Below are 57,671 nucleotides of genomic sequence, written 5' to 3'. Positions count from 1 at the left end.
TATCATCCCGTTCGTTGAAGGCGATGGCATTGGGGTCGATATCACGCCTGTCATGATAAAAGTCGTTAATGCGGCAGTGGAGAAAGCTTATCATGGCAAACAGTCCATCATTTGGATGGAGGCTTATCTCGGCGAAAAAGCCGCTAAAATATACGATGGTGACTATCTGCCAAGCGAGACGCTAGAGATTTTAAAAGACTATGTTATCAGTATCAAAGGCCCATTGACCACGCCAGTTGGCGGTGGTTTTCGCTCATTGAATGTAGCGGTACGTCAAGAGCTTGACCTCTATGTGTGTCAGCGCCCAGTTCGTTGGTTTGAAGGTGTACCAAGTCCTGTTCAACATCCTGAGCTGACAGATATGGTCATTTTCCGTGAAAACTCAGAAGATATCTATGCAGGTATCGAATGGAAAGCGGGCAGTGAGGATGCTAATAAAATCATCAAATTCTTAAAAGAAGAGATGGGCGTTACGAAGATCCGCTTCGATGATGATTGCGGTATCGGCATCAAGCCAGTATCCAAAGAAGGCTCGCAGCGTCTGGTGCGTAAAGCCATTCAACATGCTATCGATAATGATTTGCCCAGTGTGACTTTAGTGCACAAAGGCAATATTATGAAGTATACCGAAGGCGCATTTAAGGAATGGGGCTATGAGCTGGCAGCAGAACGCTTCGATGCAGAATTATTAGATGGTGGTCCTTGGATGACAATGAAAAATCCAAAAACAGGCAATGATATTATTATCAAGGATGTTATTGCTGATGCCTTTCTGCAGCAAATCTTGATGCGTCCTGCGGATTATTCAGTCGTTGCGACGCTAAACTTAAACGGTGATTATATCTCAGATGCCCTAGCAGCCGAGGTGGGCGGTATTGGTATCGCACCGGGCGCTAACAAAGGCGGTGCAATTGCGGTTTATGAGGCAACTCATGGCACAGTACCTAAATATGCGGGTCAGAATAAAGTAAATCCTGGCTCATTGATTTTATCAGCTGAGATGATGTTAAGAGACATGGGCTGGATAGAAGCCGCTGATCTCATTATTAGTGGTATCCAAGGTGCTATTGCTAACAAAACAGTCACTTATGACTTTGAGCGCCTCATGCCAGATGCTATCTTGCTCAGTACTTCTGAGTTTGGTAAAGCGGTTATCAAGCACATGGATGTTTAAAAAGTATATAGAGCTGAGTCAGCAGTTATCAGAATTTTATAGTATTGATAAAAGTATCAATATTCACAAAAGTATCGCTGAACATATCAATGTCCAAAAGCCACCTAAAGTTATGTAGGTGGCTTTTTTATTGGCAGTTTTTTGCTGTTTATAAGTGATATTTTAAAAGTAACGTTTTAAACGTACTGTCTTATGTTCAAGCATAAAAAACACCGCTTAAGTCTGAGACCTAAGCGGTGTTTTTATTTTGCCTAACTGGGTTCAAAAGTCTTTATAAATAAAGAAAATTAAGCCCAACTGTCTGCTGTATTAGCACACAACTCAATTACAATGAGGCGATTGCTGCATTGAATAGCGTGCTTGGACGCATCGCTTGTTCAGCCAATGCTTCATCTGCCAAGTAGTAACCTTTTAAGTCTACAGGCTTGCCTTGAGCTTCATTTAGCTCTTTGACGATAGCAGCTTCGTTGCTCTCAAGTTTTTCTGCCAGCGGTGCAAATTTTGCTTTAAGATCAGCATCTTTATCTTGTGCCGCAAGCTCCTGTGCCCAGTACATCGCCAGATATAAATGACTACCACGGTTATCGATTTCACCTGTTTTACGTGAAGGACCTTTGTTGTTTAACAACAGTTTTTCTGTTGCCGTATCTAGCGTATCCGCCAAGATTTGCGCTTTAGCATTATTATCGTGACTGGCCAAATGCTCCAAAGAGACGGTCAAGGCTAAGAACTCACCCAATGAATCCCAACGTAAATGGTTTTCTTCTAGTAGCTGTTGAACGTGTTTAGGTGCAGAACCACCAGCGCCCGTTTCAAACAAACCGCCGCCTTTCATTAATGGTACGACTGACAGCATTTTCGCACTGGTTCCTAATTCTAAAATTGGAAACAAGTCAGTCAAGTAATCACGTAAAATATTACCGGTCGCAGAGATGGTATCCAGACCACGGGCAACGCGCTCTAGCGTATAACGCATCGCACGAACCTGTGACATGATTTCAATATGCAGGCCTGTAGTATCATGATCTTTTAAGTAAGTCTGAACTTTTTTGATCAGCTCGTTCTCATGTGGGCGATAAGGGTCTAGCCAAAAGATAACTGGTGTATCTGATTCACGGGCACGGCGTACCGCAAGTTTCACCCAATCTTGGATAGGCTCATCTTTAACCTGACACATGCGCCAAATGTCACCGTTTTCAACCTGCTGTTCAAGCAATACCTCATCAGTATCTTCATCGACAATACGAGCCAACCCTGAACCACTCGCCTCAAAAGTCTTGTCATGCGAGCCATACTCTTCGGCTTTTTGCGCCATCAAACCAACGTTAGGGACCGTACCCATCGTCGTTGGGTCAAAATTGCCATGCCATTTACAGAAGTTAATCATTTCTTGATAGATACGAGCAAAGGTAGACTCAGGCATGACTGCTTTACAGTCATACATTTTGCCATCAGCGCCCCACATTTTACCGCCTGAACGAATCATCGCTGGCATAGAGGCATCAACAATCACATCACTTGGTGAATGGAAGTTGGTGATACCTTTTGATGAATCAACCATCGCTAGGCGTGGACGATGCACTTGGCAAGCATGTAAATCGCGTTCGATTTCTTCACGCTTACTGGCAGGTAGCTCAGCAATTTTTTCATATAAACTTGCCATGCCGTTGTTGACGTTGATACCTAGCTCGTCAAAGAAAGCGCCATGTTTATTAAAGGCATCTTTATAATAAGTTTTGACTGCATGACCGAACACGATAGGATGCGATACTTTCATCATCGTGGCTTTTACGTGCAGTGAAAACAAGATACCAGCTTCGCGGCAGTCTTCCATTTCACGCTCATAAAACTCAAGCAATGATTTTTTGCTCATAAACATCAAGTCGATGACTTCTTTGTCCAGCAAGGCAATACCTGTTTTGAAGACATGAATAGTGCCATCTTCAGCGACACGTTCCATACGTACAGTACGTGCTTTATCCAAAGTGATAGATTGCTCACCAGCATAGAAATCGCCACTGTGCATATGCGATACGTGGGTCTGTGACCATTGCTTCCATTCACCCATAGAGTGTGGATGCTTGCGTGCATAGTTTTTAACCGCTTTTGGTGCACGGCGATCTGAGTTGCCTTCACGTAATACTGGATTGACAGAACTGCCCAAGCTTTTGCCATAACGCTTACGGATCTCTTCTTCTTCTTCTGTCTTAGGATCATCTGGAAAGTCAGGAATAGCGTAGCCTTTGCTTTGCAGTTCTTTGATACAAGCTTTTAGCTGCTGAACAGAAGCACTGATATTAGGCAGTTTAATGATATTGGTGTCTGGATCTTGAGTCAGACGACCCAGCTCAGCTAGATTATCAGGGACGCGCTGCTCTTCCGTTAAGTACTCTGGAAACTCAGCCAACACACGGGCAGCAACAGAGATATCGCTGGTTTCAACTTCGATGCCTGCTGTTTGAGTAAAAGCTTTTACAATTGGCAAAAATGATAAGGTTGCTAGCGCTGGTGCTTCGTCAGTTTTTGTATAAATAATTTTAGACATTAGTTGGGCATTCCTTTTAGTTGTAATTAATAATAAGGCTCAAATATAAGTTAATAATTCCATGCAGCTCTGATGTAATAATGGATCATGCAACGATACTAAATAATGTGTCGCGAGATTTTTGTACACAGTTCCTTGAAAACCATCGAGTCTGCTTAGAATTTTTCTTCGTTAAGCGGCAGTTTGACTGTCTTGTCTGAACGACCTGCTCATATGAATGACTTAAAAATAGAGTGCGGACGCTACATCATAGTTAACTGATTATAAATCTGATACGATGTCAATATCGCATAATGAACTAAGTGTAGTGTTTTCGGTTGTTTCTAATATGTCTTAATTACATTAAGCTGTTAAGAGCCTTATTCTACCAGTCATCGATAAAAATTTCATCCTTTCTATACAAACACTGCCTGCTAATATTCGTCATAAAACGATGAATAATACAATCATTATTCAAAAAACTGCCAGTCATATCATAGATATGAATCGTGACTAAGTGATTCTTACTCTTCTTGCAGATATGAGCTGACAAACCAAATTATCTATGTTTTTAGAGGTGACTGTATTGGGATAGCTTTTATTATCGAGAGTGCATTGTTACCTATTTTATCCATAATATCTGACAATTATGAGAGCATAATTGTGACAGAGTTTGAGTAGAATTTTGCTAGGCTAGTCATATACGAAACAAGGTATAAAAAACTACGCCCATATAAAAATAAATAGTGAGTATTATGAGTTTACAATATGCATTACTCAATGACACCAGCTGGCAGAGTCAAACAGACTGGCAAACCCCCGATACCCCTTTTATGTCGTTTGCCTTTTGGCAAGCGTTAGCCGACACTGGCGCGATTGGTGAGCAGGCAGGCTGGTTGCCGATATTTGTGTTGGTACATCGTGTCGCAGATAGTCAAAGCGACAGCTCGATAGACCACGCTGATCATAGTGAAAACCATAGCGAAAACCATAGCGAAAACCATAGCGAAAACCATAGCGAAAACCATAGCGAAAACCATTCTGCGATTAACGAAGCTGCGCAAACAGTCGCGCATCCTGTGGCGGTGTTGCCAGTATTCCTCAAAGGTCATCATCGCGGCGAGTTTGTGTTTGACCATTCATGGGCAGAAGCCTATGCGCGTTATGGTGTGGATTATTATCCAAGGCTGGTTACCAGCGTGCCCTATACACCGATTACGGGTCAGCGGCTTTGGTTAGCAAAAGGTGAGACGTTAACCACCGATATCATAAAGACAGCTATCGCAGGCGTCGATGATATTGCTCAGCAAGTAGGCGCCTCAAGCTGGCATGGATTATTTATTAAGCCTGAGCTGGCAAAGATTGCGACGGCATTTATGCCTACTGATATTGATATAGCGCATTTGCTAGCCGCTCAAGATAATAGTTTAGAATCAACCGCAATTGACATGCCTATACTGGAACGTCAAGGCTGTCAGTTCTTATGGCAAAATAAGGACTTGCTACAAAACTGCCAACCGTTTGCTGATTTTGAAGCATTCTTAGCGACGCTAAAAGCCAAAAAACGCAAAACCATCCGTGCTGAGCGTCGTAAGGTCGCCGAGCAAGGCATCATCTGCCAACGTAAATGCGGTGATGCTATTACTGATGAGGACTGGAAAGCGTTTTATCATTGTTATGTGATGACGTATGCAGTACGTGGACAACAGCCTTATTTGACGATAGATTTTTTTATGGCACTGGCAGCGACTATGTCTGAGCACTTAATGCTCGCACAAGCGTTAGATGCCTCTGGAGAAATTATCGCCAGTAGCTTGTTTTTATACGATGATCGCCATAGCGAAAATGCCACTCTTTATGGTCGCTATTGGGGAGCACTGGGTGAGTACGACAGCTTACACTTTGAGCTGTGTTATTATCAAGGTATTGAGTTTGCCATCGAGCAAAGGCTTAAGTATTTTGATCCGGGTACGCAAGGGGAGCATAAGCTGGTTCGTGGTTTTATTCCAACGACGACACACTCTATCCACCGTATTTATGACCCACGTTTTGTGCCAGCTATCGCCAATTTTTGCGCCCAAGACCGTGAGCATATGGCGCAGTATCGTCAGCAAGCGTTTGAGGCATTGCCCTTTAATGCGGATAATATGCCAGCTTTTGATAAGCCTTAATGATTGCCCTTTTTTAATACTTTATTATTAGCCGTTAACTATGTCCAGTACTCCTTTTATTTGTCCTACCCATTTGTCTCCTCCTAGTGAGCTACTCTCGTGGCTCAATGTCGCAGGCTCTCTCACGGCGGTGTTGGAAGTGAAAGCAGGGCAGCCCTTGCGCGTGGAGCGCAGCTTTGAGGGCTACCGATTGCTGTCATTGGCACAAAAAAAACAATTGAATGTCACAGGTGCCATGCTAAATCGTCCCATGCTAGCATGGGTGCGTGAAGCGCAACTATATGGCAATGACGCACGCCCGTGGGTGGCTGCGCAAAGTATCTTTCCGTTACCCAGTCTCAAAGGTAACGCCCGCCGTCTACAGCAGCTCAAAGGCACACCCATCGGTTATGTGTTATTTAAACGCAGCCGGACTTTGCCCAATCAGCGTTTTATCCAGCAGACAAGTGAGGGTTGGCAACGGCAAACACGTTATGATTGGTATGGTCGCCAGTTGCTGATCAGCGAAACTTTTTTGCCAGCATTTTTCGCTACTGACAGTTGAATATCCGTTAAGTAGCCAGTCAGTAGATAAATATCGCTACTAATCTGCTGACCAACAACAGGTTAAGAGCATTATGATAGCGGTAAACCATTTATTTTATTGGCTATTTATCTGAGTTATATCACCATTTAATTCACTCAGCTTACAGTGAGGTTTTTTTGCGCTCACCGCACAAATTTTCATGTTACACTTAATGTTTAGCGATGATTTTGATGCCAACGCGTATCGAGTTTATTGCCGAATTGGACAAGTTAATGACAGGCCTATTGCCTCTGCTTACTCCTACTTACCTTTGCTAATAGACTCAATTCACAATAATGGTCATACCATAAAACTGAGCTTAAAAGTACCGCTGGTACTTTGAGCGACGTTGACACAGTAATTGTTTTATTGTGGGCAGCCTATAAGCTTCTTTTCAATGACATTTTTCAATGACAGTCACTACCTAGGACATCACTATGTTTAAAGATATTTCTATCAAAGATTTTGATCCAGTACTTGCTGAAGCGATGGCTGCAGAAAGCGTTCGTCAAGAAAACCATATCGAATTGATTGCGTCTGAAAACTACTGCTCGCAAGCAGTGATGGAAGCGCAAGGCACAGATCTAACCAACAAATACGCTGAAGGCTATCCTGGCAAGCGTTATTATGGTGGTTGTGAGCATGTAGACGTTGTAGAGCAATTGGCGATTGATCGTGCAAAAGAGTTGTTCGGTGCTGAGTACGTCAACGTCCAGCCACATTCTGGTAGCCAAGCAAACTCTGCCGTATTTTTAGCGTTACTTGAAGCAAATGACACCGTACTAGGCATGAGCTTAGACGCAGGTGGTCACTTGACTCACGGCGCACACATTAACTTTTCAGGTCTGAACTACAATGCCGTACAGTACGGCTTGGTCGAAGGCACTGGTCTTATCGATTATGACCAAGTTGAAAGTTTGGCAAAAGAGCATAAGCCTAAAATGATTATTGCTGGTTTTTCAGCGTATTCACAGGTAGTCGATTGGGCACGTTTCCGTGAAATCGCTGATGAAGTTGGTGCTTATTTGCTAGTAGATATGGCGCACGTTGCTGGTCTAGTTGCTGGTGGTGTTTATCCAAACCCAGTACCGTTCGCTGATGTGGTTACAACGACTACGCACAAAACCCTACGTGGCCCACGTTCAGGCATGATTTTGGCGCGTGATGAAGTACTTGCTAAAAAGCTCAATTCTGCCGTATTCCCAGGTAACCAAGGTGGCCCGTTGATGCATGTCATCGCGGCAAAAGCGGTTTGCTTTAAAGAAGCGTTAGAAGATAACTTTTCTACTTATCAGCAGCAAGTGGTTAAAAACGCTAAAGCGATGGCAAAAGTGGTTCAAGACCGCGGCTATGAAATCATCTCTGGCGGTACGGAAAACCATCTCATGCTGATCAGCCTCGTTAAGCAAGAAATGACGGGTAAAGAAGCGGACAAATGGCTTGGCGATGCGCATATTACTGTGAATAAAAATGCTGTACCAAATGATCCAAAATCGCCGTTCGTGACGTCTGGTATCCGTATCGGCACGCCAGCAATCACTACTCGTGGCTTCAACGAAGCGCAAGCGGGTGATTTGGCAGGTTGGATTTGTGATGTATTAGATAGTCGCGGTGATGAAGCGGTCGCTACTGAAGTACGCGGTAAAGTAGAAGCGATCTGCAAACAGTTACCAGTTTACGAAAAAAATCAGTAAGCCGTTTCTCTTTATTTTAGCCAGCGCTTGTTAAGCGTTGTATAAAGTAAAAAACCGCTTAGCGTTTGCTAGGCGGTTTTTATTTTTTTAATAAAAGGATAATTTGATGATGCTACGAATTCATGCTCTTTACCATGTTGATTTTGAAGAGCTCAGCCATATCAAGCAGTGGGTAGATAATCGAGGCCATAGTATTACGGTCACATGTTTTTATAAAAATGAGCCATTACCCGCGCAAGACAGTTTTGATTGGTTAGTCGTTATGGGTGGACCAATGAGCATTCATGATGAAAGTGACTTTCAGTGGCTAGCTGATGAAAAATCTTATATTCAGCAAAGTATTAATGACGGAAAAACCGTGATTGGTGTTTGCTTGGGTGCACAACTGATTGCAGATAGCTTGGGGGCGAAAGTTGCGCCATCAGGCATAAAGGAGGTTGGCTGGCTGCCCATTCAATTGACCGAACAGGGTCTTGCACATCCGCTGCTAGCAGATTTGCCAAAGAATGAATTCACTGTATTTCATTGGCATGGCGATGGTTTTGAGTGTCCCAAAGGCGCGACGCCAATTGCAACGTCACATACTTGGGCCAATCAAGGTTTTGTTTATCAAACATCAAAGCATAAAGAATTAGGTACGTGGGTGCTTGGTTGGCAATGTCATTTTGAAGTGACTAACAAGAGTATGGTAGATATGGTGTCGCATGGACAGACGTATATACAAGAAGCGATGATTGATCATCCTGACTCTGTGCAAGCGGCTGATGAGATCCTAGCACTAGGGGACACGTATATTGCAGATAACAATGCATGGCTCTCGACCATGCTAGATAATTTAGTGAAATCTTGTCAATAATCCTGAAGCAATAAAAAAACGCTTAGCTTTTGCTAGGCGGTTTTTTTGCGGATAAGTTTGAAAAAAACTTGAAATTTTGGCGCAGGCTGTGGCTTTAGCCCAGTATTTTAGATTTTGCAAAGTATTATTGGTGCGCTGATACACATCATAACTCTAAATTTTTTTAATCAATATTGAACGACTTATTATATTTGCCGCAAATAATACCATTAGCCAAGTTATTCAAATACTATTGAGCAATTGATGCCACAAATGAGTGCGCTTCATGCAAATCCATGCTAGGTGTCTTATTCTCTTTTATAACTTCTTTAAAGCCATGTCTCGAATCTAGACCTGATAAGGTATAGTTATTAGCTGTATTAGTAAATCTCTTTCTCAAACTCTTATCAATTGAGATTGGGATTTCAGTTTTTTTAGATAATGATTCGAGTGTCTCAAGTATTTTATAGTAGTTAATATAGCTTCCGTCTAGATCAAAATATTTTAATATTAAATAAACATCTTCGCGTTCAGTGGCTAAATTTATCATAAGAAAACGAGTATTAGAATTTTTAGCTTTTTGAAACTCTTGATTATAAAGTAAGCTAGAAATACTAGGTCTTCCTAATAATGCAAACGTGTTTCTTCTAGGTGACTTTAAGACTCTACCACCATTGTGAAGAAGTACTGGTAACGTTAACTTACGGTTCTCTTTGTCTATGATTGACGAAACCCCATTATATAGACTTAAAAGTTCATAGCCTATTTGCCAGACAATTTCAGCATCATTTTCTTCATCAAAATAGACTGATGTGAGACGGAAGTCATCACTTATACAGTCATTATAATCATCAATACCACCAGAAATGTTGAAGTATAAATTTGATTGTGAAATTGGGAAAGGGCTTAAATTTCCATTATGGCCATTTAACCAGAATTCCCACTTTACTATTTCAGCCAACATTCTCTCCTAGTTATTATATTATTTAAGTACCTTGAAGTTATGTATTTTTTAAGAAACATAAAAAACGCCAGTCTAGATACTGACGTTTTTAGATAGTTGTAGGAAGTGATATTATTCAGGTGTATCTAATTCTACTGCATCACTCTACATAAACGGCAGTTTAGTAAATATCTGCAAGATCGTCGCGTTGACGATATCGACAAAGAATGCACCAACCATTGGCACAATCAAAAATGCCTTAGGCGAAGGCAGATAGCGATCCGTGACAGCCTGCATATTGGCAATCGCCGTAGGCGTCGCACCCATACCGAAACCACAATGTCCAGCTGACAAGACCGCTGCATCATAGTCTTTACCCATCACCTTAAAGGTTATGAAATAGACATAAACAACCATAATGACCGTCTGTACCAGTAAGATAATCAACACAGGGCCTGCCAAATCAGTCAGCTGCCATAGCTTCAATGACAGCAGCGCCATGGCTAAGAACAGACTCAAAGAAGCGTTACCAAATACATCGATAGAGCGATCAAACATATCAAAATTAAAGATAGTGGTTAAGACATTACGAATAATCACACCACCTGCCAACGCCCAGACGAAAGTAGGTAGCTCAAACCACGTGCCTTGTGCAATAAGCGTCATGACATCGGCGAAAGCCAACGCTGCGGCAAACAATGCCAATGTCTCAATAGTAGAAGAGGCGGTGATAAAACGCATGCTGTCAGGTCTTTCGAAAATTTCTTTATTGCTACTCGCCGAATCTTCATCATGTTTGGTGCTATAAAGCGACTGCGCACCAGCGACTTTTTCGATGTCACTAGGATTGGGATTGGCGGGTGTTGGTTTTAACCCCAGCTTTTGAATCAGGCGACGGGCCACAGGACCGCCAATGATACCACCAGCGACTAAGCCATAGGTGGCAACGGCGATACCAAGTGTCGTTGCACCGACCACACCGTAATCTTGCTCCAAGGTGATACCCCAAGCGCCTGCCGTACCGTGACCACCAGTCAGGGCGATAGAACCTGTCACTAATCCAAGTAGTGGATCAAGTCCCAACGCGCTTGCCATGGCCACACCAACGACATCTTGCAAGACGATAAAAACGGACACAACGATGGTAAAAATCAACAATGGCGTACCACCAGCTTTGAGTCTACTAAAATCAGCACTCAAACCAATAGAGGCAAAAAACATCAGCATGGTAGCCGTCTGTAATCCTTGATGAAAGTTAAAACTATATCCCCAAATGATATTTAGAATATAGACCACTATTGCTGCGACCAAACCACCAGCAACAGGCTCTGGAATGTTAAAATCTTCTAAGAATTTAATTTTCTTGACCAAAAAGCGCCCAAGCAGCAGCACTAGAGTGGCTAGTATCAGCGTGTAATAGCCGTTTAGGGTAATTTCCATATATTAATCCTTTCTATAAAAATAAATTAACCTGAATTCGGGATAAATATGGTTTTATCTCGAATTCAGGTTTGTGTGGTGATTGGCGACTAGGCATCATCCACAGACGGCATAATAACCCATAATTGCGGCTTGCCAAAATCTCTGTAGGCATCTTCAATGATACTTTTGAAAACATTAAAATCTTCGGTGTTTATTTTTTTCACCGCTGTTAGATCCAGCATCAGGTGAGTCACTTCGCTGTCCGTTAAACAGTCCCATGCGCTATCCCAGTTATGTGAAAAATAGCTGGGAAAATCACAGGCATTGGCTAAGTTTGTTAATAATGTGGTTTTATTAAGTATCTCGTCTACCGGTATGTTAACAGTCTGAGCGGGCATGCTAGCATTGAGTGCTGTAGTTTTTTGGTTAATATTTTGGTCAAAATCCAGATTAATATAGTGGATGGCTTTACTCATATTATTTTACGTCCAGTCTGCGAAAGCTATCATAGTGATCAACGGTCAAGTAATACACAGTCGGTGGATGACCACCTGTGACGATACGCCGTGCACCGCGATGTGACACGCCAGGGGTCGGCACGGTATATTCGCGGTAGTAGCCTTGCGACTGCGTGGGCAATACTCCCTCACGATTATAAAATGTCGTGCCATCTTTATGAGGATAAGGAAAAGGCCCGCCTCGTTGAATAAGGGCAATGGTATTGTCTATCTGAGCATCGCCCGTGACGCCGCTTGTCTTTGCTGGCTGGGTCTCAGATGAGGTTTGTGATACCGCTGTTGGGTCAATACTATTGGTCAAAAACCCAGACGACAAATCACCAAAAAAGTAAACAGCGACGGCAATAAGGGCAATCACACTAAATAGGGTAGAGCCTAAGCTTCTCTTGTTTTGATTGCCACGCTGATGATGGCTATTGTCAGGGGTAGTGTGTCGCGGGTTTTTGTTATTATCAGTAGAGTTATTTCGGCTGTCAGTATTTGAACGGTGATGCGTTATATTTGAGTCTGGAGTGGCTAAAATACTCAATTCGTTGGAAGTGACTTCAGTGGCTCGTAGTTGGTTTTTATCATTACGCTCACTATTAAAATAGACGCTTTGACCGACGGTTATTGGCTGTGATAATCGCACTTTACTCACATGAAAAAACACGTCTTCACTTTGGTTGTCTACATCGATAAAGCCATAGCCTTTATCTGAATTCCAGTGCTTGATTTTACCACTCTGCATAAGCCCACTTTCCTATCGCCTGTTTTGTTATCGTGCCGCATGACTTCTACCATACACATGGTTTTGATGCCGTATATATAACATATTTGACACTACTAAAAAACGCCAGCAATTGAGCTGGCGTTTTTTTGTGGATTATACGTTAAATGAGAGAGTGGATGATAGGCTAAGCGACAAGACGTTAGGCGCGAGTCTCACCATGACCATAAACGATCCATTTCTGTGAGGTGAGACCTTCAAGTCCTACTGGGCCACGAGCGTGGATTTTATCGGTCGAGATGCCAATCTCAGCACCCAATCCATACTCAAAGCCATCGGCAAAACGGCTAGAGGCGTTAATCATGACGCTCGCTGAGTCGACTTCACGGATGAAGCGTTGCGACTTGGTATAGTTGTCGGTAATGATAACGTCGGTATGACGGCTGCCATGAGTGTTGATATGTTCGATGGCTTCGTCAATACCTGACAAGACTTTTACCGCTAAGATAGGCGCTAAATATTCGGTATCCCAATCTTCAGCAGTGGCTGCAGACAGATGTCCAGCAAGCTTAACATTGTCATTTAAGATGGCTTGCGACTTGTCATCAAGGCGTAGTTGCATCGCATCATCAGCGGCGATGATGGCTTCGGCAATCTTTGGCAATAGCTCACCTGCGACTGATTCGTCGATCAATAGCGTCTCCATGGTATTACACGTACCGTAGCGATGGGTTTTTGCATTGACGCTGACCTTGATGGCGATTTCGGCATCTGCATCGCTATCGATAAAGGTATGGCAGTTGCCATCTAAATGCTTGATGACAGGAACACGAGCATCGCGGCTGATACGCTCAATTAACCCTTTGCCACCGCGTGGGACAATGACATCGACATAATCTGTCATGGTGATCAGCTCGCCGACAGCAGCACGATCTGTCGTTTGTAATACTTGCACACTGTGCTCAGACAGCCCGACTTTTTGTAGTCCTTCCAAGATACACTTGGCAATCGCTTGGTTGGATTCAAACGCTTCAGAGCCGCCGCGCAAGATAATAGCGTTGCCTGATTTTAGCGCCAATGAAGCCGCTTCTAAGGTCACGTTAGGGCGCGACTCATAAATCATACCGACCACGCCGAGCGGCACCCGCATTTTCCCCAAATGAATCCCTGATGGCTGATAGGTCATGTCAGTGACTTCGCCGATAGGGTCTGGTAATGAGGCGACGTCTTTTAACCCTTGGAGCATACCGTCAAAGCGGGCATCATTTAGTTCTAAGCGATCCAGTAAGGCTGCCTCTAAATCGTTGCTTTGTCCATTATCCATATCGATTTTATTGGCGGCCAAAATATCTGATTTGGCCTCTTTTAACACATCATGAATCGCCATTAATGCTGAATTTTTGTCACCAGTGTTTGCCGCAGCCAGCACACGAGAAGCCGCTCGTGCTTGTTTGCCGACAGCTTGCATATAGGCAGTAACGTCTGTGGTATTCGATTGACTCATAAATTATTTTCCTTATGTTATAAATTTTTTAAGCAAATGAAAGCGCCCAAAAAGGCGAAAATGTGACAGCAGATGATTTTGATACCTGTCAGGTATTATGCTATTTAACATAGAGGAGATTGAGGCGATAGTAAAGATGATTTTGTGAACAGTGCCTGCTTTACATAGCGTTTATGAGCATTGTCGTCGCGTCATTTTACTGACTTTACCATTACTGAATCCTTGCCATTTCCTGATACAAGCACCGTTTTAGAGAAAGCAAAAACGCAAGATTTCGGTTACGTGGTTTTAACAGAACTGCGTTGTAACTACTAAGGTAGCTAGCATTAATCATACGTATAGTAGAGCTTAACGATGCATCAAAAAGCAATTAAAGGGCAGACATTCATGTACGAATGGTTGCTCTTCAAATACAATTCAATAAATGAAACAATGATGGAGAATAAAAATGGCTATTAGAAATGACAGTATCGACAACACCACGCGTAAAAGCTTACTGACAGTTGGTTTGGTTGCCGCGGCATTGACATTGGGCGCTTGCGGTAAGAAAGAAGAAGCGCCTATGGAAACTGCTCCAGCCGTTGATGCACAAACAGCAGTAGAGGATGAAGCTACTGGTGTTGCGACAGCAGGCGAAGGTGATGATATTGCAGTTGCTAGTGCTGATGATGGCATGGCAGTGGGTAGTAATGATGATGTGGCGGTGGCAACAGCAGATGACGCCGAAGTGCTGGACGGCACTGAGAGCGAAGAACATGTCTCGACGTATTAAATCGCTACTTTGATTAACTGGTTATCATTAGTGGATGATATAAGCGAATAAAACTAGATAATCAGATAAAACTACGCCCAGTACACGAAAGTGATAAAATAAGGCTCAGCGCTGTAAATACAGTCTGGGCTTTTTTGTGTTAGCTATTTAGTGGCTTATTAATATGTATTTACCACTGATTGAGCATTGATTCAGCGTTGATTGAGCATCTGGTTCAATACAGGATTTGCCTTTTTGCTGTTTAATAAGAGACAATGTGGCATTTTTTCTATTTGTGTCACGAATCATTGCCTTATCACAATAATGCTATGATTGATGCTGATACTATTTAAGCTGCCTATGCCGCTATTTTTTATTTATTTTTATTCGTGTTTTCACTCATATTTATTGGAAGTCTGCTGAACCATGCTTGATATTGCAAAAGATCCGACTCGGCCTATCGCCTTAGATTTACAAGACGTCCATAAAAGCTATGGCTCATTGGCAGTGCTAAAAGGGGTGTCCCTTACCGCATATGACGGTGATGTCATCTCTATTTTGGGCTCATCAGGCTCAGGTAAATCTACCTTGCTGCGCTGCATTAATTTGCTCGAAAAGCCCAATCAAGGTCGTATTATTATCGGTAATGATGAGCTGATGCTCAAGCCTGCCAAATCAGGTGAGCTGCAAGCGGTCGATATCAAGCAATTGGAAAACTTGCGCGCGCGCGTGGGTTTTGTCTTCCAAAACTTTAACTTGTGGCCGCACAAAACGATTTTGCAAAACATCATCGAAGGGCCAACGCAAGTTTTAAAGATTAAAAAAGATCAAGCCATTAGCGATGCTGAAAAACTGCTCGATAAAGTCGGTTTGCTTGATAAAAAAGACGCCTATCCAGCGAATTTATCTGGTGGTCAGCGTCAGCGTGTGGCAATTGCCCGTGCGCTTGCCATGCAGCCACAAGTGCTGCTATTCGATGAGCCAACCTCAGCCTTAGATCCAGAGCTGGTCAATGAAGTGCTCGCCGTCATGCGTGAGTTGGCAGAAGAGGGGCGTACTATGCTTATCGTCACCCATGAGATGCGTTTTGCGAGAGAAGTATCAAGCAAAGTGGTGTTCTTGCATCAAGGCGTGATTGAAGAGATTGGCACGCCTGAGCAAGTTTTTGATAATCCTACCTCTGAGCGTGTCAAAGACTTTATGGCATCGCATCGTCAGAACTAGCCTCGTATTTAGTATCCGTTTTATATGCAAAAATGGGGTGGTAATATTCTTACCACCCTATCGTCATTTTATTTTAAGCATAAAATTACTGCTTAGTAAGCAGCGTTGACTGTTTATTACTCGTTAATAACAGTCGGTATGTAAAACGTTTGTTTTTGATATTTTACTCAGGTATTATCAAAAGGTTTACAGGTGGTCGATAATGACGGCTGCTTGTGTATTCTGCTATCTATATTGCTTGTCTGGCAGGGACGTCAGAGAACAAAATATCAGAACCCTACATTAAAAACCCATCAGAATTTAAGGAATGTATGATGTCGAATTCTCGCCTATTGTGGTCATCGATGACCGTTACCGCCGCATTGATGCTGAGCGCCTGTAGTCAACCGGCTAATGAAACTACTGATAGCAACACTGACGCCGCTGCAGCAGAAACGGCTGGCAAGACCATTCGTATCGCGACTGAAGGTGCTTATCCTCCTTTTAACTACACCAATGCTGATGGCAGCTTGGCAGGCTACGATATTGACGTTGCCAATGCCTTGTGTAAACAGATGCAAGCCAAATGTGAAATCGTCGCTCAAGATTGGGATGGTATTATTCCGGGTCTTTTAGCACAAAAATATGATGCAGTGATTGCGGGTATGTCTATTACACCTGAGCGTCAAGAAAAAGTCGACTTTACCGAGCCTTACTTTGCCAATACGATGGTTTGGCTGACCGATACCAAAGGCAGTTTTGATCCTATGGCGATCAAAAACTTGACACTTGGTGGTCAACGTTCAACCACGCCTGGCGCTTATTTACAAGATAACTATGAAGGCAAAGACGGCAACACTGTGCAGTTGTATGACAATTATGACAATGCTTATCTGGATCTAAAGTCTGGTCGTAGCGATGCGGTATTGGCGGAAAAAGTCTCTGCCAAATCATGGTTGGCAGACAACCCTGAAGGCTTTGGTATCGTTGGTGACGAAATTGACAATGACGATAATATTGCCATTGCTGTTCGTAAAGGTGACGCACTCAGAGACGACTTTAATAAAGCACTCAGCGAAATCCGTAGTAACGGTGAGCTGGCACGTCTTGAGCAAGCGAACTTTGGTCAATAATCTTCTGATTGAAAAATGAAGGAATAGCAAACATGACAATATCAATGACATCATCATTAAAAACCAAGGCGTTTTGGCTTGCGCCATTAAGTGCCGCGATGCTTATGCTGGCTGGTTGTAATAATAGCGCCACGCCAGAAGATGGTGCGGCAGCTGACACCACAGCCGATGCACCTATGAACATAAAAATTGCCACCGAATCAAGCTATAAGCCGTTCAGTTATACCGATGCTGATGGCAAGTTAATTGGTTATGAGATTGAGCTGGTCGACGCTCTGTGTGCACAAATGAAAGCAAAATGTGAAGTCATCTCACAAGATTGGGATGGTCTCATTCCTGGTCTAAATGCCCAAAAATTCGATGCAATTATCGCAGGTATGTCGATCACGCCTGAGCGTAAAGAAGTGGTTGAATTCACTGACCCATACTTTCACACCGGCATTATCTTGATTGGTAAAAAAGGTGATGACATTCGCGTCGATGCATTAAAAGGTCAGCCCATTGCCTCACAGCGCTCAACCGTCGCTTCACAGTACTTGCAGGATGAACATGCAGATGCTGATATCAAGCTTTATGATACCCAAGATAATGCGTATCTGGATCTGACTTCAGGTCGCGTACGGGCAATGATGTCCGATAAAGTCACTGGCATCGATTGGCTAAAAACGGATGCTGGTAAAGACTATGAAGTCAAAGGACAAGAAATCAGCACCGACGAAGATGCCATGGGTATCGCGCTTCGTAAAGGCGATCCATTGGTCGCTAAGTTCAATAAAGCGTTGGCTGAATTAAAAGAAAACGGTACTTATGATCAAATCACAGGCAGCTATTTTGGCACCAGCTCTACCGCTGCTGCGCAAAAAGCCGTGGCAACCACCGACGTAAAGGAAGTGATGGTGGTTGAAGGTGATGATGCTGTTGAAGTGAAAGAAGAATCAGCTGAAGCGGCGACTAACTAATATCATAGCTCATCTCTGTGCTCGGCTGATATGGCTGTCACGTATGGCGATATTCACTCATAGAGATGAGTGTTATTTTACTCACAAACCCCAAGGATGATCATGAACAACCATTTTGACCAACACCGTGCAATCGCGAACGCATCTGTTATCAATGGCATCAAGGCGCGGCGTTTTTCAGCGCACTTGCTTGCGATGGCGACGCTTTTAACCTTAGCAGGGTGTAGCAATGGTCAAAATGATGCAAATGATGCTGTCAGCCCAGACGCCGCTGAGACCGCAGCGACGGGTGATGTGTTACGTATTGGTACCGAAGGCGCTTATGCCCCCTTTAACTATACCAATGCGGATGGCACTCTTGGTGGTTTTGATGTTGATATTGCCAACGCTATCTGTGCCGATATGAAGGTAACATGTGAAATCACAGCGCAAGATTGGGACGGTATCATCCCCGGTCTAAAAGCGGGTAAGTACGATGCGATTGTGGCCGCCATGTCGGTGACGCCTGAGCGTGAGCAACAAGTCAGCTTTACAGAGCCGTACTTTAGCAATACCTTGGTGTTTTTGGCCAAAAAAGACAGCAGCTTCGATCCTAGCAATAGCGATGATATCAATGCGCATTCTATTGCCGCTCAGCGCTCGACCATTTCTTCGCAGTGGTTAGAAAAGGTTTATCCAAATGCTGACATGAAGCTTTATGACACGCTAAGTAATGCGTTTTTGGATTTGGGTTCGAATCGTGTTGATGCGATGGTGTCTGATAAGCTGCCAGCGCTAGAATGGCTTGGCTCCACCTCAGGCAGTCAGTATGCGCTCAAAGGTCAAGAGATTGACATCAATGATAATTTTGCCATCGCGGTGCGTCCAGGCGATGCATTGCAAGCAAAAATCAATAAGTCATTGGTCAATATTAAAGCGGATGGCACTTACGATAAAATCAATCAAAAATATTTTGCGATTCCAGCATCAAGCTCAACGGTCACTACTGAGCCGACAGAAAAACCTGCTGAATAAGTCTTAAAATATGTTTAGCACTATTGCATCGTAACCGTGAGAATGGTGATTTTTAATAGGTTAATTTGAATTCCATTTCATAGGAAGGGTATCGCTTCAATAGCGATATCCTTTTTTTGTTTTTTATAAAAAATAGTTCGGTCTTGTGATATTGACTGTTCGGTTTGTAAAAATATGACTAATCTAATGCATTTTTAAGAAGATAAGCGTCTATTTAAGCACTGCTTTTACGTGTGAGTATTAACATAGCTGGCAGCGAATATGATAAAATCAGCGCTCATTTCTACTGTGTCAATTTCCGCCGCAATAATCGTATTGATTTGACGTCGATCTATGACGCAAAGCACCAAGGTCTATTTGGTATAAAATACGCTTATCAGCAGCGCTCAGCGATTGATGCTGATTCTTTTAACTCATATTTTGCAAATTGCTAATATAAAGAGACTGAGTGGATAATTGTGTTTGATTTACAAGGATTTGGCGCGCTACTACTGAGCGGCGCTACCGTCACCATCAAGCTTGCCATGACCAGTTTAGTCATCGGCATGGCTTTAGGGCTGCTCGGTGCCACAGCTAAGCTGTCCAATGTCTGGCTGCTGCGTAAAATTGCGACTGTATATACAGCGACAATGCGCGGTATTCCAGAGTTGCTATTGGTACTGTTTATCTATTACGGTGGCTCTATGCTGCTGATGACGATTCTCAAGAAATTCGGCTATAACGAATATGTTGAGATCAGTGCCTTTTGGGGTGGCGTGATGGCGTTGTCTATTGCGTTTGGCGCTTATGCGACTGAAATTTTTCGCATGTCGATCCAAGAGATTCCGATAGGGCAGAAAGAGGCGGCGCAAGCAATTGGCATGCGTCCTTTTCAGACGTTTTATCGCATTACCTTGCCACAAGTTTGGCAGATTGCGTTGCCAGGATTGGGCAATTTGTTTTTGGTGTTGCTCAAAGATACCGCATTGGTATCAGTTGTGGGTCTCAAAGACATCATGTATCAGGCGTCACGTGCCGCCCAATCAACGCAGCAGCCATTCACTTTTTATATGGCAGCGGCGATTATTTATCTGGGTTTAACCATGTTGATTACTGGTTTTATGATGTGGCTCGAATGGCGCGCCAATCCAGCGGCACGCTACGCTAAAAAGCTGAGCCGTCAGTCAACCCACCGTCAATCGACCATAGGATAGAGGAGAGATACTATGGATTGGAATTGGCAGGTTATTTTTGATAGTATTCCTGATTTATTAAACGGGGCAGTATTGACCGTACAGCTGGTGGTTATCTCAGGTATTATCGGTCTATTTTTTGGTTTGGTTTTAGCCCAGTTGCGCTTGTCAAAAAACTGGCTGGTGCAGATACTACCCTTTTCTTATATCTTCTTCTTCCGTGGCACGCCGCTGCTGGTACAGATATTTTTGATTTATTATGGTCTAGGGCAGTTTGAGGCTATACGGAATTCGTTCTTATGGGAACCTGTGCTCAGTCAAGCGTATTGGTGTGCCATCATTGCCTTTACCATGAATACCAGTGCTTATTTGGCAGAGATCATTCGCGGTGCGATTCAGACCATTCCTGTTGGTGAGCTCGAAGCAGCTGACGCTATCGGTATGTCGAAATGGCAAAAGCTTACGCGTATTACCTTACCCCGTGCCTTTGGTATTGTCATTCCAGCTTATAGCAATGAAGTGATCTTTATGCTAAAAGGCAGTGCGCTAGCGTCAACCATCGCTTTGATGGATATTACGGGTGTCGCTCGAACTATTAGTGCGCGAACTTATACCTTGATGGAGCTGTTCTTCGCTGCTGGTATTATTTACCTTCTATTATCATGGGTGATTCTGTTTAGCTTTAGGTTGTTTGAAAAAAGAATGAACCGCCACACAAGTTATGTACCGCCTGATGTAATGACCAACACCATACCTTAATGGTTTGGCTCAAAATAATGCTAAAAAATCAATGAAATAGCGGGTTAATATCTTAATATTAACCCGCTATTTTTTTGTTTAACTGCGATTTATCTCATTTTTATGGCTATTTTTAAAATGAAGATAAGCCCTAGAAAAATAGCGACAGATAGTGCAGTATGTATGACCAACCTATCAATAATCTGCTGTGAGTGCCTAGTATGAGCCAATCACCCCATATGTCTTTAATCAATGCGATTGCTGCCAGTGTCAATGATGACGCGAGCATTGCAACGGTTAACGATAGCGTACGTGCATCCATCGGCAAAGTGGTCTGTGTCGGCCGTAACTATGCGGAACACGCCCGCGAGCTTGGCAATGAGATACCAAAATCACCCATCTTATTTATGAAGCCAGCATCGTCAGTGGTCAGTGTGCGTCATGATATCGTCCGTCCCAATTCAGCGATATATGGTGAGACCCACTATGAAGCTGAGCTGTGTGTGCAATTAGCAGCAGACTTATCGGCAGCCACGCTTGAACAAGCACAGCAAGCGATAGGTGGCGTGACTTTGGGGCTGGATTTGACCTTACGTGACTTGCAAAGTAAGCTCAAAGAAAAAGGTCATCCATGGGAGCGTGCTAAGTGTTTCGATGGTGCCTGTGTACTTGCTGATTGGATTGATCCGCAAGCGTTTGGTGATTTTAGTCATGTCAAATATCAGCTTTATATCAATGATGAGCTGAAGCAAGAAGGTGATAGTGCATTGATGCTATTTCCAGTTTATGAACTACTGGCAGAGATTAGCCATGCCTTTAGCTTACAAGCAGGTGATGTGATTATGACTGGGACGCCAAGCGGCGTTGGCATATTACAAGCAGGCGATGCGTTAAAATTGAAGATCGGTGCCCATGAATGGCAGGCGCAGGTTCAATAAATTTCTGTAGCAGCATTATTTTATCAGTCGTCAAATGCAGCGACGCCATCATAAAATCCCAAGTTAACGCTTGGGATTTTTTCGTTTTATAAGGTGCTTACAAAGTGCTGTCATGAGACTGTCATCTATGTTTCAACGTTCTGTCATAAACTCTCGGTAGACTTAGGCGTAATTCGTATTTTTGTGGTGATAATTGTAAAGCCGCGATCAACTCTCCGCCAATCCAGCCTAACAGCAAGGTGACTGATAATGACATTATTGAATAATAAACAACCACTTGCCCATGAAGTCGTTGAAGACTCTAATCCGACTGACAATATCGATTTTCAAACCATTATTAGTCGTCGTTTAAATCGTCGTAGTATCCTAAAAGGTGGCACAGGATTGACGGCGGCGGCTTTTTTTGGGGCATTACCTTTGGTTGGCTGTAGCGATGACGATGACAGCAGTCCTATCAAGAATACTGATAATAACGCGGCTATCCCTGCACAGGGCGATCTCAAACGTCCTGAGACTTTGAAGTTTACGGCAGTGGCGCATTCAACTGCCGAAACGATGAGCGTGGCAGCAGGCTATAAAGCCGAGATGATATTACCACTGGGTACGCCGCTGATATCTGGTATCGACGATTGGAAAGACAACCGAGAGCAGTCGGCAGAGTCATTCGAATGGCGCATGGGTGATAACCATGATGGCATGTGGTTCTTTGGTAAAAAGGGCGGCGCTTATGATGCTAAAGCGGCAGAGAATGGGCTGCTAGTGATGAATCATGAATATGTAAATAGTAATGAGCTGAGTCCGTTTGGCTATCATGTGATCCAAGATAATAATGCCGCGCCCATCTTTCAAAATCGTCGCCTCGCAAGTGACGTGCGTAGGGAAGTTAATTGCCATGGGGTAGCAGTGGTTGAGATGAAACGTCGCGCTGATGGCATGGGCTATGAGATGGTAGCTGATTCGAAATATAATCGCCGTCTCACGAGTAGTAGTACAGCGCAGTTAACAGGGCCCGTTGCTGGCTCTGATTTGGTCAAGACTAAGTTTGATCCGACAGGCTTTCAGACTCGCGGCATCAATAATAACTGCGGTGCAGGTTTGTCACCTTGGGGCACCTATCTGACCACCGAAGAGAACTTTTTAGGGGTATTCGCCCGTGGGCAAGATGCTAGCCAATTAAGTGATGGGCAAAATTATGGTCGCGAGCGCTACGGTGCAACAGAGGATTTCCCAGGTTGGGAGTATCTGTGGCACACACCTGAAGCCAAAGATGCCAAGATAGCCGATGAGTTTTCGCGCTGGGATATGACTGCTGTCGGTACCAGTGCGGCTGACGATTATCGTAATGGCTTTAATACCTTTGGCTATATCACCGAAATTGACCCTTTTGACCAAAACTCTATGCCGCAAAAACGTACGGCACTGGGACGTTTTGCCCATGAAAACTGTGCTTATGCCCCCGTCGAACAAGGCAAACCGGTGGTCTTTTATATGGGCGATGATGCTCGCGGCGAATATATTTATAAGTTTGTCTCCAAAGTCACATGGTCAAATAGTGATATCGGCGGTGGCTTAAAAGCGGGCGATAAGTATTTGAATGATGGCACGCTCTATGTTGCTATCTTTAATGAAGATGGCAGCGGTGAATGGAAAGCACTCGTCCATAGTCAAAACGGACTGGATGCCTCCAATACAGTATTGCCTTTTAATGGGCAGGATGAGGTTCTGGTTTTTGCTCGTGCCGCAGCAGATGTGGTCGGTGCAACCAAAATGGATCGACCAGAGTGGGTATCGGTTAGCCCTATGACGGGTGAGGTATACGTCACATTGACCAATAATAAATACCGCGGCGTACGTGAGGATCAACCTGTCTCAGCCTCTAATCCGCGTAGCTATCAGGCAGGTGAAAAAGCGGCAGGTAATGACAACGGTCATATCATTCGCTGGGCAGAAGCAGGTGGCGATCATGCGGCCATGAGTTTTGAGTGGGATATTTATCTGTTTGCTACGCCTTATGATCTGGCCGCAGAAAATTTGTCACAGTTAAATGATAGCAATGATTTGTCTTCTCCCGATGGTTTGTACTTCGATCCGCGTGGCGTATTATGGATTCAGACCGATGATGGCGCTTATACCGATATCAGCAGTTGTATGTTACTGGCGGCGCTGCCGGGTAAAGTCAGTGATGGGACAGCCATAACGACCTCAGCAGGACAACAAACACGAGTTGGGATGCCTGCTAGTAATGACAATATCAAACGTTTTTTTGTCGGTCCTGAAGGTTGTGAAGTCACAGGTATTACCATGGCTCCTGACTTTAAAACCTTATTTATCAATATTCAGCATCCGGGTAATACTTGGGGCGCTATTGCTGGAGGCAGTACGCCGCGCTCAGCGACCGTGATGATTACGCGCGAAGATGGCGATGTCATACTGGCAGAGTCGTTTGTCTAATTAGACATTTACATGAGTAATGATGTGTCTTACTCAACACATAAATCCCAAGTCATGGCTTGGGATTTTGTATTTTGGAGGACAGTTATTAATATGCAAGCATTGGTATTAAGGGATAGCGCCTTTCTTTGACAATAAAAATACTTGATAGTTAAATCATTCTCTTCTGTTTATGACAATTACAGGATAGTATGGAAAATCCTTTCAACTGCTTGATATGTTAACACTATGCCCAGTCCAAAACCTTTAGAAACCATTCATGATTTATTTGCCACCACTCGGCGTCCAACTGCTATTGAGTCGGATACTGGTGAAGGTTTTCAGGGGGATGTCTATGAAGAGTTGGCGAAACTCGAATATATTTATGTCGATGAGCTGACCGCAGAAACGGTAGATAACAGCTATAGCAAACCGCATCAGCCTATTACGTTGGTTGATTTTTTTGAAGGCTTGGCTCAGTTGGCAACGATGGGCGTGGTGGAAGTCACTGATATTGTAGAGGCTATCCATCGTGAGGTTCTGCTGCGTCCTTTAGGGCGGTTTAATAAAGGCAATATTGAGCACTGGCAGCGCGGTATCACAGGGCGGATTTATGGCACGGTGCGTTATACGATGCAATTGGTGGGTAATAATCTTGCCTCAGGGCTGCGTCTTTATAACACTGTCTCTAAACCCAAAAAAATACAACCTTTACCCAAAAACTTACGTCGCTTGGTCAATATTCTAAATGGCGTCATGGGCGATCACCTTATCACTCATCACAATCCATTGGCAGTATCGATGGTGCTATACGATGAATACAATCGTGTACAAAGTGGCGCGCTGTCCGGGCGTATTATTATTTTATGCCATGGGCTTTGTATGAGTCATTTGAGCTGGCAGGTATCTGGAGAAGGCAATTTGGGTGAAGCGTTGGTCAATCACTTGCCAAAAGCGACGGTGCTGTATTTAAACTATAATACCGGTCGGCGTATTTCTAGCAACGGACGTAGCTTTGCAAAAGTCTTGCAAGATTTGGTTGAGAATAATCCCGACGTCACTCAAATAGATTTAATCGGTCATAGTATGGGCGGTTTGTTGAGCCGTAGTGCGCTATTTTATGGTAAAGAGCAGGGCTTTAGCTGGGTCAAACGCGTGGGCAATCTTGTCACCTTAGGCTCACCGCATCATGGCGCAAGCTTGGAGCAGATTGGACATTTTGTTCAAGATAAAATCGCTAAGCTGCCTTTTGCAGGATCATTGGCTAAATTGGGCGACTTGCGTAGCGCCGGTATTATAGATTTACGTTACGGCAGTATTCGCGATGCTGATTGGAAGTCTACCGAAGGGCGCAGCGTGCTGCCAGCAGAGTTTCGTCATCCCACGCGTTTGCCCCTGCATGTGAATACCTATTTAGTGGCGGCAGCTTTGATTGAAACTCATTATGAATCTAAGACCACAAGTTTGCTTGGGGATGGGTTGGTCTCAGTAGAGTCAGCGCTCGGCGAATATACCGAAGAGCATACGCTAGCAGTACCAGAGGGACATAAGGCGATTTTTTATGGGGTCAATCACATGAATTTAATCTACAGCGATAGAGTACATGAGCAAGTTATTGCTTGGCTGTTGGATAATAGGCTAGGCGATGCCCATGATGCAAAGTATGGGCTTGATAGTCGTATCTATTCTTATCCAGAAGTGGATGAAGTAGCCAATTAAGCGTGCTCGAAACCAGTTATATCGTCAGTCATAAATTTCAAGCCCTGACATTAAAAACCCCCAAGCGTCACACTTGAGGGTTTTTTATTACTAAGCGCGCTGCACTAAATCCTAACTACTCAGAAAATATCGTGGTCACATCGTCTTTATTAAATTTATACATCTCGCCACAAAAGCCGCAATCCATCTCAAAGTTACCGCCTTGCTCATCAATGATGTCTAAGACTTCTGCTTCACCGATTTGCTCAATGGCCATCTCACATTTCTCACGTGAGCAGGTGCAACCAAATGATAATGCAACAGGATCGGGCGCGACGACATTTTCTTCATGATACAAGCGATAAAGGATTTCGTTGGCATCAAGCGTGGTCAACTCTTCAGCTTTCACTGTCCGTGTCAAAACGCTCAGACGTGTCCATAAGTCATCGTCGATACCCGCATCTTGGTTTTGCTCGACTTCATAGGTTTCTTCAGCAGTACGAGGAAGCATCTGTACCAACATTCCACCCGCTTGCAGACCATCAGACGCCAAATTAATCAAGGTTGGAATTTGCGCCGATTGCTTTTGGTAATGCGCTAAGCAGTCTGCCAAATTGTCATGGCTGCGCTCGACGATGCCTTGATAGGCTTCGCCGCCTTCAGGCTGAATGTTAATAAACAACACGCCTTGACCCATCGCACCCAATTCAGCAAATGCCTCTTTGGCATGAGTCATATTTTCCCAAGCCTGTACTTGCTCATCAGTCTCACCCTTCCAGCTAGCAAGGGCACGGATGATACCGTCTTGATTGCATTCTGCCATTGCCCAGTTTAGCAAACTATCGCTGTCTGATGATTGCAATTGAATGGACAGATGACCATTGATTTTGACCGTGCCGATAAGCAAACTCGCTGCTGTCAGCATCTCACCCAATAAGCGCTTGATCGCTTCAGGATAAGGCTTTTGGGCTATCGTACTGGCATAGCTGCGTGATAGGCGCACCACATCACCGCGCACTGGCGAATCTTCAATAAAGAAACGTTGACGTACGTCATTGTCACTATGGTTGCCAGCGTTCTGGCTGTCCGTATTAGGGACTTGAGTATCTTGTGTCATAGGTCATTTATAGTATTAAGAAGTTGTTAGCTTTATGGGGATTCATCGTGATTTATCAATTGCCCGTTAGATATTGTTTAACAAATTACAGGTGTTTATTGGATAGTTATGGTGATACTAAACCCGATATCCTTAAAAAATAAGCCTCATTAAAATTTTTTTACCCACACCCGCTATTTTGTTGTACAGTAACATTAAGTTGCATTGTGATAAATAACAGCAACAACAACCGCATGGATGCGTGGCAATAAGGTCAATGAATAAGACCTGTGTCTTCCAAGCACTCATTCAATCTTGTGATAATGTGATAAAAGGATGTATCTCATGAGCTATCTATCTTCTAGATCTTTCTCTAAACCTTTAACTCTCGCTGCTTTTATGGCGCTAGGTCTTGCAGGGTGTAATAACAGTAGCCAAACCAGCACTGATGCGCCAGCAGATGATGCAACAGCGACAGAAACCACTACCAACGGTACTCTACAAAAAATCAAAGACTCGGGTACTATCGTGGTCGGTCACCGTGACTCTTCTATTCCATTTTCTTATATCGCTGACGACCCAAATCAGCCGATTGGTTATGCGCACGATTTAGAGATGAAAGTCGTCGAAGCGGTTAAGCAAAAGCTAAACATGCCAGACCTCAACGTTCGTTATAACCTTATCACCTCACAAACCCGTATTCCCTTGGTACAAAACGGCACGGTCGACTTTGAATGTGGTTCGACCACCAACAACGAAGAGCGTCAAAAACAAGTGGCATTCTCCAACGGTTTCTTTGAAATCGGTACGCGTCTATTGACCAAAAAAGACTCAGGTATTCAAGATTTTGAAGACCTAAAAGGTAAGACTTTGGTCACGACTGCTGGTACGACCTCAGAGCGTTACATTCGTGAATACAACGACAAAAATAAAATGGACATGAATGTCATCTCGGCAAAAGACCATGGCGAAGCCTTTCTTATGCTAGAAAATGGTCGCGCTGATGCTTTTATGATGGATGATGTACTACTTGCTGGCGAAAAAGCCAAAGCAAAAAATCCTGATGAATGGGTCATCGTCGGCACGCCGCAATCGTTTGAGATTTATGGTTGTATGATGCGTAAGGATGATCCTGAGTTCAAAGCAGTGGTCGATGAAGCGTTAGCGAATGTCTTTAAATCAGGGGAAATCAACAGCATTTATGACAAGTGGTTCTTAAACCCAATCCCACCAAAGAACGTCAATCTAAACTTTGAGATGTCTGATAACTTAAAAGCCTTGATTGCCAGTCCGCATGACAGCGCTCAGCCGAAAGTTGCGACGGCACAGTAATTATTGTCCTGCAACATAGCTTGCTTACGTGTTCAGACTGATGTTGATGTCAATCTGAACACGTAGGATTTTCAGTCGCTGCTCGGAGAGACAACCATGAATTATAGCTGGAACTGGGGTGTGCTCTTTGAGCAGACTGGTATCGGTAATGAGCTTTATATCCATTGGATGATTACTGGTCTTGGCTGGCTACTATTGATTGGTAGTATCGCATGGGCCATTGCTATGGTCGTAGGTACTATCTTTGGCATCATGCGTACTTTGCCTAATAAGACCGCTCGTGCCATTGGCACCGCTTATGTGACATTTTTTCGTAATATTCCACTGCTTGTCCAATTGTTCTTTTGGTTTTATATTGCACCTGGCTGGCTCACGCCCACGATACAAGAGTGGTGGTATAAGGATTTATCGCCCAACACGTCAGCCATGCTCTCAGCGAGTATCGGTCTTGGCTTATTTACCGCCGCTCGTATCGTTGAACAGGTGCGTACAGGTATTGAGTCGTTGCCCGAAGGTCAGATCAATGCTGCTTATGCACTAGGCTTTAGTATTCCGCAAGTCTACAAAGAAGTACTGCTACCGCAGGCCTTTCGTATTATTTTGCCCCCGCTCAGCTCTGAGCTGACTAACTGCTTCAAAAACGCCTCCGTCGCCTCGTTAGTGGGGGTAATGGAGCTGATCAGTCAAACCAAAACCATCAGCGAATACACCCAAAACAGCATCGAGATTTATACCTACGCGACGATTATTTATTTAGTATTTAACTTATCGTTGATTGCTATTATGGGGTTAATTGAGCGCAAACTGCGTGTACCTGGGCTCATTGCAGGAGGTCAGAAATGAACATGATGACCGAATTGGCAACAGCCTATCCTGGTTTGATGGGCGGCATGATTACCACCTTAAAAGTGCTGTTTTTGGCGATTATTGGTGGTATTAGCTTAGGAACGGTATTGGCGTTGATGCGTTTGTCTGGTATCAAAGTGCTTGAGATTCCAGCAAAGCTATACGTCAATTATTTTCGTTCTGTACCGCTACTACTGGTGCTACTGTGGTTTTACTTTGCCGTACCGATGATTTATTTTTGGATAGTGGGTAAGTACTTACAACTTGATGCTGCCTTTGCCTCTTGTGTGGTTGCCTTTATGATGTTTGAAGCCGCTTACTTTTCAGAGGTGGTGCGTGCTGGTATTCAATCGATTGGTAGCGGGCAGGTCAATGCCGCCAAAGCGCTGGGTATGACTTATGGGCAGACCATGCGCTTGGTCATCTTGCCACAAGCCTTTCGCAAGATGCTGCCGCTGATCTTGCAACAATGTATTATTTTATTTCAAGACACGACGCTGGTATTCGCCATCGGTTTGACGGATTTTTTCCGTGCAGCGTATGTGCGCGGTGAGCTGATGGGATTGCTCACGCCTTATATCTTAGGTGCTGGCGCTGTTTATTTTGTGCTTAGCTTGAGTGCCTCTATTGGCGTGCAGCAGCTACAAAAGCGTTTGCGGTTTTGATACGCATGGCGCGTTTTTGGTATTTTGAGACTTAGGTCAAGCCGTTGAATGATTAAGCCGTTGAATGGTTAAGCCGTCAAATGAGGTTTTAAATGACAATTAATATAATGTGGTTAGGAGCCAGTGATGAGCAATGCTGATACATATGTCAATGCCTTTGGCGGACTGGTCACCAATAATGGTCATGCTAGTGACGAGATGGTCATTCAAATGTCCGATGTCAGCAAATGGTATGGGGATTTTCAAGTATTGAGTGATTGTACGGCGCATGTACATAAAGGTGATGTCGTCGTCGTGTGCGGGCCATCGGGCAGTGGTAAGTCAACCTTGATTAAAACGGTCAATGGACTGGAGCCTTTTCAAGAAGGTGGGATCATGGTAAATGGTATCTCAGTTGGTGCAGCAAAAACCAATTTGCCAAAATTACGCAGCCGTGTCGGCATGGTCTTTCAGCATTTTGAGTTGTTTCCGCATTTGACCATTATTGATAATTTGACAGTCGCTCAAATTAAAGTATTGGGTCGCAAAGAGAGCGAGGCCAAGCAAAAAGCCATGGCATATTTAGATCGCGTCGGACTAACGGTGCAGGCCGCGAAATATCCCGCGGAGCTATCTGGTGGTCAGCAGCAGCGTGTTGCGATTGCACGAGCGCTAGCAATGGATCCTGTAGCGATGCTCTTTGATGAGCCGACCTCTGCGCTTGACCCTGAGATGATTCAAGAAGTACTTGATGTCATGGTCGAGTTGACTCGTGATGGCATGACCATGATGTGTGTGACCCATGAAATGGGCTTTGCTAGTCAAGTAGCCAACCGTATTATTTTTATGGACGAAGGTAATATTGTCGAGAACTGTAGTAAGGATGAGTTTTTTGAAGGGGCAAAAAGTGATCGCGCGCAACTGTTCTTATCGAAGATTTTGAATCACTAACCATTTATATATTTTTTCTCATGTAGCTCTAGGGTGATATCAAGCGTCTATTTATCAATAGGCGCTTTTTTGTGCGTGATAGCTTGATGTATTTAACAGTGATGTTGATATGATTGGTCTATAAGTGAGTAGATGAGTGCATGGCTGTTTACTGATACAATAGCAGTCAATATTCTAACAACTAAAATAATTGCTTATTTATATGGGAGTTAATATGAGCGCTGAAAACTCAGAAGTATCAAACAACGGTATTGTCATTATCGGTGCAGGTTTGGCAGGCTGGCATGTCATTGATGCCATTCGTGCAAAAGACAAAGACATTCCGATTACCTTAATTACTGCCGACAGTGGCGATCGTTATCACAAGCCAATGCTGACCATGGCAATTAGCCAAAAGAAAAGTGCGGCAGATTTGGTCAGAGCGACTGGCGTTGATGCCGCAGAAGCTACAAATGTTAAGCTACTTGCCAACACGCAAGTGACGGATGTTGATACGACCACTCAACAGTTGCAGCTTATCTCTGCGCTGCGCTCAGATCCCGTTTATACCAATTACGCCACGATTGGCTATGATAAGCTGGTACTAGCGATGGGTGCGCATCCTATCTTCCCAAAAAGCTTGCCAGAGGAACTAGTCTGGCATGTCAATCATATTGAGCGCTTTGGACAGTTGCAAGAAAAGCTAGCAACTGGCAGTCAGCACGTTGCTATCGTCGGTGCTGGTATGGTTGGGACGGAGATTGCAGAAGACTTATTAAAAGCAGGTCATCAAGTGACACTCATTGATTTAAACGATGCGCCACTATCACAAATGCTACCGCCAAAAGCAACGGCTCGTATTGCCCAAGCAGTTAAGTCGCAAGGGATTAACTTTTTAGGAGGGTACCAGGTATCTGCTATTACTCGTATCAGTGATGGAAAACTGCAGGTCAGTTATGAGGCGCTAGCATCAGCGACAGAAAGCAGTACTGCTGAGCCAATCGAACCACTTATGGTCGATCATGTGATTGCCAGTACAGGTCTGACCGTCGATGATAAGCTGCCAACTGCAGCTGGTGTCGAGTTTGACCGTCGCACTGGTATCGTGGTGGATGCGCCGACCTTGCGTACCAGTACAGCCAATATTTATGCGATTGGTGACTGTATGTCTATCGATGGCGTGCCGTGTCGCTATGTCGCCCCATTACGCGCTCAGGCTGCTACCATTGCCGATGATGTGTTGGGTCTAGATCATAATGGCTACGATCATAAGCCACCCATGATTCGTCTAAAAAACAAAGCAATCTCCGTCATGGTGACAGGTGTGCCAAAAGCGACTGGTAATTGGCAGGTCAAGACAGAAAGTGATGAAGAGCTGGTCATGGACTTGCTAAATGATAGTGATGAAGTCAGCGCAACAGTAACGATTAAATCGCCTGCTAACCCTAAAGCTTAAAGATTAAAAAAGCTCTAAATCATAGCCAGTGTTGCTATCCTAATGCAGCGCTGGCTTTTTTATGTCTATCGCATCTTTTATATAAATAATCAACTTAATAAGATGGCGCAGCAATAGTAATCGATACGTCCTGTATCAACATTATTGACAGGCTTTCATTTAAGAGGCTATATTGGTTAGGGCTTGATTTAATTATAGTCTATGGTGACAGAGAATATTCAAGGAAGAATATGACATTTACCTTTGTAGTCTATTACCGCTCTGATAACAAACATTAAACAGCAAAACGAAAGGACTCGTGATGACTCAAGTTTCTGACTTTGAAAGTACTATTAATGAAAGTACGCCTAATAACAGTATTCTCAACAATATCCCCAAAGTTAATGTAGGCGTGCGTTCAGCAAATGCGCCACTCACCCAAAGCCATGATAAAGGCATTGATGTGCCGCTCATTGAAGCGACAATCGGTGATTTTTTTGATGCTATTGTCAATAAATATCCTGAGCGTGAAGCATTGGTTTCTCGCCATCAAAATATTCGTTGGACGTATCGCGAACTACAAGAGAAAGTCAATCAGCTGGCCAGTAGTATGATTGAAATGGGGCTAGAAATCAGTGATCGCATCGGTATCTGGTCACACAATAATGCTGAATGGCTGTTGATGCAATTGGCAACCGCGAAAGTCGGCGTTATCCTCGTCAATATCAATCCTGCTTACCGTACCTTTGAGCTGCAATATGCACTGAATAAGCTGGGCTGTTCGGCATTGGTATTAATGCGTCATTTCAAAAGCAGCGACTATACACAAATGATTCGTGAGCTTTGTCCTGAGATTTATCATAAGAACTATCAGCAATTAGACTTGGTGGAGATTCCAACGATTGAGCGTATCATTTGGATTGACGAGCCAGCATCTGATGAAAATTTCAATTTTATGCAGAAATTCTCTGCTTGGATGGCAGAGGGTAAAGCAAACGACCCTCGCGTAGCTGCGCGCCAAGCCCAGCTTAAGAATACCGATGCTATTAGTGTGCAGTTTACTAGTGGGACAACGGGTACACCAAAAGGCGCTACTTTAACGCATCGAAATATCTTGAATAATGGCTATTTCCTTGGCGAAGGTATGAGGCTGACAGAGGAGGATAGGCTATGCATTCCATTACCACTTTATCACTGTTTTGGCATGGTAGGCGGTAATCTCGCGATATTAACACATGGTGGCTGTGCGGTTTATCCTAACGATGGTTTTGATCCGCTAACGGTATTGCAAACGGTGGAAGAGGAAAAATGTACCGCTCTGCTTGGGGTACCGACGATGTTTATCGCAGAGCTCGATCATCCAGACTTCGACAGTTTTGATTTGTCCAGCTTACGCACTGGTATCATGGGTGGCTCTAGCTGTCCGATTGAGGTCATGCGCCGCGTCATGGATAAAATGCACATGAGCGAGGTAACGATTGCTTATGGCATGACCGAGACCAGTCCAGCTTCTTGTCAAACCAGCTCGCAGACGCCACTCGAAAAAAGAGTCTCTACCGTAGGGATGGTATTGCCCGCGCTTGAGGTCAAAATCGTCGACACTGAAACGGGTGATGTCGTCCCGATTGGAGAGACGGGTGAATTACTCACTTATGGCTACGCGGTGATGAAAGGCTATTGGGGCAGCCGCTTTAAAACACGCGCGGCGATTACTGATGGCTGGATGCATACGGGTGATTTGGCGGTAATGGACGAAGATGGCTACATCACTGTGGTGGGACGTAGCAAGGACATGGTCATTCGCGGCGGCGAAAACATCTATCCAGTAGAAGTCGAAAACTATCTCTATCGTCATCCTAAAATCCGAGATGTACAAATCGTCGGCGTACCTGATAAACAGTACGGTGAGGTACTCGCGGCGTGGATTATTGCAAAAGAGCCAAATAGCTTAAGCGAAGAAGAGGTAAGGCAGTTTTGTTGTGACCATATCGCTCATTATAAAGTGCCGACCTACTTTCGTTTCGTTGGTGAATATCCAATGACCATCACTGGTAAAATTCAGAAATTCAAAATCGTTGAGCAAATGATAAAAGAATTGGGTCTGGAGTGATTTGAGACTATTAATCACTGGAAAAGCCAGCTTTTTTCTATATGTGATAAGGCTGGCTTTTTTGATTTAAGTCATTCAAGAAATTCGTCATTTAACTATGACTGATGAATTTATCTTATACTATTATTTTAAATGATACATATTGTATTACTATTATTGACAGCCTTCGATTTAAGACGGTATAGTAGCTAACGCTAGTTAAGACCTGTTCAAGGAAGAATGAATCGGTGATAGGCGACTAATAAGTACCATAAAAAGTAAAACGAAAGGACTCGTTATGACGCAAACTTCTGATTTCGATGCGACTCAAATTGATTTTGATACTATTCTAAATAGCATTCCTAGTATTAATATGGGCGCACGCTCAGCAAATGCACCGCTTACCCAAAGCTATGATAAAGGCCCTGATGTGCCGCTGATTGAAGCGACTATCGGTGACTTTTTTGATGCGATTGTATCCAAATATCCAGAGCGTGAAGCTTTGGTTTCTCGCCATCAAAACATCCGCTGGACTTACCGCGAGCTGCAACAGCAAGTCAATCAGCTGGCAAGCAGTATGATTGAGATGGGGCTAGAAATCGGTGATCGCATTGGTATCTGGTCACACAACAATGCTGAATGGCTATTAATGCAATTAGCGACGGCAAAAGTCGGTGTCATTCTGGTCAATATCAACCCTGCCTATCGTACCTTTGAGCTGCAATATGCCTTGAATAAATTGGGCTGCTCAGCACTCGTGCTCATGCGCCATTTTAAAAGCAGTGATTATGCCAGTCTAATCCGTGAGCTGTGTCCTGAGATTTATCATAAAGATTATACTCAGCTTGATTTGGTCGAGATTCCAACCATTGAGCGCATCATTTGGATTGATGAGCCAGCATCTGAAGAAACCTTTGGCTTTATGCAGAAATTCTCTGCATGGATGGCGGAAGGCGATGCCAACGATCCACGCGTTGCCGAGCGTCAAGCCCAGCTCAAAAACACCGATGCTATCAATGTACAGTTCACCAGTGGCACGACTGGTACGCCAAAAGGCGCAACCTTAAGCCATCGTAATATTCTTAACAACGGTTACTTCATCGGTGAGGCTATGAATCTCACAGAAGAGGATAAACTGTGTATTCCGGTGCCACTCTACCATTGCTTTGGTATGGTGCTTGGCAATTTAGCGATTCTCACGCATGGCGGCTGTATCGTTTATCCAAATGATGGCTTTGAGCCATTAACCGTATTGCAAGCCGTTGAAGAAGAAAAATGTACAGGTCTGCATGGCGTGCCAACGATGTTTATCGCTGAGCTTGACCATCCGGAGTTTAAAAACTTTGATTTATCGACTTTGCGCACGGGCATCATGGCAGGGTCTAGTTGTCCGATTGAGGTCATGCGCCGCGTCATTGATGAGATGCACATGAGTGAAGTCACCATTGCGTATGGTATGACAGAGACCAGTCCAGTCTCTTGTCAGACCAATGAACATACGCCGCTTGATAAGCAAGTATCGACCGTTGGCCTAGTGCAGCCTGCGCTTGAAGTCAAAGTCGTCAATACGGAAACGGGTGAGACTGTAGCCTTGGGCGAAACGGGCGAACTACTCACACGCGGTTATTCAGTGATGAAAGGCTATTGGGGCAGTCGCTTCAAAACCCGCGCGGCCATCCAAGACGGTTGGATGCATACGGGCGATTTGGCTACGATGGATGAGGACGGTTATGTCAAAATCGTTGGCCGTAGTAAAGACATGGTCATTCGCGGCGGCGAAAATATTTATCCCGTCGAAATCGAAAACTATCTCTATCGTCATCCAAAGATTCGTGATGTGCAAATCGTCGGTATTCCTGATAAAAAGTATGGCGAGGTATTGGCGGCTTGGATTATCCCTAAAGAAGCAGACAGCTTGACGGAAGAGGAAGTGCGCGAGTTCTGTAGCGAGCATATTGCCCATTATAAGGTGCCGACTTATTATCGCTTTGTCACTGAATATCCGATGACCATCACTGGAAAAATTCAGAAATATAAAATCATTGAACAAATGAAAGAAGAGCTGGGTTTGTAGAAATTTAACCATTCTTATCTGTTATTTTATGAATAAGATATATGAGTAAAAGCTAAAATAAAGCATAAAATAAAAAAGCCACTCGCATTTACGCATTAAAGAAAAGGGATGTCATGAGCGCTATCATAACCAGTAAACTGAGTCCAAACACCGCTGAATTTCAGCAAAACAGTGCCGCCATGCAAGCGGTGGTCGATGACTTATATGGTCACTTACGTAAAGTCGTGCAAGGCGGTTCAGAGCGTGCACGTGCTAAGCATTTAGCCCGTGGTAAACTCTTGCCTCGTGAGCGTGTCGAGCGCTTGCTCGATGTGGGCACGCCATTTTTAGAAGTGGCACCGATGGCCGCGCACGATATGTATGGTGAAGAGATTCCAGCCGCTGGCGTGATTGCGGGTATTGGTCGCATCAATGGTACTGAGTGTATGATCGTCTGTAATGATGCTACGGTAAAGGGCGGCACTTATTATCCAATGACGGTCAAAAAACATCTGCGTGCGCAAGAAATCGCGCAAGAAAACAACTTGCCTTGTGTCTATTTGGTGGATTCAGGCGGTGCTAATTTACCCAATCAAGATGACGTGTTCCCCGATAAAGAGCACTTTGGTCGTATCTTTTTTAATCAGGCCAATATGAGTGCGGCAGGTATTCCACAGATTGCTGTGGTCATGGGCAGCTGTACGGCTGGCGGGGCTTATGTACCAGCGATGAGTGACGAGTCTATTATCGTCAAAGAACAAGGTACGATCTTTTTGGGTGGTCCACCACTGGTAAAAGCAGCAACGGGTGAAGAGGTCACAGCCGAAGACTTGGGCGGCGGCGATGTGCATACCCGTCTATCAGGGGTCGTCGATCACTTAGCACAGAGCGATACCCATGCGTTGTCAATTGCGCGCAACATTGTGAGCCATCTAAATCGTCCTGCCAAGCAAGTGCCCAATCAAATCAAACCGCGTCCACCACGCTATGATGCCAAAGAACTATATGGCGTCATTCCAACGGACAAGCGCAAGCCATTTGATATCAAAGAAATCATTGCTCGTATCGTCGATGACAGTGCTTTTGATGAATTCAAATCACGCTTTGGCACGACGCTAGTCTGTGGATTCGCTCATATCGAAGGGATGCCAGTCGGTATCATCGCCAACAACGGTATCTTATTTAGTGAGTCTGCGCAAAAAGGTACGCACTTTATTGAGCTATGTTGCAAGCGTAAAATCCCATTGGTATTTCTGCAAAATATCACTGGCTTTATGGTTGGTCGTAAATACGAAAACGAAGGGATTGCGCGTCATGGTGCCAAAATGGTCATGGCAGTCGCCAATGCAAAAGTTCCAAAATTCACGGTCATTGTTGGTGGTTCATTCGGTGCCGGTAACTACGGCATGTGTGGTCGTGCTTATAGCCCGCGCTTCTTATGGATGTGGCCAAATGCGCGAATCTCGGTGATGGGCGGCGAGCAAGCTGCGTCAGTATTGGCAACGGTCAAGCGTGACAATTTTGACCGTAAAGGCGAGGCGTGGAGTGATGAGGCCGAAGCAGCATTTAAAGCACCGATTCTCGATATGTATGAAAAGCAAGGTCACCCATATTATGCCACCGCACGTTTATGGGATGATGGCGTAATTGACCCTGCTGATACCCGTCATGTATTGGCATTAGGGTTAAGCGCTGCCTATAACGCGCCGATTGAAGAGACAACCTTTGGTGTTTTTAGAATGTAAGCATTTTCAGGCCTTCCCATAATAAGTTACTACTGCGTCAACCTCATTTGAAGTACGATTTGTACATCTACATTCGGTTTCCTTGTATTAACATTATTATGGATTGACCGAGCGTTTTTTTAAATATTTACATAAAAATATAGAGAAAGTTATGCAAAAAGACAGTGATGAAAGTTATAAAAGCTTATTGGTTAAAGTGGAACAGCACGTGGCTACGGTGACGTTAAATCGTCCTGAGATACGTAATGCCTTTAACGATGAAATGATTGCTGAGCTAACCGATGCATTTAATATGCTTGGCGCTGATGATGAGGTACGTGTCATTGTGCTAGCCGCTGCTGGCAAGGCATTCTGTGCAGGTGCCGATTTGAATTGGATGCGCGGCATGGCAGATTATAGCTATGAAGAAAACCTAGCAGACGCGGATAAATTGGCACAGATGCTTAAAACTATTTATGAATGCCCAAAGCCAACAGTCGCGGCTATTCAAGGCGATGTTTATGCCGGTGGTATGGGATTGGTAGCCGTCTGTGATGTGGCCATCGCTGTCAAAATTGCTAACTTCTGCCTAAGTGAAGTCCGTTTGGGGTTAGCCCCTGCAACGATTAGCCCTTATGTTATCAGAGCATTGGGTGCTAGAGCATCGCAGCGTTACTTCTTAAGTGCTGAAGTGTTTGATGCCAAAAAGGCACGGCAGCTTGGCTTTATCCATGAGCGTGTTAGCGAAGAGTGGCTGGCTGATGAGGTCGCTATATTTTGTGGCAAAGTCGTCAAAAATAGCCCTGATGCGGTCAAAATTTGCAAACAGCTATTGCACAATGTCGCGGGTGCGCCCATCACTGATGAGCTGATTGCCGATACGGTAAAAGGCATCGCCGATATCCGCTCATCAGAGCAAGGTAAAGAGGGCGTGCAAGCCTTTTTGCAAAAACGTAAGCCCAATTGGTTGACGGCAGATTGATAATGCACGAGAGATAAATGAGTCAATAGACAAGACCTCAAATAAAAACGATAACACACAGGGATAGTTATGTTTTCTAAAATTCTAATTGCCAACCGTGGTGAAATTGCCTGCCGAGTGGCCGCGACTGCCAAGCGTCTGGGTGTCAGCACTGTTGCTGTTTATTCTGATGCGGATCGTGAGGCCAAGCATGTGGCTGTCTGTGATGAAGCCATCTACTTGGGTGGCTCAGCGCCGAAAGACAGCTATCTAAAAGGTGATGCGATTATCGCGATAGCGCTTGAGACTGGCGCACAAGCGATTCATCCGGGTTATGGATTTTTAAGCGAAAATGCTGATTTTGCGCAAGCCTGTCAGGATGCAGGACTGGTATTTATCGGTCCATCGGCTGATGCTATCCGCGCCATGGGCGGCAAATCTGAATCCAAGCGCTTGATGGAGATAGCGGGCGTACCACTGATACCGGGATATCATGGTGACAATCAAGACGCAGAATTTTTGCAGCAGCAAGCCGATAGTATTGGCTATCCAGTATTGATCAAAGCCAGTGCAGGTGGCGGCGGTAAAGGCATGCGTATCGTAGAGCAAAGCCGCGACTTTGTGGATTTATTAGACTCATGTCGCCGTGAAGCCATTACCAGCTTCGGTGATGATAAAGTGTTGGTTGAAAAATACGCCTTAAAACCGCGGCATATCGAAATCCAAGTATTTGGTGATACGCATGGTAACTATGTGCATTTGTTTGAGCGTGATTGCTCCGTACAGCGTCGCCACCAAAAAGTATTAGAAGAAGCGCCTGCACCGGGTGTTGATATTGCGATGCGTGAAGCTATGGGCACCGCTGCCATCGAAGCGGCTCGTGCGGTCGATTATGTTGGCGCAGGCACGGTCGAGTTCATCGTTGAGCAGCGTGAAGACGCTATGAATTTTTATTTCATGGAAATGAACACGCGCTTGCAAGTTGAGCATCCAGTCAGTGAAGCGATTACCGGTGTCGATTTGGTCGAATGGCAGCTCTTGGTCGCGGCAGGTCACCCATTGCCAAAAACTCAAGACGATCTGACTATCAACGGTCATGCTATTGAGGCGCGCATCTGTGCTGAAAACCCTGACAATAGCTTCTTGCCCGCGACCGGTACGTTGTTTACGTATCAAAAACCTGAACACAGCACCTTTATGATTGATAAAGACGGTACTGGTGTGCGTATCGATGATGGCGTGCGCGAAGGCGATGTGATTAGTCCATTTTATGACTCTATGATTGCCAAGCTCATCGTCCATGCGCCAACACGAGCGCAAGCATTAGCCAAGCTTGATCGAGCTCTTGCCCAAACCCGTATCGTGGGTTTACCGAATAATGCGGCATTTTTACGCTACATCTTAAATACAGAATCTTTTAGTAAAGCCAATCTCGATACGGCATTGATTGAGCAGGAGCGTGATGCGATTTTTAATCAGCAGCCTTTAGCTTTATCGACGCTGGTTGTGACCGCCATTACACAGCAGCTTGCGAGTGAAGCGCCCACGCAGGGATCAGATCCATTTAGCAAACCTACTGGCTTCCGTGCTTATAATGATTACACTCGCTCATTTAGCTTGGTTTATGATGAGAGTGCTTATGCGGCCCGCATGAGCAACTGGCACAATACAAATTATCCAGACAGTAAAAAGGGTAGCGATAACCTAAGTAGCTTTACGCTCGTTATCGAAAAAGAAGTCGCGAATACGCAGGATAATAGCAATATTAATGTAGCTGCTCAGACCGAAACGGTCTATGAAGGTCAAGTGAGCTATGCCAGCAGCGACGAGCACAACCATACGTTATGGTTAGATGATGCACGTACTAGCGCGCAAAGCTGGGTGCTTAATGAGACGGTTTATGTGTTCACAGACAGTGGTCGTGATGAGATTACGCTTGTTGATATTATGGCTCAGGTAGGCGAAGAGTCCGCAGCGGTTGGCAGTTTAAAATCACCGATGCCAGGACAGGTTGTTGCCTTTAAAGTGGCGGTTGGCGATACTGTGAAAAAAGGTGAGCCATTAGCTGTCATCGAAGCTATGAAGATTGAGCATACCATTACTGCGCCGACAGATGGTGTGGTGGCAGAATTGCTATTTGCAGCAGGTGACTTGGTCGCTGATGGTGACGAATTATTACGCATTGATGCTGGCAAAAATACTGAGAGTGAATAGCTGACCAAGCCTAATAAAAGAGCCTCATAGAAAGGCGAATAATAACAAGGATGACAAGCATGAGCTATTCGTATCCAAACCATTCATATCCAAGCCATGTCACCATCGTTGATGTCAGTCCGCGTGATGGACTACAAAACGAGTCAACGACGGTACCGACTGAGGTTAAGCAAACGCTTATCAATGATTTGATTGCAGCCGGTGTTAAAAAGCTAGAAGCGACCAGTTTTGTCTCGCCAAAGTGGGTGCCACAGATGGGCGATAATAGCGCGCTACTTGATGCGCTAGCGCCGACACGGCAGACAGATATTTGCTACTCGGTACTGGTACCTAATATGCGCGGCTTTGAAAACGCCATCATTCATCGTCCTGATGAAATCGTTATTTTTGGTTCAGCAAGTGAAACCTTTAGTCAAAAAAATATCAATTGTAGTATTGATGAGAGTATCGAGCGTTTTGCGCCAGTAGCTGCGGCTGCAAAAGCGCAAGGCATCAAAGTACGTGGTGTTATCTCTTGCACGGTAGGCTGTCCTTATGAAGGTGATATTGACCCAAGCCAAGTAGCGTATGTGACCAAGCGCTTAGTTGAGATTGGTTCAGAGCAGATTGGCATTGCCGATACGATTGGTGTGGGTACACCGCTCAAAGTGCAGCGCGCGTTACAAGCCGCATTAGAATATGCTGATATCTCTATGCTATCAGGGCACTTTCACGATACTTATGGTCAAGCATTGAGCAATACGCTAGCGGCACTACAAATGGGTGTTAGCGAGTTTGATACCTCGGTGGCTGGCTTAGGCGGTTGTCCGTATGCCAAGGGTGCAACGGGTAATGTGGCGACCGAAGATGTGGTGTATATGCTGCATGGTATGGGCATTCACACTGGTATTGATCTGGATAAATTGGTCGTGGCAGGTGAGCGTATCAGTGCGTTCTTAAAGCGTCCAAATGGTTCAAACGTGGCACGTGCTTTAATCAATAAACGTCAACCTTAAATTTTGGCTTTAAAAAACAAATTAGAACCTAAACGTTAAAAATATCAGAATATCAAAACACAAGGAATAGTTATGAGTTTACCTGGATTAAATTTTCAGCTTGGCGAAGATATTGATGCATTACGCGATATGGTACAGCAGTTTGCAACCAATGAAATCGCCCCACGTGCTGCCGAGATTGATAGCAGCGATGAATTCCCAATGGATCTATGGCAAAAGATGGGTGATATCGGTCTGCATGGCATTACCGTTCCTGAAGAATACGGCGGCTCTAATATGGGCTACGTCGCACATATGGTCGCAATGGAAGAGATTAGCCGCGCTTCAGCATCGGTAGCGCTTAGCTATGGCGCACACTCAAACCTATGTATCAACCAAATAAAACGTAACGGCAGTGAAGCACAAAAACAAAAGTATTTGCCAAAATTAGTCAGCGGTGAGTTCATCGGTGCATTGGCTATGAGTGAGACAGGCGCTGGCTCAGACGTCGTTAGTATGAAGCTGAAAGCGGAAGAAAAAGACGGCAGCTACGTGTTAAACGGTAGCAAAATGTGGATTACCAATGGTCCCGATGCTGACGTGATGGTGGTTTATGCTAAGACCAATCCAGAGCTAGGCGCGAAAGGCATGACTGCCTTTATCGTTGAAAAAGGCATGGAAGGTTTCGGCACAGCGCAAAAGCTCAATAAGCTTGGTATGCGTGGTAGCCATACGGGTGAGATGACCTTTAACAATGTGACCGTACCAAGCGAAAATATTTTAGGCGGTCTCAATGAAGGCGTTAAGGTATTGATGAGCGGGCTGGATTACGAGCGTGCAGTATTAGCTGCAGGTCCTATCGGCATCATGCAAGCGGTGATGGACAATGTCGTGCCTTATATCCATGATCGTAAGCAGTTTGGGCAAGCCATTGGTGAGTTTCAGCTTATCCAAGGTAAAGTTGCCGATATGTATACCATCTTGCAAGCAGGACGCAGCTTCTTATATACCGTTGGTAAAAACCTCGATATGCTAGACCAACGCGGTGCCGGTCATAGCCGAGAAGTACGTAAAGATTGTGCCAGTGTGATTTTATGGTGTGCCGAAAAAGCCACTTGGATGGCAGGCGAGGGCATTCAAATCTTTGGTGGTAATGGCTACACCAATGAGTATCCACTCGGTCGCTACTGGCGTGATGCCAAGTTGTATGAGATTGGCGCAGGTACCAGTGAAATCCGCCGTATGCTAGTCGGTCGTGAGCTGTTTAACGAGACCAAATAAAGCATAATAATGATTTAAAAGTTAACTTTTATCGAATAATTTTATTCTAAGATCTAAAAATGTGCTACGTTGTATGTCTCATAGCGTGGCACTTTTTAATGACTGAAATAAAAGACTTTTATCATGATTCGTAAATTACATATCAAGCCAGCCTTTAATACAGTTTCTACCTTTTTCACCAATATAAAACCTACCAGTATCTATGGCCTGTTAGTTACTTTGTTTGCGTTATTTACGATGACAGCGAGTGTCACGCCTGCACAAGCAGAGCTGGTTGATTTATCTAGTCCTGAACCCATTATTCAGCTCTCTACTCAAGACGCTAGCTGGCTAACACCGCCAAGATTCGATCGTGCTATTCGTCATACTTCTATAGATAAATATTTAATTCATTGTTCCTATGATGAAAATGGGGCTGCTATCAAGCCTTGTGATAGAACGGATTTAAAAATAGTTTTGTTATTACGCGTTGATAAGCAAGGCAGTATTAAAAATATAAAAGTGATTGAGAGTAGCGGTGTGGAAAGTATAGATAAAATGACTATTAGAGAACTTTACAAAGCTCGACTTAAGCCTTTTTTGATAAAAGGGCAAGCAGTAATGGGAGATGTTAATGTACCGATTGTATTTACAGCACCATAACCATCGTATTTAAGTCAAAAAAAGCAGTACGACTAAAACGTACTGCTTTTTTATTAATCATTTTATAAGGTTAATAAATGATTACGACTGTTTGGTATGATCAAAATATCGTGCCAGACCATTCAACAATAAATCATCACGCAAGCGTACTGGTCGATTAACATGCTGAGAAATAATAGCTGCATCACCACCCGTCATGATGACTTCAAAGTTGGGATGGCGATGGCTAATCTCATTGATAGCACCGACAATAGAGAGCAAGATACCGCGATGTACCGCATCTTGTGTGGTCATGCCTTGACCAACACTATCAAAGGTGCCATTGGATATAGTAATTTGCTTAGTGCCTGAAAATAGTGATTCACGTTGCAGATAAATACTGGGGAAAATATAACCGCCCAAATGCTCAGCATGATCAATCAAGTCAATGGTCACTGCTGTGCCACAGCCAATCACGCATTGACGTTTTTTCTTATCCACGGCGCCGAGCATCTGTAGCCAACGATCACAGCCGAGCTGTTCGTCATTATAAGCACTCTTCATCAAAGCATGCGCTGCATCGACATGGACAAACTCAAACGGAATATTCAGACGACCTAACGTCTCTGACACTTTAACATTCAAATCGTCGCCAAGTACCGATGAGATACCAATAAAATCAGGTGCATAACGCTCGAAGCGATCGGTCAAACCCATCAATAGTTCGGCAGGCGCTTGCAAATGTTGCTTGGCATCATGCGCGACTATTTGTCCGATATCATCGGTGAGCCAGTATTTTAGACGGGTGTTGCCAAGATCTAACCAGAGCATAAAAATCCCTTTATATCGTGCCCATTGGGTCTTTGATTTAAGCCTTATCAATAACGTCGATGCGTCCGGTAAAAAGCGCAGAAATCTTACCGCTATCTTGACGCAATTGCAAACATCCATGTGTATCAAGACCACAAGCATAACCTGTGATGCTATCTGTTTTACCGTTATGCTCTTGAGTAACGTGCAAGCGTAATCCTGCCAGTGCATCCATCGATTCAAACTGTTTTAAAAAGCTGTCCAAATTATAGCTTTGGCCAGTGGGCTTCTCTAATCCTAGGTGCTCAAAGCGTGTCATCGCGGCTAGCAGGGCTTTACTCATTTGTTGGTAAAGCATTTTTAGGCTTGGTAGGCTCACAATATCTGTCTCTGGTTTTAGCCTCTCATAAATATCCTGTAGGCTAATCGCCTGATAACTCATGCCTTCGCAGGTCTTTGCAGTGAGTTTGGGCGTTGCCTGTACATTAAGTCCTACGCCCATCACCACGCCGACCAATTTGCCCGTTTGGGTAACAGGTTCTATTAAAATTCCCGCAAGTTTATTAAAGGGTAGGGTCTGTGCTGCCAGTTTAGGCTCATTTGACACTGAGTCAGATGGTGGTTGATAAAAGCCCAAATCGTTTGCCCACTTCACGCCGATGGGCGTCAATCCTTGCGCGCGTAATTGCTCATTTAATATTTGAATAACGGGCATTTTTGCCAGTTCAACGCCGATAATCAGCGACAGTAAACCGCTAATCGGCAGATGAACAGGATGATATAACGACAGATAGACATTGCCGCGCGGTGATTGCCACGAGCGCCCGTGCTGCCCACGTCCAGCGCTTTGGGTTTCAGCGGTCAGTAGATGCATCTGCGCAGCATTTAACGTGCCATGTTGTACATCTGTTATCAGCTCGCTATTGGTAGAGGCACTGCTGACAAGGTGGCGATGGTTCAGCTGTGGTAAATGATGAAGCTCTAATGAGTCGTCAGAAAAATTGGAAAATGGCGGCATAAGTTTCGTCGATGTGGTTAATATAGCGTGGATAATCTTTGTTATACTGGGCGATTGTCATGAGATTGTCACGATTAGACAGTATCAAATAAACAGCATAAAGGTCGGATTATGATTTAGCAAATGCGATAGGTAAGTGATTATAAAACTAAAGAATTTTTATAAAAATAAGTGTGATAAAAGGCTGATTCGATGATGTTATATGTGTGGTTTGTGATTGCAGGCGCGTTTGCGGGTGTCAGTGCCGGTTTATTTGGCGTTGGCGGCGGCATGATTATCGTACCAGCATTGGTATGGATTTTTACCGCTTATGATTTTTCACCAGAAGTGGTGACCCATTTGGCGATTGGTACGTCACTGGCGACCATCGTTGTGACCTCGATCAGCTCAATGACTGCGCACAATAAGCGCGGCGGCGTGCGTTGGGAAGTATGGCGCAAAATGGCACTCGGCTTGGTCATCGGTAGTTTGGTGGGAGCAGGTATTGCCGATATGATTGACGGTAAAGTATTGCAAGCCATCATCGGTGTCGGCGCGTTATTGGTTGCTTTAAAAATGCTGTTTTTGTCCAATAAAGAGCAACTGGGCAAACCGCTACCGTCAGCTGGCGTACAGTTCGGCGCAGGTACTGGTATTGGCATGGCGTCGTCTATTTTTGGTATTGGCGGTGGCAGCTTAACCGTGCCGTTTTTGAATTGGGCGGGGTTACCGATGAAGCAGTCGGTCGGCACGTCTGCCGCTTGTGGCTTACCGATTGCATTGGCTGGCGCGGCAGGGTTTGCATGGTTCGGGCAAGATGTGGTCAATCTGCCTGAGGGCACGATAGGTTTTGTGCATATCACGGGTTTTTTATGTATTTCCGTCGCTAGCTTTGCAATGGCAAAAGTCGGTGCGAAGCTTGCGCACCAGTTGCCTGCGCTAACGCTTAAGCGTGCCTTTGGGGTGTTGTTATTGTTTGCAGGCGGGCAGCTGTTGTTAAGTGGGATTGGGGTGATTTAGTCTAGCGAAATATTGATTAATAATAAATTGAGGGTTTAAAATGGCTATTGTTGAGTTATTTCATAAAAGACAGAAAAGGCTACGGGGCGAATATCCTGATGTTTATCAATACGATGAATTGCCGGATAAATTAAAAGTTCAAATCGTGCACATGTGGGATGAAACGATAGGAAGAGACCCGAGTATATATAATACTTATTTGGATTCAATCCAAAAAAATAGTCGTATTGTTTTAGAGCAAGTATATAAAATATTAACAAAAGAATTAGGGGTTTTTAAATTAACTTTAAACGAACAAAGTGACTCTACTTATTTTGAAAAAATATCTAACTATTTTCTTAATGAGACTGAAACAGAAAAGTCTTTAGATGTTGTTGAAGTTATGATGCAAGCAATAATCTTATTCCATAGAAGCTCTCGAAATAAATTCAAATTAGTAGAGGTAATGGATGAATTGAATCAGCGTTTTCGTGAACATGGCATAGGTTACCAATATGAGAACGGACAAATTATTAGAATGGATTCCGAGTTTATCCATGCTGAGGCTGTTAAGCCTGCTTTACACTTACTTAGTGATCCAACATATAAAGGTGCACAACAAGAATTTCTAAAAGCACATGAACACTATCGTCATGAAAGGTATAGCGAAGCTTTAATCGACTGTCTTAAAGCGTACGAAAGCACATTAAAAATTATTCTAGATAAAAATAAATGGGAGTACAGTCCTAATGCAACCGCTGACGAGCTCACAGGTCGACTCATGCAGTCAGGGTTAGTTCCCGAGTTTTGGCAACAGTACTTTAAGTCCTTAAAAAATACTTTAACTTCAGGTGTTCCTACTGCTCGTAATAAATTGGCAGGTCATGGTGCAGCCAATGAAGTTAGAGAAATACCTGAATATTTAGTTAGCTATATCCTTCATATGACAGCCTCTACCATTGTATTTTTAATCAAAGCAGATGAAAGCTTGAGATGATTATTTTTTATCAATCGCATCTAGCCCCAAACGCATCCATTTTCTTGCTAGCTCATCATGGTCGCTGAGCATATTCCACAGCGCATCTTCACTAAAGATAGAGTATTCTTTACCCGAATGTTCAATTGGCAGATCCGCTTCACGATCTATCATCCATTGAGGGTCTAGATAGTAATTTTTCAACTCATTTTGCAATGCTTCAGCTTGCAAAAACTGCTGCTGCGCTTCGAGTTGCTGGCGATGTAGTTTGCACCATTCTTCATATTTTTGCTGTAGTTCTTGCGGATTATAGTTAGGCATTTTTATACTCTTATTTTTTGATAGATATATGAATGATTATTATTTTCAGCCCTATTATAGCATTCCTGACAAACCCTAAAAATCCGTCACAATTTCAGGTAGAATAGCCGCCTGTTTTCGCCATATTTACTGATCCTTCATGCGCCTAAAATCTCTCAAGCTGGCAGGCTTTAAATCCTTTGCCAATCCAACGACTTTTACCTTTCGTCATGGTATCACCGCCATTGTCGGGCCGAACGGCTGTGGCAAATCTAACGTCATTGATGCCATACGTTGGGTGTTGGGTGAAACCTCTGCCAAGCAGCTGCGTGGCGGGGCGATGAGTGATGTTATCTTTGCGGGTACGCAAGATAAAGCCGCCAAAAGTGTCGCTAGTGTCGAGCTAACCTTTGAGCATACGCAAGATGAGCAAAACGGTATTCGCCATGAGTTTAATCTTTATCAAGAGCTGTCCGTTCGTCGTCAGGTAAATAAGGAAGGTCGCTCAGATTACTTTATCAATGGCACGCGTTGTCGTCGCCGTGATGTGGTCGATGTATTCTTGGGTACGGGACTTGGCGCACGTAGCTATGCGGTGATTGAGCAAGGCATGATTGGGCGTATTGTTGAGTCTAGCCCACTTCAGCTGCGTGAGTTCATCGAAGAGGCGGCAGGGGTGTCGCGCTATCAAGCTCGCCGTGAAGAAACACAAAAGAAATTAGAGAAAACTAAAGATAATTTAGTACGCCTGCATGATATGCAAAGCGAGCTGGTCAGCCAACAAAAGCGTCTGTCTAAACAAGCTGCCAGTGCTGAGCGTTATGAGGAGCTGGCATTAGCGCTTGCTGATATCAAACAGCAGCTTGCCATTCAGCAGCTCTATCAAGCCAAGCATACTCAGCAGCAGCAAAAAATAGCGCATGAGCGCAGCGCCACTGAAGTATCAACTTTACAAGCCAATTATGACACCCTAAAAGCCAAGCAAGATAAGCTTGCTGCGCATATCAATCAAGAGCAATGGCTAAAAGACGATGCTCAAAGCGCCCATTATCAACAGCAGCTAAGCTATCAACAAGCTGAACACCAGCTTAGTGATGCCAAGTCACAGCTGACTGCTATTGAGCAGCAACTAGCTAGCTTGGATCAGCAGCGAAAGCAAGCAGTCGATGAGATAAATCGCTTAAAGGCTGAGCAAGCCGAGCAGCAGACTGTGCTAGAAGCATTGCGTCCGAAGCTTATTGAATTAACGAATAAACGTGAAGCGCATAAACGCAACGAGCAGCCATTACAGCGCGCCTACCATGACGCGCAAAATCAGCTATCACGCTTGCAGGATGAAGCTCGCTCGCTAGAACAGCAGCAAGCCATTAATAGCCAAGCACAAAAACGTTATCAGCAAAATAATGAAAAATGGCAACGTCGTCAGCAAAATTGGCAGCATTTATGGCAGCAACTCCAACAGTCGCTATCACCAGTTGCAAGTGCTGGTTTGCAAGATAATTCTGATACGAATAATTTGCAGCAGACATTAGTGGCGCAAGTTGCCGAGCTAAACAAACAATTGCATCAGATTGAACGCCAACAAGACAGCGTCGATGAGCGACTGTCTGAGCTACAACCGCAAGCGCAGGATTTACAACAGCAATTACACACGCAGCAGCGTGAGCTTAGCGAGAGTGAGAAGCGCCACGCCGTATTGGCAGGTGAGTACGATACCCTGCATCAGATATTGCATCCTAAGCCGACACCAAAATCGCAACCGCTTGTTCATGCAAAAACTGCTGATATTAAAAGTGATTTAGAAAATGAAATAGCTAGCGACTATAGCCAATTGACCATTACCATCTTGCGTGACCAGATTGAGTTAAGCGCGAAAGGTCAGCAGCATGCAGAGCTACTTGATAGTGTGTTGGCATTGTGGCTAGATAGCCATGTGCTGGTTTCTAACCAAACTTATCAACCAAGTGTTGATAACGTGAGCGATGACTCTGAGAAAGTGCATAGCTTATGGCAGGTGCTTGAGCATGAGTTAAAAGATTTATTTGTTTATCAAAATGCGCAAACCAATACAGTGGACAAGTCATCAATCAAAATAGAAACGGGTCATAGTTTGTGGCTATCTGCTAAGAAAAATGAGATAAATACAAAGCAATTGATTAGCGAATTGCCTGAGAGTTTGATTGATAAAGTACTGCCTTTATCACAGCTGATTAGCGCACCGAACTTAGCGCTTTGGCGGCAGTGCTATTTATATATTGCACAGCCTGAGACAGATAATAGGCAAACGTTAGAAGCGCTTGCTGAGATTTTAAAAGTATTGCCATCGTCAGCTATGTTACTCACGACTGACGGCTGGATTATTAGTCGTCAGGGTACGATGAATCTAAGTAAATTCGCTGGTGCGCAAGATGGACAAAATGATAGCAATAACAGCAACAGTCAATTTTTAACCCAGCGTTTACAGCAGCGCAGCCGTTTGCAAGCGTTAGAGAATTTGCTCGATGATTTTGAAAGCAAGATACAAGACCAGCAAAAGGCGATTGCTAATAACCAGCGTAACTATGATGCATTAACAGTTAGCTTAGAAGAGACTCGTGCACAAGCTGAGCAATTAACCCGCGATAAGCATCAGTATCAGCAAAAGCTCACTACTCAGCGCGCCAACGCTGAACGTTTGCAAGCGGACAGCCAACGTCTCAACGCTGATAAAGCAGCCCTCGAGCAAGAGCAACAGGAGCTGGTGCAAGAACAACAAACGCTGAATCAAGAACAGCAGGATCTCCAAAGCAAAATAGCAGCGCTGACGCCAAAAATCTCCGATGCTCGTGCGGTAACTCAGCAATTACAAGCTGAGCGCAGTGAGCTAAGTCGTACCCGTCAAGTAGATGATGACGCTTGGCAAGCCTTGCAACTTCGTATCCAGCAGAGCGAGATGCGTTTAGAACACAGTGTCAGTAGTCTTGCTCGGGCAAGTGCGCAATTTGATAAGTCGCTACAAAGCGAGCAAAATCTAAAGACGCGTCATGAGCAGCAGCAAAATACATTGCCAGCACTGCAAGCTGCATTGCAAACAGCACAGACCGCGCGCGATGAGCAGCAGGCTATATTAACAGGACGCGAGACCGCGTTAACGGCGCTCAAGCAAGAATACAATCAGCAGCAGGTTGAGCTAGATAGCTTGCAAAACACACTGCAGACCCAGCAAAATGCGCTTGCTAATCACTCGACCGAGTTGGCATTAAGCGCTGCAAAATTAGAGGATGCTAGTAGCCATACGCAAGAAGCGCTAGATGCTTATTATAAGGTGAGTCATAAATATAAAGCACAATCGGACATAGCGCAGCACCCACAGCATCAGCAACAAGTGATGAGCGTTTCAAACTTATTGGCAGATTTTATCGCTCATGATCGCCGCGTGCGCCCAGATAAAATCACTGAGCTTGAGGCTGAGCATAGTAAGATTGAGCAGCAACTAAGTAAAATTGGCGCAGTCAACTTGGCAGCCGTGGCAGAGTTGGCAGAGGTCAATGAACGCTTAGAGCCACTCGCGCAGCAGACCGCAGATATTGCTGCGAGTATGCAGACGTTAACGGAGGCGATTGCTTCGATTGATGAGACCACCAAGACGCTATTTATGCAGACGCTCGATGCCGTCAATATTGAGCTTGCCAATTTATTTGCCAAAGTGTTTGGTGGTGGGCAAGCCAGTTTAACGCTCAATACGGATGATATGCCCGTTAATGCGCCAAAATCAGAACAGTGGCGGGCAGGGCTTACCTTAATGGCACAGCCGAAAGGCAAGCGTAATAGTCGCCTCGCTGTGCTTTCAGGTGGTGAAAAAACGCTTACTGCACTGAGTTTGATTTTTGCGATATTTAAGCAGCATCCCGCGCCATTTTGTGTACTGGATGAAGTTGATGCACCACTTGATGACGCCAACGTCGCCCGCTTTACCAGTCTCATTCATGAATTAGCAGACGATTTGCAGTTTATCTTTATCAGCCATAATAAGTTGACGATGCAGATTGCCGATGAATTAAAGGGCGTTACCATGCCAAGCGCAGGGATTTCTACCTTGGTCAGCGTCTCACTTGATGAGGCAGCGCGTTACCTTTCTGATTAAGAGCAGCGTTGAATAGCAAAAATAATTGATAACTGGCAGCAGTTGTCGGTGGTATAGTTAGAAATGATGTGCCAATATTACAACGTCACGCAAGTGTGTCAGCCTCACGGTAAACGATGACTATATGGTGACGATATTCATTAGCCATGCTAGACTATTGCCATTTATTCCCTCTTATGTATTCCCTTTTGTCATATATTAGGATGTATCTCTTATGACCGCTATTCAGTTTATATTGATTGCCATTGCCGCATTTATCATGCTTGCAGGGCTATTTATGGTCATTCGTAGCTTTAAGCGCCGCAGCAATGCTGAAGCGGTAGCGGTCAATTATGATAAAAACGGTATTCCTATCATACCGCGCCATGAACGGAATATCGTTGATCAACCAGACTTGGACGATACAGTCGCTGGCGAAACAAGTATCGCCCCTGATCGCAGTTATCTAAATGCGGTGGTCGAAGACGAGCCTTTGACCCAACCTCATACCCATGTTGATATGCAGCTGACAGCTGGGCATGCGGATGTTAATGACAGCGATACGGACACAATAGATGATGCTGACTATGTGCGCTGGCAAGCAGAGCAGCAGCGTGCTGATAACAGCGAGTTTGCAGAAGCCGCTGAGCAGATGCATATCGAGCAAGAGCAGGATGCGTTTTCAAGCTTGATGTCCGCAACTGACAGCTTGATGCCCTCTATTGATACCGCAGACGAGCCAAGCTTCGATAATAACAGTCCGATACTCGATCAGCATTTATCAGAACCGGTCGATGAAGCGCAAAACGGTCCACTCATCAATGCCAAAGACAACATTAATATCACTATTTTGCCGCATCAATATCGCGACCGTCCAGCCGCGATTATCCGTGGGCGTGATTTATTGGCATTAATCGATAAGTATGGTCTGCGCTATGGCGCGATGAATATGTTCCATCGTTATGAGCAAAAAGACGGTACGGGCATGCTATGGTTCAGTATGATGGGCATCACTGATAGTGGCATCGCGCCTTTTGATCCGCATAGCGTGGCGACCAATACTTATAATGGCGTGGTAGTATTCTTATCGCTGCCGCATCCACAAGCGCTGCGTAGCTTCGATAGTATGATGAGTATTGCTTACATGATGGCAAGTGATTTGGATGCCATTATGCTCGATGAAGAGAACGAACCAATCACCCCTGAATACAAGCAGCAATTGCGTAACCAAGTTCGCGATTATGAAGGTTAGGTTTAATGTATTAATACAGGTTGATTAATAAAAGCTGATTCATATTAGCAGTATTCTAAAAGGCAAATAGCGCTTGACGTTATTTGCCTTTTTTAGTTTTTGGTTGACGCGTTTTTTATTAGCCTGATTTTCTATAAACTTGGTTTTCAACAGAATTATTTTTCTGCAAAATGCTAGAGTCGGTTCAAGATAATTTAGATACAAGGAAGGTGAGTGAAAGTACTACACATAGTAGACTGAGCGAGCCTGACACAGTATCTAATTTATATAGGAACGACTATATCCGAGCATCCTACAAACTTGTTATCATATCGGCATCTTGAATCGCAAAGAAAAGACGCCGACTATGACTGACCCTATCTCACCGCTTACCTCTAAAAACATTAATAAAGACATTAATACTGCCAATCCTATAAAAAATGATGATGCTATCGTCACCCAGATGCGCACTTTTATCGATGCGCTTAAGCAGCACAATTATGCCTATTATGTGCTTGATAATCCCATTTTAGAAGACAGCGAATACGATCAGGTGCGCCGCTCTTTGTTGGCGCTTGAAGAAAAATATCCCGATTTGGTACAGCCAGACAGCCCAATTAACCAAGTTGGCGATATGCCACTATCGGCTTTTACCCAAGTGACTCATGATATTCCGATGCTCTCGCTTGGCAATGTCTTTGATTATGATGAATTACATGGCTTTATGCGCCGCGTGAATGATCGCCTCAACGATGCACAGCAAAACCCTGAATATGAGATGGAGCTAAAGCTTGATGGCTTGGCGGTGTCACTCAAATATGCTTATGGCAAGTTTGTCCAAGCGGTGACACGCGGTGATGGGCAAACGGGCGAGGATATCACCCAAAATGCCAAAACCATTCGCAATTTGCCACTTTGGCTCGCGGCTGCAAGCGAGATTCCATTATTAGAAGTGCGCGGTGAGGTGCTGATGCCAAAAGCGGGCTTTGAGCGTTTGAATCGTCTTGCTGAAGAAAAGGGCGACAAAACTTTTGCCAATCCACGCAATGCCGCTGCTGGGAGTTTGCGTCAGCTAGATCCCGCCATTGCTGCTAGCCGTCCGCTCGCATTTTACTGTTATTCAGTCAATCAAGGGTTACCTGAGCATATCAAAACCCAATCAGCAGCGCTTGCTTGGCTAAAAATCATTGGCTTTACCGTCAGTGCAGTCGAGGTGGTACAAAATCCACGCGAGGCTCAAGCCTATTATGAATCAGTGAAGGAGACACGTGGCGAGCTGCCGTTTGAGATTGATGGCATGGTCATCAAGGTCAATAGCTTGGCGTTGCAGCAGCAGCTTGGTTTTTTATCACGTGAGCCGCGCTGGGCAACCGCTTATAAATTCCCTGCCGAAACCGTCATGACTCGCTTGCATGCTATCGAGTGGCAAGTCGGACGCACGGGCGCGATTACGCCTGTTGGTAAATTAGAACCTGTAAAAGTCGGCGGCGTCACTGTCAGCAATGTCACCTTGCATAACTTTGGTGAGATTCAGCGATTGGATGTGCGCGCAGGCGATATGGTCAGCGTCCACCGTGCAGGGGATGTGATTCCTAAAGTGACCCGTGTTTGGACAGATCAACGTCCAGAAAATTCTGAACCCGTTACGTTGCCATCGACCTGTCCAGTCTGCGACTCGCCTGTGGTGTTACCCAAAGATGAAGCGTTGGCGCGTTGCACTGGCGGGCTATTTTGTCCCGCGCAGCAGGTCGAGGCGCTCATCCACTTTGTCTCGCGTCGGGCAATGGATATCGATGGCTTAGGCGCAAGTTGGCTGATTAGCTTTTTTGAGCATGGCTTGGTGAAGACAGTCGCTGATATCTATCAGTTGCACAATCATCAAGACGAGCTGATTACGCTTGAGAAACTGGGCGAAAAGTCGGTACAGAACATCCTCAGTGCTATCGAAGCCAGTAAGCATACGACATTGGCTCGTTTTATCTACGCGCTGGGCATTCGTGGTGTCGGTGAGACAACGGCGCAAAACCTAGCCCAGAAATTTGGCGACCTCGATAGCTTGATGGCTGCTGATATCGATAAACTACTACAAACGCCTGACGTCGGCGCGATCACTGCTGAACTTGCTTATAAATTCTTCCGCGCACCACACAATATCGAAGTTATCACGGCATTACGAGAAGCTGGCGTGCACTGGGATAAGGTTGAGCAAGTCGCGTCAGAAGGATTGCCACTCGATGGGCAAACATGGGTGATCACGGGTGCGCTCGATAGCATGGCGCGTGATGAAGCCAAAGCCAAACTGCAAGCGCTCGGTGCAAAAGTCTCAGGTAGTATTTCTGCGAAAACCACCGCGTTACTGGCAGGGGATAAAGCTGGCTCGAAAATGGCAAAAGCTGAGAAGCTGGGCGTAAAGGTGGTGGGTGAAGATGAGTTTTTGGCGATGGTTGGGGAGTAGGTTATGAATAGTGATGATTTGAAAGGTTTGGATGAAGCGACTCGGGAAGAAGTTGAGAAGTTACTGAAAGTGACGCGTGAGAAGGATGGAGATGAAGAATATATAAGTGCTCAGTTTGAGCTAGAAGACTACATGGATAAGAATAAAAAATATGAATTAGGTGTGAAGTATTTAAAGAATATAAGAGAAGATGATGGTGCTATTTACTATAAAGCATTAATACTTATATTTGCTAATCAATACTTTTTTATGAATGATTTAGATGCTTCTTATGACTCTATATTTGAGTTCTTAGAAGGTAGTGAATATGCTTTTAATGATGTGAAAGAGGACACTTTTGATAGCATAAGAGGCGATGCTTTTGGGGTTGCAAAAAAATATTTTTACCAAGAAAACTATATAAAATCTCTAAATTTATTTAAATTAATTGGAGGTTCTTACTCATATCAGTCCAGCTGCTACGAAAAAATATGTAAATTAAAAATGAATATTGAGACTAAGAAAATAGGAGAGATGAGTAACGATTTGAAAGGCAAGGTAGAAGAGATTATAGACATCTTAAAACTAGATTTTCTTCCTTTATCAGAATACGAGCAAGCTCCTGAAAGAAAACTGGCACACTATACAGGTACATATACAACCAATAAGCTGCTTTCTAAAGAAGAAAATAAAGACAAGCCAAGCGCTTTTCGTTTAAATACTATCAATAACGTTAATGATCCTAGTGAAGGTAAACTACTTACAAACTACCTTGAATCTACGAAAGAGACCTCTTTTTATAAACCTGATTTCGATGAAAATTTGCATGCATTTATTAGTTGTTTTACTTTTAATCATGACAGTTTAAATCAGTTTCGATTATACGGAAAAGAAGACAATAAAGAAGCCTCTGGTGTTAGCTTGGTTTTTAACAAAGAGTTTTTTAAAGAGACTGACTCCCAGTCTGGTATGAACAATATATTTATTAATAGAACGATAAAAAATGTAAACAATGATTCAGATGAAGATGATGGTTCAGCTAAGAGAATAGAAAAGCAGCCAGTTATGAGATGTGTTTATATTGATCCTACTTCCGACTATATCCATCTAGCTCAGAGGAATCGCCTAACATTTTTCCGTGAGTTTGGTCGTGAAAATTTGGAAGGAGGTAGTATCCCTAAAGCTGAAATTGAGTGCACTGAATATGAGAATTATATAGACAAGAAAACCGAAGATTTTAGAGAGGCGTTTGTAGAGTTAAAAAGTATTTATAACGATGCTATAGATAAGAAGAAATCTTTAAAAAAACTAAGTAAAGAAGATTCAGATAAAATAGATAGCTTACTGGATATGATAATCTTACCTCTAAAATATCTATAGTCTAATCCAAATAAAACCGATACAACCCTATTAACAATTGCATTTAATGAAGTAAACGATGACTTATTCAATAGACTATCGCAAACAGGTACTTTCTAGCATCACTGATGGTATGACCATACGAGAAGCTGCGCTATTTTATGGACT

General features: G+C 44.2%; 44 protein-coding genes (1 of these 44 running past the window's edge). 34 read left to right on the top strand and 10 right to left on the bottom strand.

The annotated features are described in order from the left end of the window. Positions 1 to 1,174, top strand: partial view of an NADP-dependent isocitrate dehydrogenase gene (gene icd / locus ACI2JM_RS00220; RefSeq protein WP_404641249.1) — the 3' portion only. It extends 86 nt beyond the left edge of the window; the window shows 1,174 of its 1,260 coding nt (coding positions 87-1,260); the start codon falls outside the window, past its left edge; it ends in the stop codon at positions 1,172 to 1,174. A 325-nt stretch (positions 1,175 to 1,499) separates the two neighbouring features. Here icd and ACI2JM_RS00215 read toward each other — a convergent pair whose 3' ends face one another. Continuing rightward, positions 1,500 to 3,719 carry an NADP-dependent isocitrate dehydrogenase gene (locus tag ACI2JM_RS00215; protein ID WP_404641247.1) on the bottom strand — a complete coding sequence of 740 codons (2,220 nt, stop codon included), beginning with the start codon at positions 3,717 to 3,719 and terminating at the stop codon, positions 1,500 to 1,502. A 734-nt stretch (positions 3,720 to 4,453) separates the two neighbouring features. Between ACI2JM_RS00215 and ACI2JM_RS00210 the strand changes: the two genes are divergently transcribed. The 4 genes from ACI2JM_RS00210 (at position 4,454) to ACI2JM_RS00195 (ending at position 8,984) form a co-directional block, all read left to right on the top strand. Beyond that, on the top strand, positions 4,454 to 5,869 hold the full coding sequence (locus ACI2JM_RS00210; RefSeq protein WP_404641245.1) for a GNAT family N-acetyltransferase: 1,416 nt from the start codon (positions 4,454 to 4,456) through the stop codon (positions 5,867 to 5,869). A 40-nt stretch (positions 5,870 to 5,909) separates the two neighbouring features. Beyond that, on the top strand, positions 5,910 to 6,413 hold the full coding sequence (locus ACI2JM_RS00205) for a chorismate--pyruvate lyase family protein (RefSeq protein ID WP_404641243.1): 504 nt from the start codon (positions 5,910 to 5,912) through the stop codon (positions 6,411 to 6,413). A gap of 458 nt (positions 6,414 to 6,871) precedes the next feature. Then, entirely contained in the window at positions 6,872 to 8,128 is a 1,257-nt protein-coding gene (gene glyA / locus ACI2JM_RS00200) for a serine hydroxymethyltransferase (protein WP_404641241.1), read from the top strand. Between the two features lie 106 nt (positions 8,129 to 8,234). After that, complete coding sequence (locus ACI2JM_RS00195; RefSeq protein WP_404641239.1) at positions 8,235 to 8,984, top strand: type 1 glutamine amidotransferase; 750 nt, start codon at positions 8,235 to 8,237, stop codon at positions 8,982 to 8,984. Positions 8,985 to 9,213: 229 nt separating this feature from the next. Here the strand turns inward: ACI2JM_RS00195 and ACI2JM_RS00190 are convergent, their stop codons facing one another. The 5 genes from ACI2JM_RS00190 to ACI2JM_RS00170 form a co-directional block, all read right to left on the bottom strand. Then, on the bottom strand, positions 9,214 to 9,924 hold the full coding sequence (locus ACI2JM_RS00190; RefSeq protein WP_404641238.1) for a hypothetical protein: 711 nt from the start codon (positions 9,922 to 9,924) through the stop codon (positions 9,214 to 9,216). 147 nt (positions 9,925 to 10,071) lie between these two features. Beyond that, on the bottom strand, positions 10,072 to 11,346 hold the full coding sequence (gltS, locus tag ACI2JM_RS00185) for a sodium/glutamate symporter (protein ID WP_404641236.1): 1,275 nt from the start codon (positions 11,344 to 11,346) through the stop codon (positions 10,072 to 10,074). An 89-nt stretch (positions 11,347 to 11,435) separates the two neighbouring features. Next, positions 11,436 to 11,804 (bottom strand): barstar family protein, encoded by a 369-nt coding sequence (locus ACI2JM_RS00180; RefSeq protein WP_404641234.1) that lies wholly within the window; start codon positions 11,802 to 11,804, stop codon positions 11,436 to 11,438. Between the two features lies 1 nt (position 11,805). Next, on the bottom strand, positions 11,806 to 12,576 hold the full coding sequence (locus ACI2JM_RS00175; RefSeq protein WP_404641232.1) for a ribonuclease domain-containing protein: 771 nt from the start codon (positions 12,574 to 12,576) through the stop codon (positions 11,806 to 11,808). A 181-nt stretch (positions 12,577 to 12,757) separates the two neighbouring features. Next, positions 12,758 to 14,059: a glutamate-5-semialdehyde dehydrogenase gene (locus ACI2JM_RS00170; RefSeq protein WP_404641230.1), complete on the bottom strand. Its 1,302-nt coding sequence runs from the start codon at positions 14,057 to 14,059 to the stop codon at positions 12,758 to 12,760. Positions 14,060 to 14,507: 448 nt separating this feature from the next. On the opposite strand from ACI2JM_RS00170, the gene ACI2JM_RS00165 reads away from it, so the two are divergent. From ACI2JM_RS00165 to ACI2JM_RS00120, 10 genes are all read left to right on the top strand, one after another. After that, on the top strand, positions 14,508 to 14,831 hold the full coding sequence (locus tag ACI2JM_RS00165) for a hypothetical protein (RefSeq protein WP_404641228.1): 324 nt from the start codon (positions 14,508 to 14,510) through the stop codon (positions 14,829 to 14,831). Positions 14,832 to 15,236: 405 nt separating this feature from the next. Beyond that, positions 15,237 to 16,034 (top strand): ABC transporter ATP-binding protein, encoded by a 798-nt coding sequence (locus ACI2JM_RS00160; protein ID WP_045443533.1) that lies wholly within the window; start codon positions 15,237 to 15,239, stop codon positions 16,032 to 16,034. A gap of 311 nt (positions 16,035 to 16,345) precedes the next feature. Next, positions 16,346 to 17,146, top strand: a complete 801-nt coding sequence (locus ACI2JM_RS00155) for a transporter substrate-binding domain-containing protein (protein WP_198329618.1) — start codon at positions 16,346 to 16,348, stop codon at positions 17,144 to 17,146. Between the two features lie 32 nt (positions 17,147 to 17,178). Beyond that, on the top strand, positions 17,179 to 18,105 hold the full coding sequence (locus ACI2JM_RS00150) for a transporter substrate-binding domain-containing protein (RefSeq protein ID WP_238034793.1): 927 nt from the start codon (positions 17,179 to 17,181) through the stop codon (positions 18,103 to 18,105). A 102-nt stretch (positions 18,106 to 18,207) separates the two neighbouring features. After that, positions 18,208 to 19,119, top strand: a complete 912-nt coding sequence (locus tag ACI2JM_RS00145; RefSeq protein WP_404641225.1) for an ABC transporter substrate-binding protein — start codon at positions 18,208 to 18,210, stop codon at positions 19,117 to 19,119. 458 nt (positions 19,120 to 19,577) lie between these two features. Further along, positions 19,578 to 20,312: an ABC transporter permease gene (locus tag ACI2JM_RS00140; protein WP_045453595.1), complete on the top strand. Its 735-nt coding sequence runs from the start codon at positions 19,578 to 19,580 to the stop codon at positions 20,310 to 20,312. A gap of 12 nt (positions 20,313 to 20,324) precedes the next feature. Then, positions 20,325 to 21,050 carry an ABC transporter permease gene (locus ACI2JM_RS00135; RefSeq protein ID WP_045443544.1) on the top strand — a complete coding sequence of 242 codons (726 nt, stop codon included), beginning with the start codon at positions 20,325 to 20,327 and terminating at the stop codon, positions 21,048 to 21,050. Between the two features lie 200 nt (positions 21,051 to 21,250). Continuing rightward, complete coding sequence (locus ACI2JM_RS00130; protein WP_404641222.1) at positions 21,251 to 21,967, top strand: fumarylacetoacetate hydrolase family protein; 717 nt, start codon at positions 21,251 to 21,253, stop codon at positions 21,965 to 21,967. 249 nt (positions 21,968 to 22,216) lie between these two features. After that, positions 22,217 to 24,418: a PhoX family protein gene (locus ACI2JM_RS00125; protein WP_404641220.1), complete on the top strand. Its 2,202-nt coding sequence runs from the start codon at positions 22,217 to 22,219 to the stop codon at positions 24,416 to 24,418. 228 nt (positions 24,419 to 24,646) lie between these two features. Then, positions 24,647 to 26,116 carry an esterase/lipase family protein gene (locus ACI2JM_RS00120; RefSeq protein WP_404641218.1) on the top strand — a complete coding sequence of 490 codons (1,470 nt, stop codon included), beginning with the start codon at positions 24,647 to 24,649 and terminating at the stop codon, positions 26,114 to 26,116. Positions 26,117 to 26,231: 115 nt separating this feature from the next. Here ACI2JM_RS00120 and ACI2JM_RS00115 read toward each other — a convergent pair whose 3' ends face one another. Continuing rightward, a complete protein-coding gene (locus ACI2JM_RS00115) occupies positions 26,232 to 27,212 on the bottom strand; it encodes an Hsp33 family molecular chaperone HslO (protein WP_193216829.1) in 981 nt (326 codons plus the stop codon). A 324-nt stretch (positions 27,213 to 27,536) separates the two neighbouring features. Here ACI2JM_RS00115 and ACI2JM_RS00110 point away from each other — a divergent pair, with 324 nt between their 5' ends. From ACI2JM_RS00110 to ACI2JM_RS00050, 13 genes are all read left to right on the top strand, one after another. Continuing rightward, a complete protein-coding gene (locus tag ACI2JM_RS00110; RefSeq protein WP_404641216.1) occupies positions 27,537 to 28,523 on the top strand; it encodes a glutamate/aspartate ABC transporter substrate-binding protein in 987 nt (328 codons plus the stop codon). Between the two features lie 96 nt (positions 28,524 to 28,619). Further along, positions 28,620 to 29,366 carry an amino acid ABC transporter permease gene (locus ACI2JM_RS00105; protein ID WP_055123453.1) on the top strand — a complete coding sequence of 249 codons (747 nt, stop codon included), beginning with the start codon at positions 28,620 to 28,622 and terminating at the stop codon, positions 29,364 to 29,366. Beyond that, positions 29,363 to 30,034 (top strand): ABC transporter permease subunit, encoded by a 672-nt coding sequence (locus ACI2JM_RS00100; RefSeq protein WP_404641214.1) that lies wholly within the window; start codon positions 29,363 to 29,365, stop codon positions 30,032 to 30,034. Before ACI2JM_RS00105 ends, ACI2JM_RS00100 begins: the two co-directional genes overlap by 4 nt. A 198-nt stretch (positions 30,035 to 30,232) precedes the next feature. Further along, on the top strand, positions 30,233 to 30,964 hold the full coding sequence (locus ACI2JM_RS00095; protein WP_404641707.1) for an amino acid ABC transporter ATP-binding protein: 732 nt from the start codon (positions 30,233 to 30,235) through the stop codon (positions 30,962 to 30,964). Positions 30,965 to 31,178: 214 nt separating this feature from the next. Beyond that, the gene (locus ACI2JM_RS00090) at positions 31,179 to 32,399 is read left to right on the top strand and encodes an FAD-dependent oxidoreductase (RefSeq protein ID WP_404641212.1); all 1,221 of its coding nucleotides are present in this window, start codon (positions 31,179 to 31,181) and stop codon (positions 32,397 to 32,399) included. A gap of 301 nt (positions 32,400 to 32,700) precedes the next feature. Then, positions 32,701 to 34,488 carry an AMP-binding protein gene (locus ACI2JM_RS00085; protein WP_404641210.1) on the top strand — a complete coding sequence of 596 codons (1,788 nt, stop codon included), beginning with the start codon at positions 32,701 to 32,703 and terminating at the stop codon, positions 34,486 to 34,488. A gap of 277 nt (positions 34,489 to 34,765) precedes the next feature. After that, positions 34,766 to 36,541: an AMP-binding protein gene (locus ACI2JM_RS00080; protein WP_404641208.1), complete on the top strand. Its 1,776-nt coding sequence runs from the start codon at positions 34,766 to 34,768 to the stop codon at positions 36,539 to 36,541. 113 nt (positions 36,542 to 36,654) lie between these two features. After that, entirely contained in the window at positions 36,655 to 38,265 is a 1,611-nt protein-coding gene (locus ACI2JM_RS00075; RefSeq protein ID WP_404641206.1) for a carboxyl transferase domain-containing protein, read from the top strand. A gap of 151 nt (positions 38,266 to 38,416) precedes the next feature. Continuing rightward, positions 38,417 to 39,226: an enoyl-CoA hydratase/isomerase family protein gene (locus ACI2JM_RS00070; protein WP_404641204.1), complete on the top strand. Its 810-nt coding sequence runs from the start codon at positions 38,417 to 38,419 to the stop codon at positions 39,224 to 39,226. A gap of 69 nt (positions 39,227 to 39,295) precedes the next feature. Next, positions 39,296 to 41,419: an acetyl/propionyl/methylcrotonyl-CoA carboxylase subunit alpha gene (locus tag ACI2JM_RS00065; protein WP_404641202.1), complete on the top strand. Its 2,124-nt coding sequence runs from the start codon at positions 39,296 to 39,298 to the stop codon at positions 41,417 to 41,419. A gap of 59 nt (positions 41,420 to 41,478) precedes the next feature. Next, the gene (locus ACI2JM_RS00060; RefSeq protein WP_404641200.1) at positions 41,479 to 42,414 is read left to right on the top strand and encodes a hydroxymethylglutaryl-CoA lyase; all 936 of its coding nucleotides are present in this window, start codon (positions 41,479 to 41,481) and stop codon (positions 42,412 to 42,414) included. A gap of 72 nt (positions 42,415 to 42,486) precedes the next feature. Next, complete coding sequence (locus tag ACI2JM_RS00055) at positions 42,487 to 43,674, top strand: isovaleryl-CoA dehydrogenase (protein ID WP_404641198.1); 1,188 nt, start codon at positions 42,487 to 42,489, stop codon at positions 43,672 to 43,674. A 123-nt stretch (positions 43,675 to 43,797) separates the two neighbouring features. Further along, positions 43,798 to 44,316: an energy transducer TonB gene (locus tag ACI2JM_RS00050; RefSeq protein WP_404641196.1), complete on the top strand. Its 519-nt coding sequence runs from the start codon at positions 43,798 to 43,800 to the stop codon at positions 44,314 to 44,316. Positions 44,317 to 44,397: 81 nt separating this feature from the next. On the opposite strand, the gene ACI2JM_RS00045 is transcribed toward ACI2JM_RS00050, so the two are convergent. Together ACI2JM_RS00045 and ACI2JM_RS00040 are read right to left on the bottom strand one after the other, a co-directional pair. After that, positions 44,398 to 45,126, bottom strand: a complete 729-nt coding sequence (locus tag ACI2JM_RS00045) for a pantothenate kinase (RefSeq protein WP_045453617.1) — start codon at positions 45,124 to 45,126, stop codon at positions 44,398 to 44,400. 37 nt (positions 45,127 to 45,163) lie between these two features. Further along, positions 45,164 to 46,123 carry a biotin--[acetyl-CoA-carboxylase] ligase gene (locus ACI2JM_RS00040; RefSeq protein ID WP_198329631.1) on the bottom strand — a complete coding sequence of 320 codons (960 nt, stop codon included), beginning with the start codon at positions 46,121 to 46,123 and terminating at the stop codon, positions 45,164 to 45,166. 195 nt (positions 46,124 to 46,318) lie between these two features. Here ACI2JM_RS00040 and ACI2JM_RS00035 point away from each other — a divergent pair, with 195 nt between their 5' ends. Both ACI2JM_RS00035 and ACI2JM_RS00030 read left to right on the top strand, forming a co-directional pair. Beyond that, positions 46,319 to 47,122 (top strand): sulfite exporter TauE/SafE family protein, encoded by an 804-nt coding sequence (locus tag ACI2JM_RS00035; RefSeq protein ID WP_201502082.1) that lies wholly within the window; start codon positions 46,319 to 46,321, stop codon positions 47,120 to 47,122. A 40-nt stretch (positions 47,123 to 47,162) separates the two neighbouring features. Continuing rightward, entirely contained in the window at positions 47,163 to 48,098 is a 936-nt protein-coding gene (locus tag ACI2JM_RS00030; RefSeq protein ID WP_270894779.1) for an STM4504/CBY_0614 family protein, read from the top strand. On the opposite strand, the gene ACI2JM_RS00025 is transcribed toward ACI2JM_RS00030, so the two are convergent. Continuing rightward, positions 48,099 to 48,398 (bottom strand): DUF4298 domain-containing protein, encoded by a 300-nt coding sequence (locus ACI2JM_RS00025; protein ID WP_404641193.1) that lies wholly within the window; start codon positions 48,396 to 48,398, stop codon positions 48,099 to 48,101. Positions 48,399 to 48,537: 139 nt separating this feature from the next. On the opposite strand from ACI2JM_RS00025, the gene ACI2JM_RS00020 reads away from it, so the two are divergent. The 4 genes from ACI2JM_RS00020 to ACI2JM_RS00005 all read left to right on the top strand — a co-directional run bounded on the left by ACI2JM_RS00020 (position 48,538) and on the right by ACI2JM_RS00005 (position 57,524). Then, positions 48,538 to 52,500 (top strand): AAA family ATPase, encoded by a 3,963-nt coding sequence (locus tag ACI2JM_RS00020; RefSeq protein ID WP_404641191.1) that lies wholly within the window; start codon positions 48,538 to 48,540, stop codon positions 52,498 to 52,500. Between the two features lie 214 nt (positions 52,501 to 52,714). Further along, positions 52,715 to 53,731, top strand: coding sequence for a cell division protein ZipA C-terminal FtsZ-binding domain-containing protein (locus ACI2JM_RS00015; protein WP_404641189.1), 1,017 nt, complete (start codon positions 52,715 to 52,717; stop codon positions 53,729 to 53,731). A gap of 346 nt (positions 53,732 to 54,077) precedes the next feature. Beyond that, on the top strand, positions 54,078 to 56,165 hold the full coding sequence (ligA, locus tag ACI2JM_RS00010) for an NAD-dependent DNA ligase LigA (RefSeq protein ID WP_404641187.1): 2,088 nt from the start codon (positions 54,078 to 54,080) through the stop codon (positions 56,163 to 56,165). A gap of 3 nt (positions 56,166 to 56,168) precedes the next feature. Further along, on the top strand, positions 56,169 to 57,524 hold the full coding sequence (locus tag ACI2JM_RS00005; RefSeq protein WP_404641185.1) for a hypothetical protein: 1,356 nt from the start codon (positions 56,169 to 56,171) through the stop codon (positions 57,522 to 57,524). Positions 57,525 to 57,671 lie beyond the last annotated feature (147 nt).

The sequence above is a fragment of the Psychrobacter sp. NPDC064578 genome, assembly GCF_044901245.1.
Taxonomy (GTDB): domain Bacteria; phylum Pseudomonadota; class Gammaproteobacteria; order Pseudomonadales; family Moraxellaceae; genus Psychrobacter; species Psychrobacter cibarius_C.
Note: the sequence above shows the minus strand (reverse complement) of the source record. Positions and strands in the feature narration are given on the sequence as shown.

What these genes read in the sequence shown, in the direction of transcription:
- ACI2JM_RS00215 (WP_404641247.1), bottom strand. Translation starts at nt 3,719, where the DNA reads ATGTCTAAAATTATTTATACAAAAACTGACGAAGCACCAGCGCTAGCA.
- ACI2JM_RS00210 (WP_404641245.1), top strand. Translation starts at nt 4,454, where the DNA reads ATGAGTTTACAATATGCATTACTCAATGACACCAGCTGGCAGAGTCAA.
- ACI2JM_RS00205 (WP_404641243.1), top strand. Translation starts at nt 5,910, where the DNA reads ATGTCCAGTACTCCTTTTATTTGTCCTACCCATTTGTCTCCTCCTAGT.
- glyA (WP_404641241.1), top strand. Translation starts at nt 6,872, where the DNA reads ATGTTTAAAGATATTTCTATCAAAGATTTTGATCCAGTACTTGCTGAA.
- ACI2JM_RS00195 (WP_404641239.1), top strand. Translation starts at nt 8,235, where the DNA reads ATGATGCTACGAATTCATGCTCTTTACCATGTTGATTTTGAAGAGCTC.
- gltS (WP_404641236.1), bottom strand. Translation starts at nt 11,346, where the DNA reads ATGGAAATTACCCTAAACGGCTATTACACGCTGATACTAGCCACTCTA.
- ACI2JM_RS00180 (WP_404641234.1), bottom strand. Translation starts at nt 11,804, where the DNA reads ATGAGTAAAGCCATCCACTATATTAATCTGGATTTTGACCAAAATATT.
- ACI2JM_RS00175 (WP_404641232.1), bottom strand. Translation starts at nt 12,576, where the DNA reads ATGCAGAGTGGTAAAATCAAGCACTGGAATTCAGATAAAGGCTATGGC.
- ACI2JM_RS00170 (WP_404641230.1), bottom strand. Translation starts at nt 14,059, where the DNA reads ATGAGTCAATCGAATACCACAGACGTTACTGCCTATATGCAAGCTGTC.
- ACI2JM_RS00165 (WP_404641228.1), top strand. Translation starts at nt 14,508, where the DNA reads ATGGCTATTAGAAATGACAGTATCGACAACACCACGCGTAAAAGCTTA.
- ACI2JM_RS00160 (WP_045443533.1), top strand. Translation starts at nt 15,237, where the DNA reads ATGCTTGATATTGCAAAAGATCCGACTCGGCCTATCGCCTTAGATTTA.
- ACI2JM_RS00155 (WP_198329618.1), top strand. Translation starts at nt 16,346, where the DNA reads ATGATGTCGAATTCTCGCCTATTGTGGTCATCGATGACCGTTACCGCC.
- ACI2JM_RS00150 (WP_238034793.1), top strand. Translation starts at nt 17,179, where the DNA reads ATGACAATATCAATGACATCATCATTAAAAACCAAGGCGTTTTGGCTT.
- ACI2JM_RS00145 (WP_404641225.1), top strand. Translation starts at nt 18,208, where the DNA reads ATGAACAACCATTTTGACCAACACCGTGCAATCGCGAACGCATCTGTT.
- ACI2JM_RS00135 (WP_045443544.1), top strand. Translation starts at nt 20,325, where the DNA reads ATGGATTGGAATTGGCAGGTTATTTTTGATAGTATTCCTGATTTATTA.
- ACI2JM_RS00130 (WP_404641222.1), top strand. Translation starts at nt 21,251, where the DNA reads ATGAGCCAATCACCCCATATGTCTTTAATCAATGCGATTGCTGCCAGT.
- ACI2JM_RS00125 (WP_404641220.1), top strand. Translation starts at nt 22,217, where the DNA reads ATGACATTATTGAATAATAAACAACCACTTGCCCATGAAGTCGTTGAA.
- ACI2JM_RS00120 (WP_404641218.1), top strand. Translation starts at nt 24,647, where the DNA reads ATGCCCAGTCCAAAACCTTTAGAAACCATTCATGATTTATTTGCCACC.
- ACI2JM_RS00115 (WP_193216829.1), bottom strand. Translation starts at nt 27,212, where the DNA reads ATGACACAAGATACTCAAGTCCCTAATACGGACAGCCAGAACGCTGGC.
- ACI2JM_RS00110 (WP_404641216.1), top strand. Translation starts at nt 27,537, where the DNA reads ATGAGCTATCTATCTTCTAGATCTTTCTCTAAACCTTTAACTCTCGCT.
- ACI2JM_RS00105 (WP_055123453.1), top strand. Translation starts at nt 28,620, where the DNA reads ATGAATTATAGCTGGAACTGGGGTGTGCTCTTTGAGCAGACTGGTATC.
- ACI2JM_RS00100 (WP_404641214.1), top strand. Translation starts at nt 29,363, where the DNA reads ATGAACATGATGACCGAATTGGCAACAGCCTATCCTGGTTTGATGGGC.
- ACI2JM_RS00095 (WP_404641707.1), top strand. Translation starts at nt 30,233, where the DNA reads ATGGTCATTCAAATGTCCGATGTCAGCAAATGGTATGGGGATTTTCAA.
- ACI2JM_RS00090 (WP_404641212.1), top strand. Translation starts at nt 31,179, where the DNA reads ATGAGCGCTGAAAACTCAGAAGTATCAAACAACGGTATTGTCATTATC.
- ACI2JM_RS00085 (WP_404641210.1), top strand. Translation starts at nt 32,701, where the DNA reads ATGACTCAAGTTTCTGACTTTGAAAGTACTATTAATGAAAGTACGCCT.
- ACI2JM_RS00080 (WP_404641208.1), top strand. Translation starts at nt 34,766, where the DNA reads ATGACGCAAACTTCTGATTTCGATGCGACTCAAATTGATTTTGATACT.
- ACI2JM_RS00075 (WP_404641206.1), top strand. Translation starts at nt 36,655, where the DNA reads ATGAGCGCTATCATAACCAGTAAACTGAGTCCAAACACCGCTGAATTT.
- ACI2JM_RS00070 (WP_404641204.1), top strand. Translation starts at nt 38,417, where the DNA reads ATGCAAAAAGACAGTGATGAAAGTTATAAAAGCTTATTGGTTAAAGTG.
- ACI2JM_RS00065 (WP_404641202.1), top strand. Translation starts at nt 39,296, where the DNA reads ATGTTTTCTAAAATTCTAATTGCCAACCGTGGTGAAATTGCCTGCCGA.
- ACI2JM_RS00060 (WP_404641200.1), top strand. Translation starts at nt 41,479, where the DNA reads ATGAGCTATTCGTATCCAAACCATTCATATCCAAGCCATGTCACCATC.
- ACI2JM_RS00055 (WP_404641198.1), top strand. Translation starts at nt 42,487, where the DNA reads ATGAGTTTACCTGGATTAAATTTTCAGCTTGGCGAAGATATTGATGCA.
- ACI2JM_RS00050 (WP_404641196.1), top strand. Translation starts at nt 43,798, where the DNA reads ATGATTCGTAAATTACATATCAAGCCAGCCTTTAATACAGTTTCTACC.
- ACI2JM_RS00045 (WP_045453617.1), bottom strand. Translation starts at nt 45,126, where the DNA reads ATGCTCTGGTTAGATCTTGGCAACACCCGTCTAAAATACTGGCTCACC.
- ACI2JM_RS00040 (WP_198329631.1), bottom strand. Translation starts at nt 46,123, where the DNA reads ATGCCGCCATTTTCCAATTTTTCTGACGACTCATTAGAGCTTCATCAT.
- ACI2JM_RS00035 (WP_201502082.1), top strand. Translation starts at nt 46,319, where the DNA reads ATGTTATATGTGTGGTTTGTGATTGCAGGCGCGTTTGCGGGTGTCAGT.
- ACI2JM_RS00030 (WP_270894779.1), top strand. Translation starts at nt 47,163, where the DNA reads ATGGCTATTGTTGAGTTATTTCATAAAAGACAGAAAAGGCTACGGGGC.
- ACI2JM_RS00025 (WP_404641193.1), bottom strand. Translation starts at nt 48,398, where the DNA reads ATGCCTAACTATAATCCGCAAGAACTACAGCAAAAATATGAAGAATGG.
- ACI2JM_RS00020 (WP_404641191.1), top strand. Translation starts at nt 48,538, where the DNA reads ATGCGCCTAAAATCTCTCAAGCTGGCAGGCTTTAAATCCTTTGCCAAT.
- ACI2JM_RS00015 (WP_404641189.1), top strand. Translation starts at nt 52,715, where the DNA reads ATGACCGCTATTCAGTTTATATTGATTGCCATTGCCGCATTTATCATG.
- ligA (WP_404641187.1), top strand. Translation starts at nt 54,078, where the DNA reads ATGACTGACCCTATCTCACCGCTTACCTCTAAAAACATTAATAAAGAC.
- ACI2JM_RS00005 (WP_404641185.1), top strand. Translation starts at nt 56,169, where the DNA reads ATGAATAGTGATGATTTGAAAGGTTTGGATGAAGCGACTCGGGAAGAA.